The 57671-nt window shown below is 46.6% G+C and carries 55 protein-coding genes and 3 tRNA genes (2 of these 58 only partly in view); 27 read left to right on the top strand and 31 right to left on the bottom strand.

Features of this window, described 5'->3' with window-relative positions; translation table 11 throughout:
- The 8 genes in view from MESINF_RS09940 to MESINF_RS09975 are tightly spaced (at most 52 nt apart) and all read left to right on the top strand, a layout consistent with a single transcriptional unit that may run on beyond the window.
- Window positions 1–1847, top strand: the 3' portion of a protein-coding gene (locus MESINF_RS09940) for a GumC family protein (RefSeq protein ID WP_169699675.1). The gene continues 367 nt to the left of window position 1, outside the view; the window shows 1847 of its 2214 coding nt (coding positions 368–2214); the start codon falls outside the window, past its left edge; it ends in the stop codon at window positions 1845–1847.
- A gap of 17 nt (window positions 1848–1864) precedes the next feature.
- Window positions 1865–2608, top strand: coding sequence for a ZIP family metal transporter (locus MESINF_RS09945; RefSeq protein WP_197712664.1), 744 nt, complete (start codon window positions 1865–1867; stop codon window positions 2606–2608).
- 8 nt (window positions 2609–2616) lie between these two features.
- A complete protein-coding gene (locus MESINF_RS09950; RefSeq protein ID WP_231936719.1) occupies window positions 2617–5412 on the top strand; it encodes an O-antigen ligase family protein in 2796 nt (931 codons plus the stop codon).
- A gap of 52 nt (window positions 5413–5464) precedes the next feature.
- On the top strand, window positions 5465–7375 hold the full coding sequence (metG, locus tag MESINF_RS09955) for a methionine--tRNA ligase (protein ID WP_169699676.1): 1911 nt from the start codon (window positions 5465–5467) through the stop codon (window positions 7373–7375).
- Between the two features lie 21 nt (window positions 7376–7396).
- Entirely contained in the window at window positions 7397–9820 is a 2424-nt protein-coding gene (gene gyrA, locus MESINF_RS09960) for a DNA gyrase subunit A (RefSeq protein WP_169699677.1), read from the top strand.
- 31 nt (window positions 9821–9851) lie between these two features.
- On the top strand, window positions 9852–10478 hold the full coding sequence (gene lexA / locus MESINF_RS09965; protein ID WP_169699678.1) for a transcriptional repressor LexA: 627 nt from the start codon (window positions 9852–9854) through the stop codon (window positions 10476–10478).
- 46 nt (window positions 10479–10524) lie between these two features.
- A complete protein-coding gene (gene rpiB / locus MESINF_RS09970) occupies window positions 10525–10983 on the top strand; it encodes a ribose 5-phosphate isomerase B (RefSeq protein WP_169699679.1) in 459 nt (152 codons plus the stop codon).
- Entirely contained in the window at window positions 10980–11942 is a 963-nt protein-coding gene (locus MESINF_RS09975) for a histone deacetylase family protein (RefSeq protein ID WP_169699680.1), read from the top strand. The genes rpiB and MESINF_RS09975 overlap by 4 nt, the downstream gene beginning before the upstream one ends.
- Before the next feature lie 54 nt (window positions 11943–11996).
- Here MESINF_RS09975 and MESINF_RS09980 read toward each other — a convergent pair whose 3' ends face one another.
- The 21 genes from MESINF_RS09980 to MESINF_RS10080 form a co-directional block, all read right to left on the bottom strand.
- The gene (locus MESINF_RS09980; RefSeq protein ID WP_169699681.1) at window positions 11997–14468 is read right to left on the bottom strand and encodes a BamA/OMP85 family outer membrane protein; all 2472 of its coding nucleotides are present in this window, start codon (window positions 14466–14468) and stop codon (window positions 11997–11999) included.
- Complete coding sequence (locus MESINF_RS09985; RefSeq protein ID WP_169699682.1) at window positions 14458–15021, bottom strand: ATP-binding protein; 564 nt, start codon at window positions 15019–15021, stop codon at window positions 14458–14460. Before MESINF_RS09985 ends, MESINF_RS09980 begins: the two co-directional genes overlap by 11 nt.
- Entirely contained in the window at window positions 15012–15674 is a 663-nt protein-coding gene (locus MESINF_RS09990) for a PHP domain-containing protein (RefSeq protein ID WP_169699683.1), read from the bottom strand. The genes MESINF_RS09985 and MESINF_RS09990 overlap by 10 nt, the downstream gene beginning before the upstream one ends.
- A gap of 69 nt (window positions 15675–15743) precedes the next feature.
- Complete coding sequence (locus MESINF_RS09995; RefSeq protein ID WP_169699684.1) at window positions 15744–16079, bottom strand: iron-sulfur binding hydrogenase; 336 nt, start codon at window positions 16077–16079, stop codon at window positions 15744–15746.
- Between the two features lie 2 nt (window positions 16080–16081).
- Window positions 16082–17065, bottom strand: coding sequence for a CBS domain-containing protein (locus MESINF_RS10000; RefSeq protein WP_169699685.1), 984 nt, complete (start codon window positions 17063–17065; stop codon window positions 16082–16084).
- Window positions 17034–17399 carry a hypothetical protein gene (locus tag MESINF_RS10005; protein ID WP_169699686.1) on the bottom strand — a complete coding sequence of 122 codons (366 nt, stop codon included), beginning with the start codon at window positions 17397–17399 and terminating at the stop codon, window positions 17034–17036. Before MESINF_RS10005 ends, MESINF_RS10000 begins: the two co-directional genes overlap by 32 nt.
- The gene (thyX, locus tag MESINF_RS10010; RefSeq protein ID WP_169699687.1) at window positions 17386–18087 is read right to left on the bottom strand and encodes an FAD-dependent thymidylate synthase; all 702 of its coding nucleotides are present in this window, start codon (window positions 18085–18087) and stop codon (window positions 17386–17388) included. The genes MESINF_RS10005 and thyX overlap by 14 nt, the downstream gene beginning before the upstream one ends.
- Window positions 18065–19246: a tetratricopeptide repeat protein gene (locus tag MESINF_RS10015; RefSeq protein ID WP_231936721.1), complete on the bottom strand. Its 1182-nt coding sequence runs from the start codon at window positions 19244–19246 to the stop codon at window positions 18065–18067. The genes thyX and MESINF_RS10015 overlap by 23 nt, the downstream gene beginning before the upstream one ends.
- On the bottom strand, window positions 19243–20037 hold the full coding sequence (locus MESINF_RS10020) for a type I phosphomannose isomerase catalytic subunit (protein ID WP_169699688.1): 795 nt from the start codon (window positions 20035–20037) through the stop codon (window positions 19243–19245). The genes MESINF_RS10015 and MESINF_RS10020 overlap by 4 nt, the downstream gene beginning before the upstream one ends.
- Window positions 20021–21340 carry a methylenetetrahydrofolate--tRNA-(uracil(54)-C(5))-methyltransferase (FADH(2)-oxidizing) TrmFO gene (gene trmFO / locus MESINF_RS10025; RefSeq protein WP_169699689.1) on the bottom strand — a complete coding sequence of 440 codons (1320 nt, stop codon included), beginning with the start codon at window positions 21338–21340 and terminating at the stop codon, window positions 20021–20023. The genes MESINF_RS10020 and trmFO overlap by 17 nt, the downstream gene beginning before the upstream one ends.
- A complete protein-coding gene (locus tag MESINF_RS10030) occupies window positions 21337–22218 on the bottom strand; it encodes a DNA-3-methyladenine glycosylase family protein (RefSeq protein WP_169699690.1) in 882 nt (293 codons plus the stop codon). The genes trmFO and MESINF_RS10030 overlap by 4 nt, the downstream gene beginning before the upstream one ends.
- Window positions 22215–22523, bottom strand: a complete 309-nt coding sequence (locus MESINF_RS10035; protein WP_169699691.1) for a hypothetical protein — start codon at window positions 22521–22523, stop codon at window positions 22215–22217. Before MESINF_RS10035 ends, MESINF_RS10030 begins: the two co-directional genes overlap by 4 nt.
- Window positions 22498–23298, bottom strand: a complete 801-nt coding sequence (locus MESINF_RS10040) for an epoxyqueuosine reductase QueH (RefSeq protein ID WP_169699692.1) — start codon at window positions 23296–23298, stop codon at window positions 22498–22500. Before MESINF_RS10040 ends, MESINF_RS10035 begins: the two co-directional genes overlap by 26 nt.
- Complete coding sequence (locus MESINF_RS10045) at window positions 23295–24065, bottom strand: ComEA family DNA-binding protein (protein WP_169699693.1); 771 nt, start codon at window positions 24063–24065, stop codon at window positions 23295–23297. Before MESINF_RS10045 ends, MESINF_RS10040 begins: the two co-directional genes overlap by 4 nt.
- A complete protein-coding gene (locus MESINF_RS10050) occupies window positions 24062–24802 on the bottom strand; it encodes a sporulation protein (protein ID WP_169699694.1) in 741 nt (246 codons plus the stop codon). Before MESINF_RS10050 ends, MESINF_RS10045 begins: the two co-directional genes overlap by 4 nt.
- Entirely contained in the window at window positions 24799–25788 is a 990-nt protein-coding gene (locus MESINF_RS10055; RefSeq protein ID WP_169699695.1) for a dehydroquinate synthase/iron-containing alcohol dehydrogenase family protein, read from the bottom strand. Before MESINF_RS10055 ends, MESINF_RS10050 begins: the two co-directional genes overlap by 4 nt.
- Before the next feature lie 9 nt (window positions 25789–25797).
- Window positions 25798–26805 carry a M42 family metallopeptidase gene (locus MESINF_RS10060; protein ID WP_169699696.1) on the bottom strand — a complete coding sequence of 336 codons (1008 nt, stop codon included), beginning with the start codon at window positions 26803–26805 and terminating at the stop codon, window positions 25798–25800.
- Complete coding sequence (locus MESINF_RS10065) at window positions 26806–27840, bottom strand: M42 family metallopeptidase (RefSeq protein WP_169699697.1); 1035 nt, start codon at window positions 27838–27840, stop codon at window positions 26806–26808.
- Complete coding sequence (locus MESINF_RS10070) at window positions 27837–28850, bottom strand: M28 family peptidase (RefSeq protein WP_169699698.1); 1014 nt, start codon at window positions 28848–28850, stop codon at window positions 27837–27839. Before MESINF_RS10070 ends, MESINF_RS10065 begins: the two co-directional genes overlap by 4 nt.
- Entirely contained in the window at window positions 28847–29503 is a 657-nt protein-coding gene (gene minC / locus MESINF_RS10075; RefSeq protein ID WP_169699699.1) for a septum site-determining protein MinC, read from the bottom strand. The genes MESINF_RS10070 and minC overlap by 4 nt, the downstream gene beginning before the upstream one ends.
- Before the next feature lie 161 nt (window positions 29504–29664).
- Window positions 29665–30864, bottom strand: coding sequence for a DDE-type integrase/transposase/recombinase (locus MESINF_RS10080; protein WP_169700878.1), 1200 nt, complete (start codon window positions 30862–30864; stop codon window positions 29665–29667).
- Window positions 30865–31052: 188 nt separating this feature from the next.
- Between MESINF_RS10080 and MESINF_RS10085 the strand changes: the two genes are divergently transcribed.
- The 8 genes from MESINF_RS10085 to MESINF_RS10120 all read left to right on the top strand — a co-directional run bounded on the left by MESINF_RS10085 (window position 31053) and on the right by MESINF_RS10120 (window position 35085).
- Window positions 31053–31128 (top strand) — tRNA-Glu (locus MESINF_RS10085).
- A gap of 5 nt (window positions 31129–31133) precedes the next feature.
- A tRNA-Val gene (locus MESINF_RS10090) sits at window positions 31134–31208 on the top strand.
- 7 nt (window positions 31209–31215) lie between these two features.
- Window positions 31216–31291 (top strand) — tRNA-Phe (locus tag MESINF_RS10095).
- 99 nt (window positions 31292–31390) lie between these two features.
- The gene (locus MESINF_RS10100; protein WP_169699700.1) at window positions 31391–31918 is read left to right on the top strand and encodes a transcription repressor NadR; all 528 of its coding nucleotides are present in this window, start codon (window positions 31391–31393) and stop codon (window positions 31916–31918) included.
- On the top strand, window positions 31915–33192 hold the full coding sequence (locus tag MESINF_RS10105) for an MFS transporter (RefSeq protein WP_169699701.1): 1278 nt from the start codon (window positions 31915–31917) through the stop codon (window positions 33190–33192). The genes MESINF_RS10100 and MESINF_RS10105 overlap by 4 nt, the downstream gene beginning before the upstream one ends.
- 62 nt (window positions 33193–33254) lie before the next feature.
- The gene (locus MESINF_RS10110) at window positions 33255–34007 is read left to right on the top strand and encodes a threonine/serine exporter family protein (RefSeq protein ID WP_169699702.1); all 753 of its coding nucleotides are present in this window, start codon (window positions 33255–33257) and stop codon (window positions 34005–34007) included.
- The gene (locus MESINF_RS10115; RefSeq protein ID WP_169699703.1) at window positions 34004–34450 is read left to right on the top strand and encodes a threonine/serine exporter family protein; all 447 of its coding nucleotides are present in this window, start codon (window positions 34004–34006) and stop codon (window positions 34448–34450) included. Before MESINF_RS10110 ends, MESINF_RS10115 begins: the two co-directional genes overlap by 4 nt.
- Window positions 34451–34701: 251 nt before the next feature.
- Window positions 34702–35085: a DUF2089 domain-containing protein gene (locus MESINF_RS10120; protein ID WP_231936916.1), complete on the top strand. Its 384-nt coding sequence runs from the start codon at window positions 34702–34704 to the stop codon at window positions 35083–35085.
- Here MESINF_RS10120 and MESINF_RS10125 read toward each other — a convergent pair.
- Window positions 35069–36088: a uroporphyrinogen decarboxylase family protein gene (locus MESINF_RS10125; RefSeq protein WP_169699705.1), complete on the bottom strand. Its 1020-nt coding sequence runs from the start codon at window positions 36086–36088 to the stop codon at window positions 35069–35071. The genes MESINF_RS10120 and MESINF_RS10125 overlap by 17 nt on opposite strands.
- 123 nt (window positions 36089–36211) lie before the next feature.
- Here MESINF_RS10125 and MESINF_RS10130 point away from each other — a divergent pair, with 123 nt between their 5' ends.
- Genes MESINF_RS10130 through MESINF_RS10140 form a run of 3 tightly spaced genes read left to right on the top strand, consistent with a single transcriptional unit; the run spans window position 36212 to window position 39504 of the window.
- Entirely contained in the window at window positions 36212–37126 is a 915-nt protein-coding gene (locus MESINF_RS10130) for an alpha/beta fold hydrolase (protein WP_169699706.1), read from the top strand.
- Between the two features lie 40 nt (window positions 37127–37166).
- A complete protein-coding gene (locus tag MESINF_RS10135; protein ID WP_169699707.1) occupies window positions 37167–38138 on the top strand; it encodes a YbgA family protein in 972 nt (323 codons plus the stop codon).
- 16 nt (window positions 38139–38154) lie between these two features.
- Window positions 38155–39504, top strand: coding sequence for a deoxyribodipyrimidine photo-lyase (locus tag MESINF_RS10140; RefSeq protein ID WP_169699708.1), 1350 nt, complete (start codon window positions 38155–38157; stop codon window positions 39502–39504).
- On the opposite strand, the gene MESINF_RS10145 is transcribed toward MESINF_RS10140, so the two are convergent.
- On the bottom strand, window positions 39492–40295 hold the full coding sequence (locus tag MESINF_RS10145) for a protease complex subunit PrcB family protein (protein WP_169699709.1): 804 nt from the start codon (window positions 40293–40295) through the stop codon (window positions 39492–39494). The two genes, MESINF_RS10140 and MESINF_RS10145, sit on opposite strands and share 13 nt — an antisense overlap.
- A 199-nt stretch (window positions 40296–40494) precedes the next feature.
- Between MESINF_RS10145 and MESINF_RS10150 the strand changes: the two genes are divergently transcribed.
- From MESINF_RS10150 to MESINF_RS10160, 3 genes are all read left to right on the top strand, one after another.
- Window positions 40495–41775, top strand: a complete 1281-nt coding sequence (locus MESINF_RS10150; RefSeq protein ID WP_169699710.1) for an extracellular solute-binding protein — start codon at window positions 40495–40497, stop codon at window positions 41773–41775.
- Between the two features lie 67 nt (window positions 41776–41842).
- On the top strand, window positions 41843–42757 hold the full coding sequence (locus MESINF_RS10155; protein ID WP_169699711.1) for a carbohydrate ABC transporter permease: 915 nt from the start codon (window positions 41843–41845) through the stop codon (window positions 42755–42757).
- Between the two features lie 8 nt (window positions 42758–42765).
- Window positions 42766–43617 (top strand): carbohydrate ABC transporter permease, encoded by an 852-nt coding sequence (locus MESINF_RS10160; protein WP_169699712.1) that lies wholly within the window; start codon window positions 42766–42768, stop codon window positions 43615–43617.
- Here the strand turns inward: MESINF_RS10160 and MESINF_RS10165 are convergent.
- Window positions 43614–44561, bottom strand: a complete 948-nt coding sequence (locus tag MESINF_RS10165; RefSeq protein ID WP_169699713.1) for a hypothetical protein — start codon at window positions 44559–44561, stop codon at window positions 43614–43616. The genes MESINF_RS10160 and MESINF_RS10165 overlap by 4 nt on opposite strands.
- A 132-nt stretch (window positions 44562–44693) precedes the next feature.
- Between MESINF_RS10165 and MESINF_RS10170 the strand changes: the two genes are divergently transcribed.
- The 5 genes from MESINF_RS10170 (at window position 44694) to MESINF_RS13695 (ending at window position 50630) form a co-directional block, all read left to right on the top strand.
- Entirely contained in the window at window positions 44694–45182 is a 489-nt protein-coding gene (locus tag MESINF_RS10170; protein ID WP_169699714.1) for a hypothetical protein, read from the top strand.
- A gap of 80 nt (window positions 45183–45262) precedes the next feature.
- Complete coding sequence (locus MESINF_RS10175; RefSeq protein WP_231936722.1) at window positions 45263–47308, top strand: hypothetical protein; 2046 nt, start codon at window positions 45263–45265, stop codon at window positions 47306–47308.
- An 18-nt stretch (window positions 47309–47326) separates the two neighbouring features.
- On the top strand, window positions 47327–48517 hold the full coding sequence (locus MESINF_RS10180) for a BREX system ATP-binding domain-containing protein (RefSeq protein ID WP_169699715.1): 1191 nt from the start codon (window positions 47327–47329) through the stop codon (window positions 48515–48517).
- A gap of 113 nt (window positions 48518–48630) precedes the next feature.
- Window positions 48631–50247: a DEAD/DEAH box helicase gene (locus MESINF_RS10185; RefSeq protein WP_231936723.1), complete on the top strand. Its 1617-nt coding sequence runs from the start codon at window positions 48631–48633 to the stop codon at window positions 50245–50247.
- Between the two features lie 44 nt (window positions 50248–50291).
- Window positions 50292–50630, top strand: a complete 339-nt coding sequence (locus MESINF_RS13695; RefSeq protein WP_231936724.1) for a hypothetical protein — start codon at window positions 50292–50294, stop codon at window positions 50628–50630.
- Between the two features lie 293 nt (window positions 50631–50923).
- Here the strand turns inward: MESINF_RS13695 and MESINF_RS10190 are convergent, their stop codons facing one another.
- The 7 genes from MESINF_RS10190 to MESINF_RS10220 all read right to left on the bottom strand — a co-directional run.
- Window positions 50924–51196, bottom strand: a complete 273-nt coding sequence (locus MESINF_RS10190; protein WP_169699716.1) for a hypothetical protein — start codon at window positions 51194–51196, stop codon at window positions 50924–50926.
- Window positions 51197–51374: 178 nt separating this feature from the next.
- Window positions 51375–52988, bottom strand: a complete 1614-nt coding sequence (locus MESINF_RS10195; RefSeq protein ID WP_169699717.1) for a dipeptidase — start codon at window positions 52986–52988, stop codon at window positions 51375–51377.
- Between the two features lie 138 nt (window positions 52989–53126).
- Window positions 53127–54704: a dipeptidase gene (locus MESINF_RS10200; RefSeq protein WP_169699718.1), complete on the bottom strand. Its 1578-nt coding sequence runs from the start codon at window positions 54702–54704 to the stop codon at window positions 53127–53129.
- A gap of 60 nt (window positions 54705–54764) precedes the next feature.
- Entirely contained in the window at window positions 54765–55958 is a 1194-nt protein-coding gene (locus tag MESINF_RS10205; RefSeq protein ID WP_169699719.1) for a M14 family metallopeptidase, read from the bottom strand.
- Between the two features lie 13 nt (window positions 55959–55971).
- Window positions 55972–56148 carry a hypothetical protein gene (locus MESINF_RS10210; RefSeq protein WP_169699720.1) on the bottom strand — a complete coding sequence of 59 codons (177 nt, stop codon included), beginning with the start codon at window positions 56146–56148 and terminating at the stop codon, window positions 55972–55974.
- 13 nt (window positions 56149–56161) lie between these two features.
- A complete protein-coding gene (locus tag MESINF_RS10215; protein ID WP_169699721.1) occupies window positions 56162–57463 on the bottom strand; it encodes a citrate transporter in 1302 nt (433 codons plus the stop codon).
- Window positions 57464–57499: 36 nt separating this feature from the next.
- On the bottom strand, window positions 57500–57671 hold the 3' end of the coding sequence (locus MESINF_RS10220; RefSeq protein WP_169699722.1) for a DUF6305 family protein. Its footprint extends 431 nt past the window's final position; 172 of the gene's 603 nt are visible here — the last part of the coding sequence; the start codon falls outside the window, past its right edge; the stop codon is at window positions 57500–57502.

Genomic DNA, 57671 nt, shown 5'->3' on the forward strand with positions numbered 1-57671 from the left:
ACACCGAGAAAGACCTGGTTATGTCCCTTACGAGATCGATTTCAAATATGATCACCGTATCGCCCGTTAAGGACACGAGGATCGTCAAAGTTTCTGTTCAAAACAAGGATCCAGTTCTCGCCAGAGATATGGCCAACACTCTTGCGATGGTCTATAACAAGAAACTGGCCGAGCTGTCGAAAAGAGATTTGACCAGAAAAAGGGAGTTCATAGAGGCTCAGATTCCTTTGTTGGAGAAGGACTTAAAGGAATCTACGGATATGATGAAAAACTTCAAAGAAGAGACGGGTATCTACGTGCTGGACAAGCATTCCGACCTTCTCTTCCAGATGCTTTCCAGTTACGATAGACAGTACAACGAGTTGAAGATTTCGGCCGAAGAGAAGAAGGCCGAAATCCAGACCTATCAGGGAATGCTCGACGACTTCAACGGAACGGACAGCAGAGATGTGAAATCGATGTGGATCCAGACATCGGAAAGTTTCTCGGTGAATCCCGTCCTGACAAGTCTAAGGCAGAGTCTATCCAAACTGCAGGTAGAACTGGCCGCACTCCAGGAGCAGTATCCATTGACCGATCAGAGAGTCAAATCCAAGATCACTGAGATATCCAAAACTGAAAGTCTGATAGCCGATGAGGTGAAGAGAGAGTTCATAACCTCTGGTCAGGGAATGACACTCAATCCGGCCTATCAGCAGATTTTAACGGGCGTTATAACTGCCGAGGCCGATTTGCAGATACTGGAGGCCTCCATCAACGCCGTTGCCGATATGCGGGAGCAGTACCAGATTGAATTGAGAAGCCTTCCACTCAAGGAGCAACAGCTTCTCGACCTGCAGAGGCAGATCACAGTCAAAGAGAGCCTCTACACGCTTCTTCTCGAAAGGCTGGAAGAGGCCAAGATCAGCGAGGCCGCAGTCGTTGGCAACGCGGCGATAGTCGATCCGGCAACTATACCGCAGACTGCCGTTAAGCCTAACAAAAGGCTTTCCCTGGCGATTGGTGCAGTACTCGGCATCTTCCTGGGTATGTTGATGGTCTTTTTGGCCGAGTATCTGGATAAAACGCTCAAGACCGAGGAGGAGATAGAGAGGTTCAGCAGACAGCCAATCATCGGCAGGATACCTACGATAGAGGGTATCAGGGAAGAGATGTACGTAGAGAAGAGTCCCACTGCGCCCTCGGCCGAGTCCATGAAACTAGCCGCCAGTAACCTCTCCTTTACCATGGGAGATGGGAAGACCGTCGCGGTAACCTCCGTTCTTCCAACCGAAGGCAAGAGCTTCGTAATAGCCAATCTGGCCTATTCAATGGCCAGTAGCGGGCAGCGCGTTATACTGGTGGATTTCGATATGCGCAGACCCAGAGTCGAGAAGATCTTGAAATCAACGAAGAAGCAATACGGAGTCACCGATGTAGTAATGGGTAAAGTCGAACTGGAGAGCGTCATTGAGAGATACACCGATAATATGGATTTCATCGGCGTGGGTACCGTTCCTCCCAATCCGACGATCGTGCTCTCTTCTAAAAACATAGATGTATTGCTTGAGAAACTGAAAGAAAAATATGACAGAATACTGATAGACATGCCTCCGGCGGTTGTCACATCCGACGTTTCTCTGGTCGGAAACAAGCTCGACGGAATAGTTCTGGTCGTAAAACCCGGCAGAGCGATAAGGGACGGCTTGAGAATCGTCATTGACAACTTAAAAACCGTCGGGGTAAGAATTCTCGGCGTTATAGTGAATGGTGTCGACGAGAAGAACTCCTCCTATTATTACCATTACTACTATTACTACAACGAAGAGGGAAAGAAGAAAAAGCGAAGAACCAGAAAGAATAAATAGAACGGGGAGAGGATCCTGTGAACCTAGCTCTCAAGGGAATTCTTTATAGTTTGGTGGCAGGCCTGGCAACCACTCTGGGAGCCCTGCCCTTCATGGCGATGAAGAAGGGAATATCCAGGCGAACCTTGGATATACTTCTGGGTTTTGCGGCCGGCGTGATGCTTGCGGCGACTGCCTTTTCGCTGGTCGTACCTTCGATAGAGCTGGGGGGACCGCTGAGGTTTGTAATAGGGTTCACCCTAGGGGCGATCTTCGTCGATATAATGGATAAGCTCGCTCCGCACGAGCATTTGATAAAGGGATACGAAGGACCTCTCGAACACTCGAAAGTCAGTAAAATTTGGCTCTTCGTGATCGCCATAACGCTGCACAACTTTCCGGAAGGAATGGCAGTTGGAGTCGGCGCCTTTACGACCGAAGCTCTGGTAATTGCTATGGCTATCGGCGTACAGAATATTCCCGAAGGTGCAGCCGTTATGGCCAGCCTGGTTGGAGCTGGTTACAAACCCACCCGTGCATTGAGGATTTCCTTTCTCACAGGAATGGTAGAGGTTGTCGGAGGTCTTCTCGGAGCGATACTCATAAGTGTGGTGAGACCGCTTCTCCCTTACGCCATGGCCTTCGCGGGCGGCGCAATGCTCTTTGTAATAAGCGATGAAGTAGTGCCGGAGACCCACAGTGGCGGCTTTGAAAGAGCCTCTACCTATTCGCTGATATTTGGCTTCATAGTGATGGCTCTACTTGACAATATTCTTGGGTGAGGTGAAAGATGATGAAAACGACGATGAAAAAGATGAATAAGGTGCTGGACTTCGAAATTGTGGTGTATATAGTCATGACGCTGCTCATACCTCTGTTCGTTACCAAGGGCTTCACCCATGAGCCTTCAACGGCCAAACACTTTTTCTACGTCGTCGGTTTCACACTGATACTTTTGAGCGTATTAATAAGGAAAAAACGAGAGAATATTGAGTTCAATTACGTCCATGTGGCGCTCCTGGGTATCGGGATGGCGGCCTTGCTGTCTCTTATAACTGTGGCAAGCGACAACCCGCAGTACCTAAGATACTCTCTAGAAGTCGCCCTTTATACCTTCTTTCTGGGGCTGACGGCCATCTATATATCCAACAAGTTCAATACGATTGAAAAAATCGAGATAACGCTGCTCTTTTTCATCATAGGTGCTTCGATAGTGTCGATCGACGCATTGCTCAATTTCTACGCGGGATGGGATATCTTTCTGGGGAAGGTGGGCGAACCCTTTGCCAGGGCTTCGGCCAGATCGACGATTGGAAACCCGAACTTCGTTTCCGACTATATGGGAATGACGATACCGCTCGTCTTATATTTCATAATATCGAGGAAACCTTTGGCCTTCATCTTTAAAGGGTTTGGAGGTCAACTGATCCTGAAGATTGCGATGGTGACACTGCTGGCTCCTATGGTTGCCGCCGTCTTCGTATCGCAGACCAGGACTGTCATTACAGCTATATTCGTTGGGAACGTCGTCTTCTTGCTCGCATATGTTTTTCTCAAGAAGAAAAGAAAGCCCGAATTATCCGACGATCCGGCGGCCGGGAAATTCAGAAGACTGTCCTTAATCTTTCTCGCAATCGCCCTGACAATAGTCGTAGTGTTGGCCTTTCTTTACCTTACGCCTTCTCCGCTGACCGGTCAGGGGGATATCAATATCACCGCCAGACTGGAGTACGCCCTTACCTCTTCGGGCTCCTGGAAGGAGCGCTTTTCAGCTTGGGAGAACTCGATAGCTCAGTGGTTCGATAGCGACAATAGACTCAGAATTCCCTTCGGTACGGGAATAGGTACCTTCCAGCTCTACCATCTACTCTACAGCCCGCAGGTGTTAGCCAGCAATCCCGACTACATGATCGTATGGAATAACTTCAAGAGAACTCACAACGATTATATTCAGGGCCTGAGTGAGATGGGTCTGATAGGCTTTTTCTTCATAATCGCGATGGTGACCTTTCTAGTCTTAAAGTTTTTTAAAACTCTATACTCGATAGATAACAAAAGAGATCTGCTTTTGTACGGGGCACTCGGCGCGGGGATCTTTTCCTTCGCCGCCCACAGCTTCTTCGAATTCCCCCTCCACATGCAGCCGAACCTTATGCTGGCGCTTTTTATATCTGCCCTGGCCATGGGAAAGTACTTCGCTGGAGGTTCAAGAAAGCTCGACCTTCCCAGAACCCTTCTCGCCGGGCTGTTGATTCCACTGGCCGGAGCGCTAATTTTTCTGAAGGCATCCGCTTTTCTGGGTGAGGGTTACTTCAGGATGGGGCAGACAGATCAGCAGTATTACCAAGCTTATTATAACCAGGCCCAAAGTCTGGATGTCTCGGCACTTCAGGAAGTGAGAAATAACATTGACTCCTTTACCGGAAGCTACAGCTACCTGGCCGACGTCAGTGCCTATATGGAAAAGAAAGGTAACGAATTGAAGGCCAAGTACCCTGGGGCCAGTCCAATTGAACTGCTCGAAGCGGCCGATAATGAAAGAATGAGCGAAATATCAAGATTGAAAACGGAGATCAACAACCGTTTAAGGCAGTACGATACCCTAATGGACAGGGCGCTTCAGTATTACAATGGGGCCATTGTGAATTTTAAAAGATCGAACAGAATATACCCGGTACTTGGGAAACCGCTCTGGTATATCGCTGGACTCGGCATGAAATCAAATCATCTCGAAGAAGCCAGAAACAATCCGGAACTCATGTTCGATGTTCTCACTGGCGAGGATGAATTTACTTCCGATATCATCCCGGAATTCAAAGGCAGTCTGGAAGTAATTCCCCTTCCGGAAAGAGAGATCAGGACCCTGCCGTTTAAGGATATAGCATCCGTCAATAAAGCCGCTTTCAACAATCCAGAACTTGTCAACGGACTCCAGCTGTACTTCATCACCCAGCTGCAGATGATACTGGATGCCGCCGATTACTATGAGTCTTCGGTGATACTCTTCAGCGAAAGGCAGACGCCAAGAATACTCGGAAGGCTTTACACCAGCGTCAACAGCGAGCTAAAAAAATACTACAACTTCATAGACACCCGAAACTCGCTCATCCAAAGTGCCTTTGGAAGCTCAGAAGAATTCAAGAAGATAGTTTTCGACACCATAGACATGGCCGCTGAAAAGGCTTTGTACTGGTTCGACTTGGCCGTCAGACTTCTCCCAGGGACCTGGAACCGTTACCCGGACTGGAAAAATGTATATCTCGAATACATGACATCAATAGAAACCGTGGGACGTTCCCTCGCTGAAAAAAGCCAGTTGCTCCTTTCGGTTGCCGAAAGACATGCTTGGGCCGCCGAAAACATGGGACCAGACTCACCCGGTGATACTCTTCAGTACGCTATAGCCTGGGGTAAAAATTACCTATCCGGTGAAGAATTGAACGATTACAAATCGAAGCTGAGTGAGATCTACTCCAGAGTGGTAGAAATGAATCGTGAACTCATAAGAAACGGAGGTTCGATCACGGAGACTAAAAAAGAGGAAATCAACACTCTTATAGGGCTTTATGAGTCGCTCCAGATGTAATTCTGGTATACATTCAAATAGATTAGTGCTATAATATTCGAGGAGGTGTCCTGTGAAAGGGAGCTACTATGTGACCACACCTATTTATTATATAAACAGCGAACCGCATATCGGCTCGGCGTACACCACTATAGTCGCAGACGTTGTTTCAAGATACAGAAGGCTTTCCAATAGTGATGTTTTCTTTCTGACAGGAACCGACGAGCACGGTCAGAAAGTATTGAGCGAAGCCGTTTCGAGGGAAATGGACACACAGAAATATTGTGATATACTGGCTGGAAAGTTCAAGCAATTATGGAAAGAGCTCGAAATAAGTAACGACGGTTTCGTGAGGACCACTGATGACTACCATGTGAAGGCCGTTCGTTTTTTCGTGAACAAAATGAAGGAAAAGGGAGATATTTACAAGGGCAAATACGAGGGATGGTATTGTGTCCCGGACGAGACTTTCTGGAACAAAGAAGATCTTAAAGAAGGAAACCTCTGCCCCGAGTGCGGAAGAGAAGTAAAATGGGTCAGCGAAGAGAATTACTTCTTCAGGCTTTCGAAATACAACCAGGCGCTCATAGATCTTTTCAACGAAAATCCGGAGTTCGTTCAACCTGATTTCAGAAGGAATGAAATGATGAGGATTCTGGAAGCTGGCCTCAAGGATCTAAGCATAACCAGGACCTCTTTTAATTGGGGCGTTCCCATGCCCGAAGATCCTGAGCACGTAATATACGTATGGGTTGACGCCCTGATAAACTATCTAAGCGCCATCGGTTATCCCGACAACATGGAGATGTTCTGGCGTTACTGGCCGGCCAATGTCCATCTAATAGGCAAAGAGATAAACAGGTTCCATTCGATAATATGGCCCGCCATGCTGATGTCGGCAGACCTTCCCCTTCCCGTTCAAATCTACGCCCACGGATGGCTCACCATAAACGGTCAGAAGATATCCAAGTCGCTCGGAAACGCCATCAGCCCTAGAGAGTTCATAAATATCTACGGCAACGACGCTTTGAGGTATTATCTGCTAAGGGACATACAGTTTGGCAAAGACGGCGACTTCTCCGAGGATAACCTGATCGGAAGGATAAACGCCGATCTGGCTAACGATCTGGGAAACCTCCTTCATAGAACCGTTGTGATGATCGATAAATTCAACGGTGGGCTGGTACCACATCCAAAAGAGAGGAACACGACAGATGACGAATTGATTGCCCTGGCGGAAAGGACTTTCGTCACTTACAGGGAGTCTATGGATAGCCTGCGTTTCACACAGGCCCTGGAAGCTGTATGGGAGCTCATAAGATTCGCCAACAAATACATAGACCTCACAGAGCCGTGGAAGCTTGGAAAGGACCCTGAGATGAAGGGGAGGATAGATACCGTACTGCACAATCTGGCTTGCGCATTGAAGAATGTCTCACTTATGATAGAACCCGTGATGTTTCACACGGCGAGAGAAATAAGGCGCAGACTCGGAATCTCCTGGGAGATGAATCTCGCCGATCTTTCGTGGAGCGAATTGCCCGGGAACATGAGAGTCAATCACGGAGAGCCTATCTTCCCTAGGATAGATCTTACTACGCACAGGAAGGTGACGGAAATGAATGAAGACAAAGGCAAATTTCAGGAGCAGGAAGAGAATTTAATAGACATAGAGAGTTTCTCGAAAGTCGAACTGAGAGTCGCACTGGTGGAAGGGGCCGAAAGGGTAGAGAAGTCCAAAAAACTGATCAAACTGCAATTGGATCTTGGAGAGATTGGAAAGAGGCAAGTTGTCGCCGGTATAGCACATCATTACAGCCCGGAAGAACTGGTGGGTTTGAAAGTGATAGTGGTTGCCAATTTGAAGCCCGCAAAACTCATGGGTATCGAATCTCACGGTATGATACTCGCTGCCAAGGCCGGCGATACACTGACATTGCTCACGGTTCATAAAGATATGACTCCAGGAGCTAAGATTTCATGAGGAAAGAGGGGGGTCTTATCTTTGTCTGAAGAGATCATCCACAAAAACATTGACGATGAACTTATAAATTCATACATGCTCTACTCAATGAGCGTCATAGTGGGTAGAGCAATTCCCGATGTTAGAGACGGCTTGAAACCGGTACAACGAAGGATACTGTATGGAATGTCCGAGCTCGGGCTGAGACACAATCAAAGCTTCAAAAAGAGCGCCCGTATAGTTGGAGAAGTAATGGGAAAGTTCCATCCACATGGCGATGCTGCCATATACGACGCTCTCGTAAGACTTGCCCAGAACTTCTCGATGCGTTATCCTCTTGTTGAAGGCCAGGGAAACTTCGGCTCCATAGACAGAGATCCTCCTGCCGCTATGAGATATACCGAAGCCCGTATGGAGACCCTTTCAGAAGAGCTTTTACAGGACATAGATAAGAATACTGTGCCGATGCTTCCCAACTTTGACGGTTCCTTGCGCGAACCCGATGTTCTGCCGGCGAAAATACCCAATCTCTTGCTGAACGGCACTTCGGGAATAGCCGTAGGCATGATGACCAGCATACCTCCTCACAACCTGACAGAGGTGGTGAACGCTCTGGAGCTTTTGATTGAACAGCCTGAATGTGATATAGATGCCCTTCTTGCCCATATAAAAGGTCCAGACTTTCCGACAGGTGGAATGGTTATGGACGGTCGAACCATATCCACCATATACCACGAAGGAAAGGGAAGGATCATCCTGAGAGGTATTGCCGAAATAGAAGAGAGCAAGGGGAATCAGTATATAGTTATCCATGAGATCCCTTATAACGTTTCCAAAGCCGATCTTATTGAGCAAATAGTCGTTTCGGCACAGAATGTGCGTGATATACAGATCAGGAACATTAGAGACGAGTCCGACAAAAAAGGGCTAAGAGTCGTAATCGAGCTCAAACGCGGAGCCGATCCTAACGTTGTTCTGAACCTTCTCTTCAAGCATACACAGCTCCAGACGACTTTCAGCGTTAACATGCTGGTTATCGATGAAAAGAAGCGACCCAGGGTTATGAACCTCAAGCAGATGTTGCAGGCCTTCCTCACCCACAGAGTCAATATTATTCGCGCGAGAACTGAATACGAACTCGAGCGTGATTCCAAGAGGGCCCACATAGTGGAAGGTCTCACCAAGGCTCTGAGATCTATAGATACGGTAGTCGACATCATAAGGAATTCCTACGACGATGAAGCCACAAAAAACCTCATGGAGACGCTCGATATAACACAGGAACAGAGCGCCGCGATTCTCGATATGAAGATGGGGAAACTCACAGGAATAGAGGTAGAGAAACTGCTCAAAGAATACCGAGAACTCGTCGCCAGAATCAACGAATACAGGAAGATACTCTCAAGCGAAACCGAAATTTATTCGATCATAAAGTCAGAGCTTGAGGAATTGAAGAACAAGTACGGAGATGCCCGCAGAACCAGAATAGATCTGGGAAACGGTACGGATTTCGATATTGAAGATGTTATACCAGACGAGGAGATAGTGGTTCTTGTCACGAAACGCGGTTACATAAAATCCACTCCTCTTGAGAGCTATCGCAAGCAGGGAAGGGGCGGAAAGGGTGTGATCGGTGTCAGGACTAGCGAAGAGGACTTCGTAGTGAATATTTTGACCACCACCCGGCTAAGCAAGACCGTGATCATCACCTCGAAGGGAAAGGCCTATGTCTTGAGCAACCATCTTATAGACCATTCTTCGAGAGATGCCAAGGGAAAACTCCTGGCCAATTATATCAAGATAGAGTCCGACGAATCTGTCCAGGCCGTTCTCTCTATAAGAAACGAAGAAGTTGAAGGCAAATATCTGGTAATAACTACCAAATCCGGTAAGATCAAGAGAACGCCTTTCGAGGCCTTCCTGAACGTTCGCAGCTCCGGAATCAAAGCTATAAGTCTTGCCGATGATGATAGAGTGATAGACGCATCTCTCACCGTTGAGGAAAGCGATACGATAATCATTTCTACTCGGTACGGCATGGTAATAAGGTTCCCACTAGAACAGGTCCGCGCAATGGGAAGGAGTGCGGCCGGTGTAATGGGGATAAGACTCAGAAAGAGTGACGAAGTGGTAAGCGCCAACGTTGTCAGGGCCGACGACGCCAGATTTCTTTTCACAGCCACCGAAAAGGGCGGAGGCAAAAGAACCGATATCTCCGAATACAGGTGTCAAAACCGTGGTGGCATGGGAGTGAAAAACATATACGGTCTCGAGCGAATAGGGAACGTTGTAGGAACACTGGTCGTAACGGGCGAAGACGAAATCATACTTGCCACCCGAGGCGGAATGTCTATAAGAATTCCTATCGATCAGGTCAGATCTACTGGTAGAGTCACAAAAGGGGTGCGAATAGTAGATCTTAAAGAAGAGGATATAGTTGCCAGCATGGCCGTAGTTGTGGAATGAGGGTTTCAGAGAGAATAGGGGGTGTCTGGCATTGACATTGACAGAGAAGCAAAAGAAGATTCTTGAGTTTATCGAGAACTTTATCAAGCTTTACGGCTATCCGCCGAGCATAAGGGACATCTGTCGAGACTTCGATATTTCCTCTCCTAGAGGTGTGGCCAAACACCTTGAATCTCTGGAGAAGAAGGGTTACATCGAACGTACCGGTGTTTCGAGAGGAATAAGAGTCCTCAAAAGCCCTGACGGCACATCGATAGAACCGGGTAGCGATGTCGTAATGCTTCCCGTGATCGGTAATATAGCGGCGGGAGAAGCTGTTCAAGCCATTCAGGCAGAAGAGGAGAATATACCCGTTCCACTGTGGATGATAAGGCGCGGCTTCGAGTACTATATTCTGAAAGTTACCGGTAACAGCATGATCGATTCACATATTATCAGCGGTGATTTCGTGATAATCAGAAAACAGGAATGGGCTAACAACGGAGACATCGTAGTGGCTCTGATAGACGAAGAGTACGCCACTTTGAAGAAATATGAGAATGAAGGGCAGAAGATACGGCTGATACCATCAAATCCAGATATGCTGCCGATGGTTATCGAAACCAGCAGGGTGAAGATTCAGGGAAAACTATCCGGAATTCTCCGCTGGTACAAGTGATCTCGTAATAAAAGCCAAATCTGTCCCAACATGCGCGGAGGATATAATGAAATTATCCATAGCATCTGATCACGCTGCTTTTGAGTTGAAATTCTTTATTGCTGAGTATCTAAAGAAAGGCCACGAAGTCATTGATTTTGGCCCCGAATCGCCAGAAAGGTCCGTCGATTATCCAGACTTCGCGCGTCGTGTCTGTAAGTCTGTGCTGAGCGGTGAAACCGAATTTGGGATTCTTCTTTGCGGAACGGGAATTGGAATGTCGATGGCCGCGAACAAATACAGGGGAATCAGGGCGGCTCTCTGTCTCTTTCCGGAGATGGCCGCGCTGGCGAGAAAGCACAACCACGCCAATGTACTGGTGCTTGGAGGCCGGCTTATGGGTTCTGAACTCGCAGCATGGACGGTTGACACGTTTCTCTCAACCGCCCAGGAGGGCGGCAGGCATACCAGAAGGGTCGAAAAGATCGAATCGCTCCCAGTCGAAGATCTGGAGCGATCTAAATGAAGATCTATTACGACAGACGCCACCTCTTTCATCTTCCCATGAAGGAACTGGATAACGGTGAATGGATAGAAAATCCCGAAAAGCCCGAAAGGATAGAAACGATCCGAAGTGCCCTCGAGGGAAATGGCTTTGTGATAAATGAACCAAGAGACTACCATGTCTCTCATATTTTCGCCGTTCATACCCCGGAATACGTTGAATGGCTAAAACAAAAGAGTATGACCGTTTCGCCCAAGAGGGAGTATTTTCCAGAAGTGTTCGGATACGATAAGCTATTCGATACAGGAACACCGGTCACGACGGGCTGTTATATCGCTTCGCTTGCCGGAGTTTCGACAGTTCTCAACTGTGTCGATTCACTGCTGGAGGACGAGGCGGTCGCCTACGCACTTTGCCGTCCGCCCGGTCATCACGCCGGAGTAGCCACTGGAGGCGGCTATTGTTACTTCAACAACGCCGCGATAGCAACCAAGTATTACCAGAAACACACTAGAGGGTTCGTCGCCATACTTGATCTCGATTTCCACCATGGAAACGGGACTCAAGAGATCTTCTATTACGACGATACAGTGCTTTATGTCTCCATACATGGAGACCCTAGGTTTTTTTATCCCTGGATCAGCGGAAATTCCTGGGAGATAGGTGAAGATTCAGGTGAGGGATTCAACGTTAACTTCCCACTCGATGGTGGCATCGAAGGTCCGGAATACATAAGAACTCTGACCAAAGCTCTCCAGGAGATTAACGATTTTTCGCCGGATCTGCTTGTGGTGTCTCTTGGAACTGATACGCATGCAGCCGATGGAGTTGGTCATTTTGGGCTCATAGATTCGGATTTCTCCATGATTGGCAAATTGGTAGGAGAGATTGAAACACCCAAGCTGATCATCCAGGAGGGAGGCTACAATCCCCAGGCGAACGCTGTTTCTGTTTTGAATTTCATCAAAGCTTTGAAATAGATTGTCCGTGAATACAAACAGGTGCGACCAATGGTCGCACCTGTTCTTTTGGGTTCAGAAGGCCGGTCCAAAACCGAAGAAGGGTGTTCCGTAGTAAAGCTTTCCATCAGCGGCGCTTTTGCCGGCCAGATAGGAGTTGTATCCGTAACCGAGGCGTACCATTCCGATTATGGGAATGCTTATGTCCAGACATACGCCAAAATCTGCCACGAAGTTACCACCAATCACATCTCCCGTACTGACCTGTCTGAAGAAGACGAGATCTCCGAATCCAACCAGATCAACCGGAACCGAAGCCGTTTCCGGCGTGAGCGGATATCTCAACTGCGCCGATCCCACAGTTACTCCGTAGGAGCTTTGGCCTATACTCTGAGAGCCCCTGACTCTTATGTACATGTCCGGAGATAGGAGGTAACTTCTGTAAACTCCGTAGGGGGAAAGAGGAAAAAGCTGATCGGTCTTTATCCTAAAACCCAGAACGGGATCGCCGATAGACATAAAGTGAGTGTATTCACCACTAAGTGATAGGAAAAGCTTATTATCCTTTCCGAACAGTCCTCTAAGGGTAAGACCTGCGCCGAAACCGGTCCCCATTGTCGGGCGAAATATGTCGTCTCTGGTGGAAAATTTGTAACTCAGTCCTGTGAACATTCCGTCGAAACTCTGAAGAACATTTTCGGTATCTATGGTTCCATCGATCTTAGTCTTTGTGGCGACCTCACTCGTCGATCTTATGTACTCATAGCCAGCAGTTACGCCTACACTTTGATCGGGCGAGATGTTGTATATGGGCGTGAGGGAAAAGAGAAACTCCGTTTCTTGCGATTTCGAAGTCACTATCGTGTCTGTTGAATCGATGGTAGTAGTGAAGCCTGAAAACTTCAACTTGGCCGAAGTATCCAAGTTCAAGTTAGTTCCGCCGATTTTCGGAATCGAATAGCCAATCGTGGTATCCAGAGACGGACTTCTGGTGGTGGTTTCCGTTCCGTTCTTGGTAATAACCACCTCCTTATTGTTTGGAAGAGGGAGCGTGACGCTGAGGGTTGTCGATATCTTCTGACCGTATCCCCAGACGTTTAGGAGACCCAGGTCGAGATAAACGTTCAGACCGTTCTGCCACCCTCCTCCTCCGCCTATCCGGTTGTTCTTGTTACTGTCTTCGAGGGTGATCTCCACGTCTATGGCATCTTTCCCGACAGGTACCGGTACTATATCCACTTTTGCGAAGTAGCCAGTATTATTGAGGAAGGCATAGGTATTCCTCAGATCATTTAGCGAGAGAACTTCATTCTTCTTTATTACTATCTTGTCGTTTATCAGATAGTCTTTAGTTTTTTGGGGACCCACGAAGGAAACTTTCACATCCCTAACGGTAGGTTCTGTGATCTTGAAACTGAAAAAGCCTATCTTGGGATCTATGACGGGTTCGAGCCTTATGAAGGGGTACTCCTTCTGAGTGTAGAGATCCTGTACCGCCTGCATAGCCTTTGCCGCGGTTTCGTTGTCCACTTCCTGACCCTCGATCAGTCCAGATGCCATGAAGATCTCGCCCTTGGTTATCTTGACGTTTCCCTCGACGAAAACACTCTTCAGCGTGAAAGGGGAACTGACATATTCAATGGGAACAAAAGAGATTCTCATAGACAGGGCACTGCTTTCTTTTACATTTTCCGGAAGGGTGACCTGTCTCACATTCTTCAGTGTACTGTTGAAAGAGAGGATCATGGCTTGATAAGTCCGCTCGTCGATACCCCACTGGCCATTGGGATTAGCGTAGTATGTTGAATAGATGGCCTTTATGGCTCTGTTTATATCCTCAACTTTGGGTATATACTTTTTCTTGGAGTTGATCCACCTGATGAGCGGGGATGTATCATAGTATTGCTTCAAATAGCTGAGTTGGGTCTTATCGAGTAGATATTTCACCGTTTCTGACGAGAAAGGCGCATCAATCGTAACTTCCCAAAGATACGCCACTTTTACAGTGAAAGTGACCTTAATCTTGTCGGTTATCTTTCCCGAGACTATATCGGCCTTGTCTTTGTCCGTTGTCCATTCGATTGTGGCGAAGGGCGGTATGTAACCTTTGCTGAGAAGCACCCCTTCCATTGCTTCGAGCGTCAGGGGGATTTCAAACATTAGTCTCGAAGGGTTAAGCGGTTTTCCGTTTTTTATGGTAGAGGTAGCTTCCAGCGTCTCCTTTTCCACTATCTTGGGGCCATCGAAAACCACCGAAACCTCCACGATCGGATACTCTTTCACCTGTATAGTCAAGAGCCTTGTGCTTTTGTCGTACTCATAAGTGATCGAAGAAAAGTAACTACTAGCCTCAAGTCTTGCAATAGCCTCTTTCAGATCTGATTCCGAAATCTCTATGTTTCTCTCGACCTTCAAAATCTCCAGGATCTCACTATCGGAAACGACCCTGTTGTCGAGGACCGCTATTCTTGAAGGAACTATGTTCCCAAAAGCAAGACAGAACAGTGAAACAAACAAAAAAATAAGGACTCGCTTTTTAACGGACATCTGAATAACCTCCCAGCGAATTTTCAGCTTCTTGAAGAAGATCTAGGATCATTTTCATTTTGACTGGAGTCGTGAAACAGTTGTTCCCGAGGGCTTCTCTAAACTGCGACGATTCAACCGCGTATCCATCGTCATCGAGACTCCTCTGTATGTACCAGTCTATCTCTCCTTTCATGGTTATTATCGAAAAGAGCGCCATCGCTACATCTCCGATAGGCTGACAATCGACATGCGATAATACGAAGAGGGCACTTACGGTTGTACCTTTTTCGGCACTGGATTTCAATTCGAATTCTCCGCCCGTCGAGAGCGCGGCGAATTTCAGCATGGGTAAGCCCAGTCCAAATTTTACTTTCTTATTTTTTTGAGTATAAAAGGGATCGAGAACCGATTCTTGAAGCTCCTCGGGTATTCCCCTTCCGACATCGCGTACCGTGAAGCGGAAGAACCTATCTGTATGTTCTTCGATATCCAGCCATGCCTTTCCAGTACCAGATTCCACGGCATTCTGAGCGATATCTACAATATGATCACATAAAGTTCTCAGTCCCATATTATCTTCACGCGCTTTCCTCCTGAGATCAGTCCCAATCTAAACTCGTCGAAGGTTCTTTTCTCGGCCATCATAGAAATAGTAGGCCGCACGAGATTCAAACTATGGGCGTCGCTCGAGTGGATTATATTATCGGTCTTGAGATCGATCTTTTTCAAACTTTCTTTGAATGAAACTTCCACTGGAAAATCCCTGTAATTCTCCGGTATGAAGCCCAGTTGAATTACCAAACCCATCTTTCTATCGATATGGGCCATAACACAGATGCCTCCGCGCTCCTTCACCGTGGAGATCGCCTCATCGATTCCCAGAAGCGTCGGCTGCCCCAGCCAGATATTTTCCATAGAAGTGAAAGAGTCGTCTTCGCCGACATAAAGCTGATAACCGGAGATCTCAGGGTCGATCTCGATTTTTGCCAGCTTCTCGTCAAGCAACCATCGGGAGTATTCTTCTGCAACCGAAACATCGGGAAAGTAAGCGAGAACATGCACGTCATCTAGAGTGTGGATTTCCATACCTGGGATCACATTTATGCCCGATCTCTTAAGTACCTCCGTGAAAACCCTGACATTGCCTGCGCTATTGTGGTCCGTGATTGCTATCCAGTCGACACCTCTCTCGCAACAGACGCGCGCGATTTCATTAGGAGTCATTGTGATATCGGCGCACGGTGAAAGACAACTGTGAATATGAAAATCACAGAAAAAAGATTCCAAAGAGAGTCAGCCTTTCAATCCGCTTTTTATAAGCCTGGTCGCCACGTCAAACGATGTCTCCTTGCTTTCCATAAGCACGATGTTGTTCTCTTCAGCCTTCTTCTTTGTAACCTCCTCGAAATGAAGATCGTTGCAGAGAACTATTGCTTTGACTCCAACTATCGAGGCCACTGCCAGTATGTTGGTGTGAGATTGTACTGTGAGCCATATCGAATTAGCGGGGGCGTTCCCCATAACATCGCTCAGGAGATCACCTATATAACCATCGGTTACTTCCGCATCAAGAGAAAGAGTCGTGATTACTTTAAGCTCACATTTTTCAATCAGTTCTTTCAGCCTCATGATCATTTCCTCCCGTTTCGGTAGAAGTTCATCTCAACGACCACACCCTTTCCGGCTTCCGAAACCACTACCATTTTGTCGGAATACCTGCGCATGTTCGGCAGCCCCATTCCCGCACCGAATCCAAGCTCTCTAACATGGTCGGAAGCCGTCGAGAAGCCTTCCTTCATAGCTTGTTCAACGTTTTCTATTCCCTTTCCGTAATCTTCGACTCTCACCCTGATGACTGACTCATCGTACCAGGCGTATATGTATCCTTCACTTCCACTGTGGATCACAACGTTAACTTCGGCCTCATAACAGGCGATCGATACCCTTCTGACCAGACTATCGTCGTCGGTTCTGGTTTTCAGATAACTCTTCAACTTCGCCGAACCGACGCCGGCCATATCCACCTCTGTATAATCGATGTGGAATAAAAAATCGGCCGTTTTCTTCTCAACATAGTCTCCGGAGATCAACGATCTATCGAACCAGTCCACATTTCTTTCCAGGACCTCTTTTCGGCGGGCATCGTGGACATATATGATTCTGAACTTGTCTAGAATCGCGCCTATTATGTCTTTCTTCGAAATAATCCCTAATAACCTTCCTTCTGAGTCTACCACCGGGAACCGTCCGTACCTGTAACGGTTGAACCTCTCTATGAGTCCTTCAAGATCAACATCGGGAGAAAAAGTTATCAAATCTTTGGTCATGTGTTTCTCTATAGGATCGGTTATATGGTTTCCTTCCAGGGCAAGAATTATATCCTCTATACTGACCAGACCGAGCAAATGATTGTCATTATCGACTATAGGAACTCCAGATATCTTGCATATTCTCATCAATTCTTTGGCCTGCCACATAGTTCTATCTTTGGTAAGCGAAATTATATTGGTTACCATTATGTCTTTTGCCGTTATATCGCTGAACAATCCCCTCAATTTCTCGAGAAGATCATCGACGTTTCTCTCAGTCAATCTGCTTCCCTTCCTCGAGGGCATCGCTTATCTGTTTTTCGAAAAGGATACCGCAGGCTTTGTACATGGACATCCGGGCGTGGAGCAACGGCATCTGGAGTTCATTAGCCAGTTCTATAGTCGTCTCGGGAACGTTTCGCTTCCTGATGATCAAAACGGCCGATGCGCCAACTACCGAAGCAGTTCTTACACACTGGGGGGAGTTGAGTCCGGTTATAAGAATCATTCCGGGACCACCGAAAGCGAGGACATCGCTCATAAGATCTGCGGCGCCTACAGAGGCTATTTCAGGATTAGAGTCATCAACCCTGTTCAAAGTCTCACAATTAAGCAGTTGAATTATTTCAGACAGTTTCATTTTCTACCCCTCCAACCAACAGATCTCCTTCATAGCGGTACTTCAGGAAGGCCTCGTATGAAATTGGACACTTCTCTTTGAGTATACCTGCAATCGCTAGCGCGTATTTCTGGATTTCGTACTGCGCGTGTGAATCGGCCCTCTGGTTCAGGAAATTCATCATAGACCTCAGGTTTATCGTCCAGTAAGCCTCCGTGTACATTGATATCGGGAGTATAATACGAGCCATCTCTCTGGCCACCCCCATCGAGATCAGTTCTTCGTAAGCCTTGAAAGAATTCTCCATCGATTCTCTCATTATCTCAAGGGCCTTACGGTTGAGTTCTTTATCGTCGAAAGGGATTGATTTCTGCCTGTCCTCCGGGTCGGGGACCCTTATCTCATCGGGAAGGAACCATTCCTCTTCGAACTGTGTGTATCTCCCGCTCCTTTCGTTGATTGAGGCTATCCGGTGCCTCACCAGTTGCCTCATGACAAATATCGGTAACTTTATATGAAACTTGAAAATCACATGCTCGAAAGGCGAGTGGTGGCCGTGTTCCATAAGATAATTGATTAACTTTCTGTCCCTCTCGGGGTTTGTCAATCCCCTTCCATAGCTAGTTCTTGCCGCCTGAACGACACTGTTATCGTCACCTAGAATCTCTACTAGTTCTACAAAGCCTTTATCTAGAACTTTTATCACCATCAGAACCTCCATCGTTTCTCAAAGCCTTTTCCATCTGTGAAGCCCTTCTTCTCTTACTAATGTATTCTAGCAGAAATAAGGCGAGGACGACTATTACACCGATCGGAACTACTGTAACGAGAACCATTTCTAAGATGACACGGCGCCTCAACTCTTTGAGAGCGGCAGAAACAGATTCGTCGAAAGCCTCGTAGCCACTCAGTTGGAGGTAAAACCTCGCGAGATCGTAATACTCCCTGTCACGCATCTCGTAGTAGGCCATTCCGAGGTTTCTCACCGCCCTGGAATTCTCGGGCCAGAAGCGAATAGATTGCTGAAGCAGTTCGATCGATTCCAACATCCTTCCCTCCCGAAAGAGCCCGTCCCCCAGTGCAAGTGCTGCGCTGGATGCCAACTTGGGTGGAAGCTTACCCAGATCTAAGCTTTCCAGCATCTTTATCCCTTCACCATCTTTTCCCGTTCTCAGGTAAGCGTTTGCCGCATAATAGATAGAAATGGGATCATTGAGTGCCAGAGAGTGAAAGTCCTCTATGACTGTTTCGAACATTCCGGCCGAAAACTCGCTCTCAATCAAGTCCGATCCCAAAAGAGGCCCGAGACCGTTTTCAAATATTCCTTTCCTGACTTCTTTCAAGGTTTCAAGATTCATGTAACTCGAGCTGGAATAAAGCTCTAGCATCACTTTGTGGGGAAGGTATTGACCGGAATCTCTTCCGAGTATCTCAACGGCCAGCGAGTTGATTATTTTTGATGAACGTGGATCGGAAGTTTCAAGCCAGTCGTAATAATGGAGCCTCAACGAGACCGCTTCCAGCAAAGGTCCCTGATTGGTAAGTGTTCCGAGCATATTCAAAGCCGAAACCGTTGACGTGGAGACCATAGAGTCGACCACGGCCAGGGAAAGAGCGATATCGTCCGGAAGGTTGGCGCCCGCGAGCGAAGATTTCAAATTAGTGAACCATGTCTTGTAATTGGGTTGTATAGTTTCCTTGAATTTCAGACCGACAGCTATCGTCAAAATGGCTCTGCAATCGATTTCTTTAATGTCTAAATACTGCGCCCGTTCAAGATAGTCCTTCGAAAGGATAATCCCGGCATTTTCAAAGGCGAAAACGGCCGTGCAAATAAGAATTGTCGCAAAGATCGTATAGAGTTTCAAAATGATTCACCCCAGAAATTTCCCGGACGAACGAAGAGAACATCTTCAGGGAACTCCTTCCGGGCGTCCAATAATACGTAGAGCTCGAGCGTCTCTGAGAGTGTGATGACTATCCCACTGCCTTCGACCTTTCTGGTGAGTTCCATGCTGAAATACTTCCAGTCGAATTTCTTCATCTCTTCAATCACGATAGCTGAGGCAGCGGCTTTTGTGGCGACTTTGGCCTTGTCCAGGTGAAGCTCTCTTCCTCTTCCCCAGTCATAGATCCTGTAGGTCATATCGCTAGCCTGTTGAACCTCTATCACTTTCGAACCCGGCCCAAGCGAGTGAACAGTACCGGCCTGTAAACATACGAGATCTCCCCTTTCAGGTGTCAGTATCCTGAGATCGTCGTTTCTGAGATCTTCGAGGGGCTTTTCCGGTCTGGTTATTCCAGCTGCGATTCTTCCATTCTGAAGGAAATACCAGCATTCATTCTTACCCCAGGGCTCACCTTCGAGAAATCTTGCCAGTTCATCGTCGGGATGGACCTGAACGGAGAGCCAGTCGTTGGCACATATGTACTTCACCAGCAGGGGAAACCTCGGGAGATCTTTGTGGAAAAGAGTTTTAGTCAGATCGTTCGGGTAGATACACCTCTCTCCTTCGCAAAGCTCAGTCCTCATATTCTGAAAGTCTGACAGGAGCCAGACCTCTCCCACCGGATCTTGTGTATCGACTTTATATAGCTCGTTCAACTGACGATCTCCCCATGGTCTAGGAGAGAAGATCGGTTTACTCTTCAGTATCATTTCTATCAGACCTCCATTCCTTCAGAAAGAAGTCCATGTCATTTCTCGCTCTGGAAACCTTTTCCCTGTTTCTTTCTCTTTTTTCACGACAGGCGACAGGTGAAAGAAGACCGAAGTTGGAATAAACAGGTTTGAGGGGAGATCTTCCAGAAATCGTAACATGCTCTATTAAACTGCCAATCATCGTTGTCTCAGGTATTGAAAGTCCACCTACCCCTCTCAGATAACGCTCCACGTTTAATGCCACTACCCTACCAGAGACGATCGCTTCTACGTAGCCTTCGAGACCGGTAATCTGGCCAGCGAAGAAAAGTCCACTGTGCTGCTTTGAGCCGAGGCTTTTGTCCAGCAGGAGCGGCGAGTTGAGGTAAGTGTTTCTGTGCATGACTCCGTACCTAACGAATTGGGCGTTTCTCAGGGCCGGAATCATGGAAAAGACTCTCTTCTGCTCTCCCCATTTCAATCTGGTTTGGAATCCGACAAGACTCATTAGCGAGCCGCTTGAATTCTCCTTTCTGAGCTGAACGACGGCGAAGGGTTCCTTTCCGCTGGAGGGATCAATCAGACCCACAGGCTTCATCGGGCCGAATCTGAGTGCATCGAAACCGCTTCTGGCTATATCTTCAACGGGCTGACAGCGCTCGAAGAGATATCTGTCCGAGAAATTCTCCATCTCAGAGAGTTCTGCCCCTACCAGCTCTTTCCAAAAATCGCCGTACTCTTTGCCGTTTAGTGGACAGTTGAGGTAGCTTCCTTCCTCGGAATACCTGTCGGCGAAAAAACCTCTTTCGAAATCGATCGACCCGGCCTCAACTATGGGCGAGACGGCATCGAAGAAGAATAGGTGCTCTCCAAATAACTGTCTCAGAAATTTCTCAAGCTTCGGGGAGGTGAGCGGACCGGTGCACACTACGTTGACTACCCTTTGAAGATCCAGAGAGGAGACCTCTTCTCTACGTATCTCTATAAATGGATTGGATTCGATAAGATCTGTAACTTCTCGTGAGAACCCAACCCTGTCAACTGCAAGAGCCTTTCCCGCAGGGACTCTGTGTCGGTGAGCTATCTCGAGTAACTTCGATCCGAGCTTGATGCCCTCCTCTTTTAGAAGCCCGGAGGCGTTATCGAGCGATTCGGACTTCAAAGAGTTACTACAAACGAGTTCAGCGAAAGAATCACTCTGATGCACACCAGTGCTCACAGAGGGGCGCATCTCGTACAGCTCGACTTCGATACCCATCTCGGCCAAACTCAGTGCCACTTCGGAGCCAGCCAGACCGCCACCCGTGACCCTTACCTTCATTCTTTCCTTCCTTTTTTTCGGTAGTATCTGAAGAGCGCTTCTTGATAATACCCGGCGTATGGGTAGAAAGTTTTCATACCGTATTCCATGACCTTTTTGGTACTTCCCGAAACTTCGAAGAGATCCTTCATCACTCTCGATATCCATATATCGACGGGAAAGGAATTCAACTCTCCGTATGCGAAGAGAGTTACACAACTCCCGACTTTATAGCCGACACCGTCGAACTTCATCAGTTCATCGAGTTTGATGTTGAGAGGTAGGTGGCGTATCGAATCGAAGTAACTTTCCGATTCGAGTGTAAATAGTTTGAGTAACCAGGGTACTCTAAAAGCGATTTTCAGTTCTTCAAGCCGTTGCTGCTCGATATGTCTGGCCTGCTCCAGGTTAGGGAAGAGAAAGAAGGTTTCCCCTTCGAACTCCACCATGTTTTCGGCAAAGATCGCCGATAGACCGTCGCTCATTTTTCTGATTGTGGGGATGTTGTTTCTTGTGGAAAGTATGAATTCGACCAACATCTCGAAGGGGTCCTGTCTTAGTATTCTCAGTCCCCGCGCCTCTTCAAGAGCCTTTTTAGATATAATCGAAACCTTGGAGTTCATCGAGGCGAGCTTCTTTTCGATATCTATGTGTATCTCTTCCAGATTGTCTTCAAGTCCAAAATACGAGATCAATCCAAGGTCTATATCCTTTCCCAACAGTTTATCAGAAGAGGCCTTAACTCTGAGTTCGTTCCTTTCTTTCTTCAGCCGGACCACGGTATTCCTTACGATTCCTGTCCACCAGCCATCTCTGGCGGTCCATCGAAAGGTCTGCCCACAATCGAGTGTGGCATCTAGATCCAGTGATTTATCTATTCTCAAACAAAACTTTGTCACAATCTCACCTCGAAAGACTCCGCGATGTGTTTGAGCAACCGGAAGGCGTTGTCTTCACGAAATTCGCCTACAACTATAAGGTAGCACTCGTTTCTCATTCCATCCAGATAAACGGCGGTCAACGGAACACCGCCTCTCAAGGTAGAACTCCTGGAACCAGTGGCTTTCGAGAGAGCGATAACAAGAGGTGGTATCTCCTCAAGATCGTAACCTTCTTCAAAGGATTTCCCGTTCTTATCGACTACTCGAAAGACCATCCCGCAGGTCTCACCAAGCTCTCTAATTTTTCTGGCCAGATTCTCCATGTCTATCAGACTCCCTGAGTATCCTGCAATTGTACTTTCCCGCTTTCAGCCAATTCCTTCCGTACAGCTCTGACCCTTCCTTCACCAGCAGACCTGAAGGTTTTAGAATGGCCAGAAACTCCTTCAGAGAGCTTTCGTCTCTTATGGGTATCTCTTCAAACTCTATCGAACGCCCCCTGTACCTCCACAGATAAGCGAGATCCCGGAACTTTCCTAATAGGAGTTCAAAATCCTTTCTTTCTCGCTCTTCTCTGTCCTTTTTGGATTTTATGAGGCTGGCCTCGCAGCCGCAGTAGTTCTGAACGTAGATACCTTCAAGATACGGTTTTATTTCCTCTCTGCCGGTTCTAAAATTGCCACCTTTATACTCGATTCCATAAGCATTGCCTATTTCCCTTCCGATCGAATTTATCGTGTCTATAGACTTTCTTGGACTGGCAAGCAAAGTACTGGTGAATACTTTGGCATTTATCTTTCCCGACGTCATGGCGGCGTTTTTAAGCCTCATCTCAACACACTTTCTACATCTGGAGCCGCCTTCTTCCTCATCGAAGTATCTCTCGAAAAGTGTTGAAAACTCTTCCGGATCGTATTGTCCCTCCATAAAGTTCAGGTTTAACCTCCGACAGACTGTTTTGAAGGCTTCGAGTCGTTTTTCGTATTCCTTTTCGGGGAAGATGTTGGGATTGTAGAAGTAGAAAACGGCCTCCGGGAGCTCCCTTTTTAAAACCGTACTCAACAGATCGGGCGCACAGCAGACGTGTACGAGCGTCAAAATTCTATCAGCTCCTTTATATCCTTCAAGATACTCTCACCTATCCCCTTGACTTCAAGCAACTCCTCGAATTTAGAAAAGCGACCGTTACTCTTCCTGTACTCCACTATTCTCGAAGCCAGAACCGGTCCGATTCCTGGAAGTCTTTCGAGTTCGCTTTCACTTGCGGTGTTTACGTTTATCTTCCCGGAACCGGTTATCGCTACTTCTAACGGTTTTATACACTCCAGAATCGCCTCGATGTTCGAAGGACCTATACCCGGTACGGAGAGGAGATCGGAAACGGATACAAACTCTCCTTTCTTTTCACGATGATCGATTATGGCTTTCGCCTTGGAGTCACCGATTCCCGGGATCTTTTTGAGCTCCTCAAGCGGGGCCGTGTTTATGTCGATAGGTTCAGGTCCGACCTCAACCTCTCTCCCGGAGATTTCCCCAACTTTAATCAGGGGTTTAAGCTTATCGAGCGTTTTGGCACCTATTCCTTTAACGTTCAACAACTCTTCCACATCGTTGAACCCCCCGCTGGCCTTTCTGTATTCTACGATCGCTTTCGCCTTAGAGGGTCCTATGCCAGGGAGTAAATCCAGTTCCTCTTCGGTAGATACATTGAGATCCAGCGGAAAGGCCACGGTTTTAACGGATTCCGGCGGGTCTTTCGTATCGGGAATGGACCTGAGATTGCCCGAAACGGCTACAAATCCTATTAATACTAGAACGGTTACAGAACCAATTATCTGAATCTCTTTTATCGATAACCTTCTCATCTCAACTGTCTGGGAAACCTATCGGTGATGTTCCAGCCAGTTATTCTCTGGAGTGATTGTACATCCAAAGAGTTGGAGTACTCTCTCGCAGCTGCCGCATCGGGAAAGATTCCCAACACGGCAGCGTAGAATGTTCTCCCGTCAGTGGTAACGGATTTATAGACACATGCAGGATATCCCTCACTCCTCAGGTCAATTACCTGTGGTGCTATTCCATCGGAAATCGTATGAGAGACCAGCTGGACACCGTAGGCAGTCTTTGATTCGTACAGTCCGGGGAGAGGGTTGTTGCCAATAAACATTACTCCGTACATGTCGTTTACCCTAGTGATGAAATACTTCCCCTGCCCCATTTCGACGCATAACTTGAAAGCTACATCCTGTTCAACTACAACAAAACTGAAACCCGATCCTTCGACAAGGAAATCGAACGAGTTTAGGATGAGTTTCCTGTAGTCGAAGGTTTCGAGAAAGAAATGCTGTTCTACCGGGATCTTTTGAACATCGCGCGGTACTTCTGTCACGCCCTGTACGACCGGTGGAAGCTCTATTGGGCTCGCCTCGCCTGATAAACCGGGAAGGACCGAACTTCTTATCTCTTCAATTATAAGATCGTACTTTTTATTCTCTTCCCTGAGAAGTATCGCATAACCGGCAAGTGTAAAAACTATGCCGGAGAGGGCGAGCACGATTAAAATCATTATCTTGACGATTACATCATGTGATTCTCCACTCATAAAACACTCCCAAATTCCATCCAGGGTCTATCCCTGACCAGCGTTTCAAAATCCCTTGCCGTTATCCAGTGAGAGCTCTCGCCCGAACTGGCGGGCAGGGCGATCTTCACGCCGCCCTTCTGGTTTACCAGGTCGACTAGAGAGCTAACATCGATCTTCATAGATCGGTCAAGTTTGCCCAGAACCCTCAACGCCTCGTAAAGGTCGTCTTTTCCAGAGCCATCCATCAGTCCGGAGGTTCTCGCAATATGAAGTTCCAGTATAGCTCCGTAAATCAGGGCGGTGGAGTATTCTGTTCTCAACCTTGAAGCCGATTGTATGAGATCACCCACCCAGCATCCGACAACCGTCCTGGAACTGCCAATCGATTTAACGAAGATCGAAGACGCCGAGTAAATGATATCGCCCCAAAGTTCGCGCGTCACCTCATCACCGGAAATGATATGGTTCAGGACATATTTGAACAGGCGTTCATCCAATGAGTAAGCCACCAGCAACGGGAAAAAGATCTCCCCTCTATGTATCCGATACATGGTGTCGTACGTCAGGTCGGTATCCACGTATACCCTGTCGGGGAGTCCGCAAGATTTCAATAGATTTTTGATGAACTCGAAGTTAATACTGAAACCAGAGAGCGGTGGCATAATCTGGCTGACGGTGGTAGTTGGATACAGGAAGAGCCTGTCGACCTCTCCGTGGGTTGATGCCGCATAACCGACCAGGTCGATAAGCGAACCTCCACCTATGACGGTTACCGCTCTTCTTCCCGAGGCTCTGAGTACCTGATAGACTTCCAGAACACGATCTATAGACTTTATGTGTTCTCCACCGGGCATCAGGTACTCATCTTCAGGATGTATTTGAAGTGCTTTGCGCGCGCCTGAGTCGAGTATTTTTAAAGACTCTGGCACCCTTTCCAGCAACTTTTCACCGTAAATCAGCTGACAACTGCTTGAAGATTCACTGGTGAAAGTGACTCTTTTCATTAGCCTTCTCTAGACTCCTTCTTCGGCAAGTGCTTTTAAGAGACGGACTGTGTTGAGAACATCGTTGTAATCTACGATTTCATTTGGTGAATGGACGTATCTGGTCGGTACGGAAACCGTTCCGGCCGCGATCCCTTTCCCAGTGACCTGATATCCCCTGGCATCGGTTCCACCGAAGATAAGGACCTCGTATTGAACCGGGATAGAACGTATATCTGCCACTTCCTTCAATCTAGATACTACTCTGGAGGAACTGACGCTTCCACGATCCTTTATCTTTATAGTCGGTCCAGCTCCCAGCTTAAACCCCATTCTTTTGAAAGACTTGGGAGTATCCGGTCCGGCCGTTACGTCGACCGCAATAGCCATATCCGGCATTATGTCGAATGCCGCAACGCTGGCTCCCACTATTCCAACCTCTTCTTGGACGGCAAATACGAAATAAACATCGTCGGCCGGCTCTTTGAGTTCTTTTATCGTCTGTACTAAAATAGCGCAGGCTATCCTGTCGTCCATGGATTTGGAGACGAGTTTCTCGCCTAGATCTCTGAACTTCGAATCGTAAGTACCAAAGGTACCGATCGGCGCCAACTTTTCGGCTTCTTCTCTGCTGGAGGCTCCGATATCTACGAAAATGTGGTCGAAGTCAAGGTTCTTCATTATTTCGCCAGCTTCTCTGGCCGATTCACCTTCGGTGCTCACAATTCCGTAAGCACCGCTTTCAAAAATTATCCTCGAACCCAGAAGCATGTACGGTGAAACGCCTCCGAGCATATCGATTCTCAAGAAGCCTTTATCGTCGATATGGGTCACCACCACCCCAATCTCGTCCATATGGGCATCCAGGAGCAGCTTCTTTCCACTCTTTCCCTTTTTCATGCATATCAGATTCCCCAGTGCATCGACCCTTAATTCATCGACGTAATCTCTAACTTCCTCCGTGATGGCCTCTCTTATTGCATCTTCTCTTCCGCTTGGGGAACTTATTTCAACCAGTTTCTTTATCAATTCCTTCATCTAAAGCACCTTCCCTTCTTTTACCAGAACGCTGGCAAGCTCTGCTACTCCAAGAAAGTCGTTTATGTTTATTATCGAAGTCGGTGAGTGGATATATCTTGATGGGGTTGAAATGACGCCGGCAGGAATTCCCGACATGGTTCTCGCCAGACGTCCGGCATCTGTACCTCCGGCTATCCGCCTCTTGTACTGGAATTTGATCGAATTTCTCCTGGCTGTCTCGACGATGGTGTCGAAGATCCTTCTGTCCAGAACCAGGCCGCTGTGTGCAAAAGTTAAAACCGGTCCCATACCCAGGCTTGTAGCCCAGCGATACTCCGGGAGTTCGGGATTGTCTCCGGCAGTGGTGTTCTCGAAAACTAGTGCAGCGTCGGGCTTGATTTGCCTCGCAGCTATTCCGCTCCCTCTAAGTCCAACCTCCTCTTGAACGACCCAGGCGAAACAGAGATCGTAATCCAGAGAGAGACCCTGTACATCGTCCAGGACTCTCAGAAGAATTTCGCAACCGGTTCTGTCATCGAAGGCTTTGGCCACAGCATATTCTCCAACCTCTTCGTAAGCGGTGGAAAAGAAGACAGGATCTCCGATCTTGTGACTCTTTTGGGCCTCTTCCTTCTTTGGATAGCCTAGATAGATGCGCAGTTTATCCATGGAGGGGGTCTTCAACAGTGTCGAACTCTCCTGTGTGTGAATCGCCTCGAAACCTATCACGCCTGGCAACATTTCCTCGCCTACGAAGACTTTCTTTCCCATCAGCACCCTTGGGTCGACACCACCTATGGCAGTGAAAGAGAGGGATCCGTCTTCATTGATTCTCTTAACCATTAGGCCGACTTCGTCGGTGTGGGCCAGAAGCATCAATCTTTTGGAGCTTTTACCGTTCCCTTTCTTTATAGCAATTACGTTGCCTACCGAATCCTTCCAGAGCTCATCGACCTTTCCCTCTATCTCTTTCTCGATGAAGGAGGCAACTTTTTCTTCAAATCCCGAAACCCCGGGGAGTTCACAAAGTCTGCAAAGTCTTTCGAGTTTCATACTGCCTCAACCTCCTCGAGTGAACAGAAGAATCCAGAAAGTAGTCTGGCCGAATTTAGAATGTCGCACACTTGAACCACTTCTACCGGAGTATGCATGAAAAGCTGGGGAAGGGAAAGAAGTAAAGTTGGAGTTCCATTTCCTGCCAACTGGACAACGTCGGCATCTGTTCCGGTGTGTCCAGAACCGTAATCGTACTGAACCGAAAATCCGTTTTTTCTAGCATAGTCGTCGAGTTTCTTGAAGTAGCCTTTGTGAATGTTAGGCCCTCCGACAGTTAGCACAGGTCCATTTCCCATTTCAATTCCATCTTCTTTGCTGTGGTGCGTAACATCCATGGCGAGACCCAGATCGAATTCAAGAGCTTCAGCTGCGGCTCTGGCACCCATAGCCCCGACCTCTTCACGTGTGGTGAATATAAAATAAACTGTAGGGTGTTCTCTGTACCTTGATAGAAGTTTCGCTGTCTCTATACTTATCGCAGCACATGCTCTGTCATCTAGAGCTTTTCCCGAAACCTTTTCGCCCATCTCAAAAGCCGCGAAGTCTACGACTGCGAGGTCGCCTATATCGATTTTATCGAAATCCTGATTGATGGAAACGTCTATGAAGAGCTCATCGAAGGAAGGCACATCTCCTTTCGAACCGGGTTTTTGAAGATGCGGGGCCAGCATTCCGATAACGCCCTTCCTTTCTTTCCCGTCACGACAAACAATCCTGACTTTCTGAGAAATCAGTATCTTCGGATCGACTCCTCCGAGAGATTCGAATCTGGCAAACCCTCTTTCATCTATAGCCGATATCACCAGAGAGACTTCATCTATGTGTGTGAAGACCCCCACCCTCCTGGAACTGCCTTTTTTAACGGCGATAAGGTTGCCGATCTCGTCTCTGTAGATCTCATCCACGTATGGGCTCAATTCGGCTTTTATCACTTCATGAACTCTGTCTTCGTAACCTACAGGTCCGAAAGCGTTCGAAAGTTCGATCAATAGTCGAGCTGTGTTCAATTTGTTCCCCCCTTTACTTCGAACTTGACGTTGTCTGCCTCTTCGACTACGATTCTACCCGTTCTCACGTGGGCGACCGACGGGACATCGAAGCGGTCATATTCCTGTGTTATGTAATTTCCAATCTGTAAAAGAGAAGGTGAGAGATCGATAGCGGCTATGATACCTTCTTCACCCTGGGAGTATCCAGCCCTCAAGACTCCCCGGGCAGTTCCAAAGACAACTATACTTCCTCCCGAGATCACCTCCGCGCCAGGATGAACATTGCCAACGATAACTACATCGTAATTATGAACAACGATCTGGCCTGATCTCAAGTTTCTCCGGATGATCTGTGCGCCTCTGACTTCCGTGATCTTTTCTCTAACAAGGTCATATTTCTGACCGACTTTGACATCTTTCTGTTCCATACTTCCGACGAGAATATCCTTCACGTGGACTCCGAGATCGCTCAACAAAGATACGATTTTGACTATATCGTCTGGTTTACTGGTTTCCTGCGTGAGCATCAGGGATATCTCGTCCCCTTCAGAAAAGAAATCCTTCGCATCAGAGAACTTTCTCATTATGTCCTGTCGTAACTCTTCGACACTTCTGTAAGAATCAATAAGAAGAATCAATCCTTTTTTCGTCATTCTGAAGTCTATTGGCATACAGATCACTCCTTTCTTCAAGATTTTATCACGAAAAACAGCTCTTAAAGTTTAGCCGAAACGGTCGATGGGCTGATGTCGGTGCGGATAATTCCGTTCAGGGCCCGTAATGCATCAAAATTAAATCTACTCAAGAGAGAGTTAATGCATCAAAATAGAATCTATTCAAAATCGAATAGAAGGAGATTGAGAACACCTCCCTTTGAGTTAGATTTAGACTTCATTATCTGTATATCAACCAGTGATTCTTGAAAATGTGCTATATTACTCTTGAGTATATATAAATCTAGGGCTTCGTGAACCTTGCGAAGCTCATCTTTTTTTGTGGAGTCAATCCAGGGAGAGTTAAGAACTCTTTCGTAGGGAGTAGCGAACTTGTCGTACTTTTTCACTATCCTTGTACCATCTCTGGTCTTTTGGATCATCTTATGAGTAGGCTGGAAATGGTTGTTGTAGAGATTCAAGCTTGCATATAGCTCCTTCAAGATAGTCAGTTCCTCCAAAGTGTCGTATCTGTAATAACCAACGGCCCTTCTGACCAAAGACCAATTCTTCTGTTCCACATGGGGATTATCGTTCTTGTTGTAACTCCGGGTTCTGGTAAAGACCAATCTTTCATCCAAGCAATACTTATACAAATGAGCATTAATAAACTCCGAACCATTGTCGGAATGAATTCCCAAAAGAGGGAAAGGAAGTAAAGCTCTCAATGCGATTATAGCTTCGAGGGTCCATCTTTGAGCTTTGTTCCTTATTGGTGCAACGACACTCCAACCACTGGCAACATCCACCATATTCAGGCTATAACAGAATTCTCCCGAACTATCACCTCCTTCGTGACCGACAAGATCCACCTCAACAAAACCTGGTTTTGTGTCATCCCATTCGTGATGAGTCTTTATCCTTATGTGTTTCTTCAAGAGAGTACCGGGTTTTGTATGTGACCTACCCTTCAGTTCCATCTTCTTCCTTTCACTTCGAAGAAGTCTATCCATTGTGGAGGAACTTATTTCCAAAAGCTTCTGCTTAACTTCTTCCCTCAAAGACAAATGACCATTCTTGTTCAGATTGTCTATCGCCTCTTCAATAATCGCTTTGAATCTCTTGCCGCAAGGAAAGTCCAGGATCTCCCATATCTCAACAAGTTTTCTCAATACTTCCAAATCATATTTCTTCTTTCTCCCGCGCCTCTTTGTGAATTTGCTTCTCTTGTTCTTCTTAGAATAACCCCTCCTAAGTATTAATGATGCATAGCTCCGGTTGTACTCAGTTACCTCAGTAAACTCGTTAAGAATTCTACTCTTCTCCTTCTTTCCAGACTTTCTGTACTTCTTTGAGTATTTCTCGATCAGTCCAGTCATGTCTATTCTCTTCATCTTCGCGTCAACCTCTTTCAACTTGTCATTCGCGAAGATTATCCCCTTTACCCTTACCTTTCGAGTAGTTTCATTTTTGATGCATCGTTACCCTTTTCAAGTAGATTTTTTGTGATGCATATCGGGGCCTTGACCGGAGAAGCATAATAGTGTAATATAAATTACGTGCTTACGCCCTCATCGTCTAGTGGCCTAGGACACTGGCCTTTCACGCCGGCGACCGGGGTTCAAATCCCCGTGAGGGCGCCAGTGGTGGAAGCGTAGCTCAGAGGAAGAGCGTCTGCCTTACAAGCAGAAGGCCACAGGTTCGATCCCTGTCGCTTCCACCAGATTGATGGCGAGGTAGCTCAGCAGGTAGAGCAGCGGACTGAAAATCCGTGTGTCGACGGTTCGATTCCGTCCCTTGCCACCAGAGTTAAAGCTAGTTGTTACACCGCCCCCTCGACAAGGGGCGTTTTTTCTTTTAAAATGTAGTGTAAAGTAGCTGCTACAATCTGTAAAGGGAGGATAGATGGTGAACAAACAGACCAGGTTGATGAAAATAACGAAGCTTCTCCAGAATTCGAGCGGTACGGTCAGCGGAAGCGAGTTGGCAAGGTTGACAGGCGTCAGCAGACAAATGATTGTCAAAGATATTGAAGAACTACGCGAACAGGGTTACAGGATTCAATCCGGCCAGAAAGGTTACTCTCTATCTTCACAAAAAAAGTGCAGAATGACTCTGTCGGTAAAGCACGGAAATTCTGATATAGTGGACGAACTATCCACGATTCTATCGGAAGGTGGAGCTGTGATAGATGTGATAATAATGCACCCGGTCTATGGAGAGATTCGGGGAGTGTTGAATCTACATGACTTCGATGACCTGAATAGATTCATCGCCTCTCTTAGGTCCAGCGAGGCTGTTCCTCTCCTGGCGCTTTCAAAGGACGGTGTTCATCTACATACGATTGAGGCAGATTCCGAAGACGATCTTGAAAAAATCAGGGCAACGCTTGAAAAGAAAGGATATCTGGCTGTCAGGGGGGTGGGTTCGTGAACATCGACGAGGTTATACAAAGAAGCATTTCTTCTGGAAGGAGATTGAAACTGCTCGTTTTAACTTCACTCGAATGGATGCTAGTTGCGGGAGGGGTTATGATCACCTCGCTGACGCTTCCCTCGATTATCGAAGGACTTTCCGGAACACAGGGAGACCAGACGACCATGGCGAGCTCTGTTTTCATCGGCATGTTGGTGGGTGCTCTGGTATCGGGAGCGATATCCGATAGGTTTGGAAGAAAGTGGACCAATCTTTGTTTACTGATACTCGCCACGGTTGGAACAGGCATCACGGGATTGGCTCCATCGATGAGGCTTTTTTCGGTATTCAGATTTCTTTCCGGACTGGGTTACGGTGGACTTCTTCCCGTTGTCAACGCCTATCTCACGGAGTTTTCTTCGATAAAGATAAGGGGACTTTACCTCACACTTCTCGAATCTAGCTGGGCTCTTGGAAGTATAATGGTTGGAGCCTTCACTATGATCACGCTTGATTACTTGGGCTGGCAGTGGTCATATTATTTTCTCTTTATTTTCGGACTGCCCCTGATAATGATCGGTCTCTTCCTTCCGGAAAGCCCCAAGTATGAGTTCATGAAGAAGGGAAAAAAAGCCCTGGAAAAGATACTTAGAACCTCCATAAGTGAAGAAGTGGAGATGCACGAAAGGGAGAAACAACCCCTTCTCAGCTTATTCAAGAGAGGTCTGGCAAGAAGAACCGTCATGATATGGTTCAGCTGGTTTACGGTGAGTTTTGTCTATTACGGTATCTATACCTGGGCACCTAAGATATTCGCTTCTAAGGGATTAACGCCTGTATCATCGCTGTGGTACACCTTTTTCATGCTCATCATGCAGCTTCCGGGTTACTTGACGGCTGCCTTATTGATAGAGAGGATTGGAAGAAAAACCACCCTGACTTTCTTCTTCGTTGCTACCGCGATTTCGGCTCTGATAATGGGATTGGTTACGAGTTCAAGCTTTTTGATATTCGCAAGCGTTCTGATTTCTATGTCCGTTCTCGGAACTTGGGGAATGGTTTATGCTTATACACCGGAACTCTATCCTACAGAGATGAGGGGATTGGGAAACGGTACTTCCGGAGTGATGGCCAGAACGGCCGGCATAATTGCCCCGTATTTCACGAGTTTCTTTATGAGCCGTACTGGCGACGTTCTGTACGTTATGCTCTTCATGTCGGCCATGAGCGTTATGGCTGCGATAGTAGTGGCTTTTTTTGGAGTTGAGACGAAAGAAAAGATAATAGAGTGATTTCCTGCAGCTCCCACTGAGGATCGTATGGGTGGTAGTATTGTCTTCGGGAGGTTTAGAAGATGGTGATGAGACCTGAAGATGTGCTTTTCATGATGATTCTCTTCGGGAGGGGAATTGTGAGTTCCGGCGGTTCTGCAACCGATGTTGAAATGGCGCTTGAATCGATCGGGAAAAAGAACGGTTTCAAGACCGAGGTAGCTTCAACTCCCACAGTAATTCACATATCTCTCGTCGAATTGGACGGGAGAAGCTGGTCCAGGATAGAGCGGATAAAAGTTGAGCGGCCCGATTTTTATAGAATAACCTCTTACAGAAACCTTCTACAGGAATACCTCAACGACAAAACTTCCTGGGTCGATATCATTGAGAGTCTGAAACTTCTCGAATCAACCAGGGAGCGCTATCCTCTTCTACTGAGGAGTTTTTGCTCGGGTATCGCAGCAATGGCTTTTTCATACATGTTTGGAGGTAATCTACTTGAATCGTTGTTTTCTGGCGTGATAACCGCTCCGATTTTTCTCTTGCTTTCATTGATGCCTTCCAACAGAATGTTGATAGATTTTCTGGCGGGGTTCATGACTACCATTCTGGCAGTTCTCTGCGGTTTCTTTTTCAATCTGAATTCTTCGAAAATAATAATCGGTTCGATAATGCCCTATGTCCCTGGCATTATTATAACGAACTCGATTCTCGAGTTGGCCAACCGGAACCTTGTGTCTGGCAGTTCGAAATTCACGGAAGCGATACTCATACTAGTATCTCTGGTGTTTGGAGCCAGTTCGGCCTTTTTCGTGGCAGGTGGTCTGGTTTGATTTTCAGAGTACTGGCCTCGTTCATTGCTGGAGCGGGATTTGCCGTTATATTCAGCGTTCCTACTAGCATAATACCTATCGCCTCGTGCGTTGCCGCACTCGGTTGGCTGGTCTATGAATTAGCCTTGGGATTGCTGGGACTTGCCCTCTCGGTTTTTCTTTCATCGTTGATCATAGGGATTCTTTCTAGGTTAATAGCTACGCTTAAGAACTTGCCACTTCAGCCCCTCATAGTGGTAGGAATAGTTCCACTCGTTCCAGGTTCTTCGGCCTTCTACGCTATGCAGAACTTCATGTCCGAAGATCTCTTCAAAGCCTTTGAGTACAGTTACCTGACCTTTTCCAGCGCCTCTGGCATTGTCATAGGACTGGTAGCCTCATCGACAGTATTCAAAATAATAGAGAAAATTATTGAACTGCATAGTAAAAATAACAACTTTTAATTGCCTTTTAGATATGTAATATGTATGTTTTAATGAAAATACTGAAATGTATTTTATCTATAGCATACGTTTTTTGAAATAAATGACCTATTATTTCTTATTTTTGCTGAAGATTCCATGATTGGGTTTTATACTATCGATACATGCTGATTTTATTGTTTGCTTGACCCTCGAAATATTGACTTTCCACTTTGAAAACTGGTATAGTGAACACAAGTACTGATTTGTGCTATTTGCAGACCAGAATGGGAGTGCTATCATTGAAGAGAAGACTGACCAAGTGCCCGGTTTGCGATGGAGAACTCAAGATAACTGAATACACATGTCCTTCATGCAAAATAACCATAAGAGGGGACTTCTATCAGGATGAGATAGTCTCACTTTCCGAAGAGATGCTTGACTTTCTCAAAGTTTTCATCAAGAACAGAGGAAATCTCTCAGAGTTGCAGAAAGAGCTGAACATTTCGTACCCCACAGCAAGAAGCAAGCTGGAAGAGCTGGTTACCAGCCTGGGATATGAAGTCGTCGGCCGCCAGGTTCAGGAGGCTTCAAAAATCATAAAGAAGCTCGAGGATGGTTTGATCGAACCAGAAGAGGCTGTAAAACTACTCAACCGTATCAAGGGCAAGCGTTGAATCCATTCCTGGCTTTCAGTACGTTTTTTACCTGTAACATGTTTTCAAAAGGAGTCCCACGAGGTATCTCACAACCGGCAGCAATGAAGGTTCTACTGTCGGATACTTCCAAACATCTCTCGACTGAATCGGTAACCTTTTCCACGTTGCCTTTGAACATAACCGATACCGGGTCGAAGTTGCCACATATCGACACCTTCCCGCCACCCAATTTTACCGCCGAAGCGAAATCGACCATCCAGTCAACATCGATTATATCGGCTCCTGTGTTTATCATTAAAGAAAGAATCGGTGTCGTATCTCCGCAGATGTGGAGTTTGACTTTCGCGCCCGCCTCATGAATACGCTTAATCAGAAGCTTTTCATAGGGAAGTCCGAATTTGGAATACGATCTCGGTCCTATAACCGAACAGATTGCGTCTCCTATACCTATGAAATCGGCCCCGGCTTTCACCTGTTCAAGGGCGAAAATGGTTTCCTGCTCGAGACAGAATTCCAGTAACTCCACGACGAACTCAGGTCTCTCGAAAAAATCTTCCATAATTCCGACTGGAGTTCTGAGGTCAGCGGCCAGAGCGAGTGGCCCTTCTACCCATCCGAGGATCGGGTATTCGGCCGAGACGTGATTGTTGTAAAAATCGACGGCGCTGATTCTGTCGCTCATCCTCTTACCAACTGATGGTTCTACCACCTTCAGCTTCAACGGCTCCGGTGTCGAAAGCAGTGGAAACCCGAAGTAGGGGATATCATCTTTCGGAAAGATCACCTCCCCTCCAAGGTCGTTGACTTCTCTGGTAGGATCGGAAATGGCGCTTACCATATCTATTCCGAAATCCTCGCAGCACCTGATATTTCCTTCGCAAAGGACCCTGAAATCGGTGGCGTACTCTCTGTAGGTCTTGCCTATATAATTCGCCGCGAAAGCCATTATTATATTCAAATTAGGTACCCGATCCACACTTCGTCCTTCGATTCTCGCAAAGACTCTCTCTCTTGAAGTCAAAACAGCACCTCCCGAAAACAAGATTCGAATACTCTCCCGTATAGATTGTAATATCTTTTCTGGGAGAATGTAGAATAAAATTGAAATGAATGATCATTTAGATTCAAAAAGGAGTGCTTTGGTTTGCATGTCTTGAAAACTATATTCACTGTGCTCTTCATTTTACTGATCGCAATCATAGTACACGCGCTCTTCAGTGTTACAATGGCAAGGATATACCTGGGACGCATAGACCATGATGGAGAATACATAACCGTTGGAAAAGAAAAGCTGTATATCGAAGTTTCCGGAGCGGGTGATCCGATTATACTGATACACGGTTTTTTAGGCTCTCACTTCGATTTCGAATCAATAGTTGAAGAACTTTCGACATTTAGGAAAGTCTATGCCGTCGATCTACCGGGCTTCGGTCTTTCTAGAGCTTCTCTGGAGGGAGATTACAGCAGAAAGGGTTATGCCGATCTTGTCAGCGCTTTGATGCACATTCTCAATATAGATCGAGCCGATATTCTTGGTCATTCAATGGGTGGAGAAATTGCTCTTAATCTTGCCTATTATTATCCGGAGAGAGTGAAGAGTCTCATATTGGTCGATTCAATGGGATATTCGAAGATGGATTTCTTGTCGTCTCTTATTGAGGGCAACGAATTTCTGAACCATGTGTTCATGAGGTACTTCTTTCAGACTTATATGGTTCAGCGTTTTACTTTCAGACAGAAATTAGGAGATGTTTCGAAGTTCAACCGTGAGTTCTTCAATTTGAGTTTTTCGCTGATAGACCATGTCTCCCCTGCCTTTCTATACAGGCTGAATTCGCAGAATGACAGTGGAGCGCTTTCAGAGAGGATTGGAGATATAAAATCTAGGACGCTTATCATCTGGGGAGAGAAAGACAGGATAGCGCCGGTAGCCGATGGCGAAAGGCTCAAAACAGATATCCTGGGCAGTGAGTTGGAAATTATAACAGGTGCTGGCCATTTGCCAATGTTGGAAGATCCACATCTCTTTCTCGAGAAGTTGAAGCATTTTCTGAATTAGACAGAACATTACAGAGTCTATTGAACGACAGGAGGCTTTCATGGATAAATTCGTCCGACCGGAAGTTGTTGTCAGCAGGTGCTTGGGGTTTGAAAGCTGTAGGTATAATGCCCAAACCGTGCCCAGCAAATTCGTATCCACTCTGGGCAACTTCGTCAATTACACGACTGTCTGTCCGGAAGTGGAGATAGGACTCGGCGTTCCGAGGTCACCCATCAGGCTGATAGACATGGGTGGGGCGATCAGGTTGATTCAGCCTTCCACCGGATTGGACGTAACGGAGAAGATGAACACCTACACCTCTTCCTTTCTCTCTTCTCTCAAAAACGTCGATGGATTCATTCTGAAGGCTTTATCTCCGTCCTGCGGCATTAAGGACGTCAAGGTCTACCCAGGTGTGGGAAAGGTTATGGCAACCGGAAAAGACAGCGGTATTTTCGGTGGAGAGGTAGTCGCCCGCTTCGCCCACCTTCCGGTAGAAGACGAAGGGAGACTCACCAACTTCGTTCTGAGAGAGCACTTCCTCACTACGCTCTTCACTGTGGCCAGATTCAGAGAACTCAATATGAATCGTTCAATAAAGGGTTTGGTGGATTTTCAGAGCGACAACAAGCTGCTCTTCATGTCCTACAATCAGAACGAGATGAGAACAATGGGAAGAATAGCCGGAAATCTCGAAAAAAAAGATCTGGACGAAGTCTTCGATCGATACGCGCCGCATTTTTACCGTGCGATGTCAACGCCACCGAAACATACATCTCACATAAATGTTCTAATGCATGGATTGGGATACTTTTCACGATATCTTTCTTCATCGGAAAGGAAATTCTTTCTGGACTCTCTAGAAAGATACCGCCAGGCGAAAATTCCCCTGAGCGTTCCTCTGCATATATTGAAGTCGTACGTGGTCGCCTTCGAGAATGAATACTTGGCGAGACAGACTTTTTTCGAACCGTACCCCGAAGAGCTTGTGGAGATAAGCGACTCTGGTAAAGGACGGGCTTCGAAATGAAACGCCGAAGGTAGTCATGAGGAAAGAGAGCATTCATAAATTAAACAATGTCTCTTCGAGAACGGGAAGATTCGTGCTTTACTGGATGCAGGCTTCTCAGAGAGCGATTGATAACGATGCTCTCGATTATGCCTGTGAAATCTCGAACGACCTTTCTTTACCTCTTCTCGTTCTATTCGTTCTTCACGTGGGATACCCTTCGGCCAACAGTAGAAGCTTCACTTTCATGCTGGAAGGTCTGGAGGAAACGGAGAAAAGACTGAAAGAAAGGGGGATCACCTTCCTTTCGAAGGTTGGAAACCCGGTGGATGAAGTTTTAAAAATTGCCAAAAACGCATCGGTTCTGGTATCGGATGTTGGATACCTCAGACACCAACTGTTCTGGAGAGATAGCATAGCCCGGAGAGTCGAATCTCCATTTTTTGTAGTGGAAAGTAACGTTATACTGCCAGTTGGGCAGGTAAGTAAAAAAGAAGAATTCAGTGCAGCCACTATAAGGCCGAAGATTAAACGTCTACTGATTGATACCCCGAAAAGCCCGGCGATAGAAAGTTGTTTTTCGAAAGTTCTTGATATAGAAAACTTCGAGACTGTTTCTCTGTCAACCTTTTTGAAAGATCTGAAGTTCGGGGACGACGCCCCGGCGGTTTCTAGTTTCAAAGGTGGAACTGCGCAGGCCATCGAGATACTGGAGAGTTTTCTGAGAGACAAAATAGACATATTCTGCAGGGAGAGGAACGACCCGAACAGCGATGTGTTATCGAATATGAGTCCGTACCTTCACTTCGGTCAGATATCTCCTTCATACATCGCCAAGAAGGTAATCGAAAAGCGATCTCCATGCGAAGAAGCTTATCTGGAAGAGTTAATAATTAGGCGGGAGCTGAGCATGAATTTCACTATGTACAACCCCAACTACGATCGTTTCGAAGGATTGCCTGTATGGGCAAAAAAGACGCTGAACGAACATAGGGGAGATATGAGAGAGTACATTTACTCAAAGGAACAGTTCGAAAACTGCTCCACGCATGACCCTTACTGGAACGCTGCTCAAATGGAGATGGCATTCACTGGAAAGATGCACGGATACATGCGCATGTACTGGGGAAAAAAGATACTTGAGTGGAGCGAATCTCCGGAAGTGGCACTTGAAACGGCCCTATATCTAAATGACAAGTACGAACTTGACGGACGCGATCCCAACGGCTATGCTGGCGTCATGTGGTGTCTTGGAAAGCACGACAGGGCTTGGGCCGAGAGAAAAGTCACCGGCAAAGTTCGCTACATGAGCTCGGCCGGATTAAGGCGTAAATTCGATGCCGACGGATATGTGAGAAAAATAAGCAGACTCGCTCAATCGACGTAGAGGGTTCCCGAGAACTGCTCGGTTTTCACTTTCGAAGAATCGACTTCGACATCCATATTCACCAGGATTTTGTACTCTCCGGCCGTCAAATCTAGTAGCTTGATGGCGATCGACGGGTAAGTAAAGGCCTGCGTGACGAAATCGTCTTTGTCGGGACTCTTCAACTTCGCCTGTACCTGTATCTGGTCGCCAGAGAGTTTTACGTTCAGTATCGACAGCTGATAACCTCCGGTTGGTTTTGAACCGGCTTTGATTATTATGACAGGCTCCCTTCCAGTCAGCGGTGTTCTCACAAACTCCCCTTCCTTTTCTAGACCGATTTCTATTCCTGCGGAAAGTCTATCCTTAGCAACCAGATCGACAAGAAGATAATTCACTTCTATCACTTCTTCGCCTCCATCTGTGGAAATCTTGGCTTCGATCCCCATAACTTTCAACGAGTATCCAGAGGGATAAGATACGAGCAACGGTTTCAGGGTGTAGTACATTCCCTCCCGTACAAGCGTCAGCTTCTTCGAATACGAATCGTTTTCCGAATAGATTTCCAGAGAGGTTTCAATTGTTTCTTCCTCTCCCGAAGGTTTGAAGAGCCATCCTCCAAGAACGACGATCGTGCTATTGGAACCGGTGTTTGAAATCACCGTGTATCCTATGCTGGAAGTCCTACTGCCTGCCTGGTTCTGAAATTGAAAAGGTTGATCGCTTAACAGCGGGGTTATATTCACCAGAAAACTGCTCCCGAGAAGTGCTGTAGAAACGATCAGAACAGTGATCAAAATTGTAACCTTCACAAGAGACACCTCCCTATCTTGATTATATGACTGCAAGAACTCGTAGCCGGTTTGCGCAATTCATCATAACACTCCATTTATAGTTTTCAAAGGCCTCTCAAAGACTCGAAAAGCCTATAAACGCTTTTCGTTATTCATCTTGAGAGTTGTATTATAGAGATATGGGGTACTTTACCCCAACTTTACGGGAGGTGTTTTTATGAATAGGCGTTCTCTTTTTGTCATGTTTCTCTGTCTTATCATTCCAATTTCATTGCTTGTTGGAAAAACTATCGAATTGCAGTTCTGGACTCACGAAGATCCCAACAGAACTCTGATCGAAAACCGCTACATCGAGGAGTTCCAGAAAATGTACCCCAATGTGGTTATCAAGAGAGTGACGCAGTCATCCACAAAAATCCAGGAGCTTGTTCTCACGGCGTTTGCTGCGAACCAGGGCCCGGACATCTTCAATATGTCTATTGAAGACGAGTACGCTTATATAGTGAACCAGCGTGTGGCTCCAGTCAACTATGAAGCCGCCGGATACGAAAACAAAGAGGCCCTGATAAACGCTTACCTTCCAGGAACGCTTGACCCTGTAGTCTTTGAAGGAGAGATCTATGGTCTGCCGCTGGAGATAACCAACTGGTGTATTCTGTTGAACAAGAAGGTCTTTAGAGATGCCGGACTAGACCCGGAAAAGGACTATCCGAAAACATGGGAAGAGATGGTTGAAGTGTCCGAGAAACTAACCATCAGAGAAGGTCAAATCATAACCAGAAGAGGTTTCGATTTCAGATATCCCTATTATCTGGTCGCTTTCATGCCTATGGTGGAGCAGCTTGGTGGAAAATTGATAAGCGATGACGGTAAAACGGCGATCGTTAACGATGAGGCTTGGCTGAAGTTCCTCGATTTCATGGCCGCATGGGGACCTAACGGTCTTAATCTCGGATCTCCAACCTACAAGAACGCCAGAAGCCTTTTCAACATGGACAACAACGATATTGGAATGTGTACAACCGGTCTCTACCAGCTGGCAAGAATCAAGGCCGACAACCCTGCTTTTTACGATAGCCGCGAATGGATGGTCGTCCCATTCCCACAGTTCGAAAATGCCGTGAATTACGTTCCGGCCCATTACTATGGCCACTATTACATGGTGAACGCTCAGAAACCCAAGGAAAACCAGGAGATGGCATGGAAGTTCATCGCCTTCATGCTGAGCCATCCAGAAGAATATCTGGAAAAAGTGGCGATAATTCAACCTACGAAAGAGCTGCTGGAATCAGACACTTTCAAGAATTATCCATATTCTGATGTCTTCATATCCGACCTTGAGAAATCGACGGTCGTCTATTTCTCCGAATACTCGGCGAAGATCCAATCTCTAATAAAAGAGGCCGTAGAATCTGTCATGTTGAGTAACGTTTCGTCTCGCGACGCATTGAACACGCTCAGAAGAAAGGTTCAGGAAGTTCTCGACGAACAATACTGATAATTGATTTCTTGCCCGCCGCTTTGGCGGGCCGTTTATTCTTTTTGCGAAAGGAGTGGGTTCACCCTTGAAGCGCATTCTAAAGAAAGGGATAGAGCACAAGAAGGCCCGGTGGGGGTGGTTTTTTGTTTTACCGTCGTTGGCCTTCTTTGCTGTATTTTCCTTTTATCCGATAGTGAACGCCCTATATACGAGTCTTTTCAGAAAAAGGCTGCTTTCGCTGCGGCCCCCTACTTTCATTGGACTGGAGAATTATGAGTATCTACTGAAATCTCCCGATTTCTGGAACTCGATCAAGGCAACCCTCATCTTCACAATTGGAACTTTTATACCAATACTGGTCTTTAGCCTTCTACTTGCGTCTTTCATAATGTCCAGGAAGAGATTCCAGAAGTTCTTTCAGATGGCTTTCTATTCACCGGCCGTTCTTTCCTCCGTTGTTGCCGCGGCGATATGGTTGCTGATTCTCGATCCAAGAGGACTGGCAAACACGGGCGCAAACTTTCTGCTGGGAACGAAGGGTATCGACTATAAATGGCTGGCATCGGCTAACATGGTGAGGTTTTCAACGATACTGGTTTACTTCTGGAAGTACATAGGCTATTTCACGATAATATACATCACGGGACTGGCGAGCATTCCACAGAGTTTGCATGAAGCGGCAATGATAGATGGCGCTAACGGTTGGAAGGACTTCTGGCACATAACGATACCTCTTTTGAAACCTACAACAGTCCTGGTTTCGATAATGTCTATGTTGCAGTGCCTGAAGACTTTCAGTACCCAATACCTGTTTACGCAATCGGGGGCTCCACTGGAACCGATAAACGTTATCACTCTAAATATCTACAACACGGCGATCAGAGATCATAACATCGGAAGGGCCAGCGCGATGAGTATCATTCTCTTTATCATAATGCTTTTCTTTACCTGGCTTCAGTTCAAAGCCAGTAGGTCAGGTGGAGAAGTAGATTATATGTGAGGTGGATTGTGAAGATAATTAAAGGACAATCTTTGCTTGTGGATATAGTAATCTGGACTCTTCTCATAGCCACCGCATTGTTGATACTGTCTCCCATAGTTTTCATGTTCACCGCCTCGTTGATGCCGGCCAGAGATATTGTCAAGATGCCTTATCGCTGGATACCCGAGGAGCTTTATCTGGACAACTATGCGCAGGCGATAAAAGGGAACGACGGAAGCTACATATACCCCCGCAATATACTCAATTCCTTCATCGTGGCAGGTATTGTATCGGTTACGACCGTACTGCTGTCGGCCCTCACCGGCTATGGACTGGCGAAGTTTCCCTTTAAGGGGAGAAATCTCGTCTTTTTGCTGATCATGGCGACAATGATGATACCCTTCGAGGCGATCATGATACCGCTTTATCTGGTAGCCACTTCGCTGAACATCCAGAATACTTATATAGGATTGATACTTCCGTTTTTGACTAACGCTTTCGGTATCTTTTTAATGAGGCAGTATCTCATAACCTTCCCCGACGAGATACTGGATGCGGCTAGAATAGATGGATCGGGAGAACTGAGTATTTTTTGGAGGATCATACTGCCCAACAGCGCTCCGGCCGTAGCCACCCTCGCGATACTCACTTTCAGAAGCCAGTGGGACAACTTACTCTGGCCGCTACTTATTTCCCAGAGCGAGGAAATGAAAACGATACCGTTATATATAGTAAAATTCGCCATGGAGAAGCACACCAACGAAGGAGCAATGATGGCGGCAGCTTCAATCGCGAGTATCCCCATTTTGATACTCTTCATAACTCTTTCGAAGTACTTTGTGAGCGGTGCTTCCCTATATTCGTCAAGAAAGGGTTAATCTATACCGTACACAGGTTTCACAATACCGAAGAAGGCGCCTTTCATGCTGAAAAGTTCCTGGAAGGCGCCCACTTCGATTATAGACACTGAATCGTTGAACCTACAGAGGAGATAATCTTTGCCGTCTTCCCAGTCTTTTGCTATTACCGCCTGAACCGGCGAAACATCGAAATAAAGGGATGCAACAGGTTTGAGATCGAGAACGTCGAAGAAAGAGACCGCTTTTTCCTGAGGTTCCACCACAGCGATGTATTTGTCGCCAACAGCTACATCGAGCGCGTAATTGGTAGTCAATTTTCCCGTTACTCGAAGAAGCCCGTCGGAAAACTCCAGTACCAGTGTGCCCTCACTTCCGGCGGCGACAAAAAATCTCTCGCCAGAAGCCGCTATTGCGTGTACAGTTATACCTCCTTCCATCCTGTCTATTCCAGATGGAAAGAGCCGCTGAACCTCTTCGAATCCTTCAGGGTTTCGTTTGAAAAGGAAAAGACCATCCACCTCCGTTCCGGCGAGTATGAAGTTGTCGTGATAGGCTAGGGAATTCACCCAACCTTTAACAGACAGGGTCTGAACCAGTTTGTATAGATGCGAGCCGAAGAACTTGTAGATTTTCAAACCGTGTGTTCCGTCTGCCACAAAAACCTCGAGCGTCTTTGTGTTAACATCTATGGCCTCGCAGTGAAAGGTGCTTACATGTGTAACAGGTTTCAGGGATAATCTCGATACCAAAACAAAACCACGATCTCTCAACACGTTGAAAACTAAGCCGCCAGACTCGATACCTCCGCTTGAAAGGGATGTGACTGGCACTATACTGATCCGCCATTCACCGTTCGTGTGATTCACATTTACCAGACCCTGAAAGCCCAGCCCGAAGAAATAATCAGTAGCCAATACGAAAATGGTATTGATGAGAAAGACAAACAGCAGGATTTTTCTCATAGAACCACCTCCGCCTATAGTCTATTACAATACCTCATTCTAAGTATTCATTTTCGAGAGTAAGGGTCTCGACCTTACTCTTGTTGCTGCATCAGAAAGACTTAAGAGATATAATTATATCGGGGTGATACAATGAGCAAGAGAGAGTATCTCCGCAAACTTCTGGCAGAGGGACGCGGTGCCGATGAGATAGCCGATCTTTTCGGTCTTACCACTGAAAAGCTCCGAGCCTACCTGGGCGAGGAGGAACAGTCCAGACTCGCGGTATCACAGGTGAAGTCTGACTTGAAAAAGCTAGAAGAATTTCCCCTGGATAGTCTTGAAAACATTTTGCTATTCTCCTTCAGAGTTATTCTTGAATCAATCGGTTTTCTCTTTGGAGATCTGGAGCGCGACCTTTACGACTCTTCGAATGATAGAACCTCAAGATTGATAAAACATCTTCTTGATGGAGCCTATCTCCTTCTGGCAATCAACAGGCTCGAGATAGTTGGTGCGAGCATTCCCGCGCTGCGTAATGATTCAAGATTTTCAAGAGCCTGCCAGAACAAGGCCTTTATAGCGGAAAAACTGCTGGATATAGCCGAAAGAATAGAGCGAGATCTAAGCGGAGGCCTATGAATGTTTTGGGAGTTGTTCGAAAGTGACAAAGGTAAGTGTAGTATAATCAACCTGGATAATGATCGAAAAGAGGGACAGTCTTGTCTGATTTAAATGATCGCGGGTTCAAGGGTTTTCTTTCAGCGATGGATGTCGTTGAAAAAGCCGATGAGAGTTTCGAGGGGAAAGGCTGGAGAGCGATAGCCGAGACACAATCTGCAGCGGTTGTAGCTTCCAAGGCCCCGTCTATTTTCTCGATTTTCGGCAAGTTGTTCGAGCAGAAATTCCTTTTTTTATACAGGGGACCACGAGGTGAAGTCCTTACTTATCAGTCGAAAAAGCTTACTGATCTCTCACAGGCTGTTCTCGATGCGGCGCTTTCTCAGAAGGATTTCAATAATGATTTCTTAGATCTTTTCTCACTTTTCAAAGAAGCGCCCGATATGATTGAGAAAACCATCGCCCACTATGCCACGCAAATTTCTCAGGGTGGTGAAGATCTGTTTTCCGCTTTGAGAGAGATGAAGATTCTCTACGAGAAAGTGAAAAAGAAGTTCGGCCAGTATGCCGCCAAGCTACCCCTTAACAACCTGGTGACGGCCATCTTCAAACTGCACTGTGCTTTTCTGCCATCGATCGAGGAAGATATGGTGGATTTTCTCAAGCAATTTCCGCCAGAACCGGAGGGGATGGAGAGCTTTGTAGAAAACCAGCTCCTTCTGGCGGTAGGAGAACCGGAAGAAAGTGAAATAGCTGTCCAACTTTCCAGAGTTGAAACAGTGATACATGAACTTCAGAAGTACTGTTCTAGCTATCTGCCATGGTTTATTGTACCGGAAGGAGTCTTCGTATCGTATCTGGAGAAGGGGATGGAGAGAATTCCTTCGCTTGAGGCGTGGTTCGAGGGTGTGAAGGATGCAAGAACAAGGTACGGCCTTTCGCAAACTCACTGGGAGCAGTCGCGACGCTGGTACTTCGAAAAGATTGGAGCCGGTTTGATCACGCTGTTTCAAAGATCTATATCTGGCCAATCGTGTTGGACAATAGTGGAGGAGAAACAGATAAAGGACCCTCTCTCTCACGCCGGCGAGACAGTGCGTTATACGGCGAAAAGAACCGATTTCAAAATAGTACGCGACGACGATCAGGAAGGTTCTTACACGCTCTGTTCTATAGATGAGATGAACATAACTTCCAGTGGTCTGAAAAAGGCGACAAAGACCTTTCCATATGAGAACGTAAATTTCAATTTCAACGAACTCAAAATTTCGAAAGAAGCCTTTCTTGACAGCAAAGGTGCCAGATTTGCCGGATACACTTGGAAATACCTTCTTCCAGGTGGTGGTCAGGACAGAGAGGCCAAAAACAACGAAAGAGTAGAATGCTTCGTATATTATGTGATCACGGTACTGTCAAAGGGTTTTGGTACACCTATTCTGAAGCTTTTCTTTGCGAAAGAAGAAAACGCAAAACTTTTTTTAGACTTTATGAATGAGGCCACCATATTGGGAAGTTGGAAGGAGTATCCGCAAAATGGACTTCCGGCCCCTTTGAAAGCTAAACAGAGAACTCGCGAATCGGACCAGAGAAAAGCCGAAAGTCAGGACCCCAATATATCGCTAGTACCGGCTATCGAGAGATTACCCGAGATTCTTGCCACTATCGAAGAGCCGAAAGTGGTCGAAGATAAGAAACCATTCACGCTACCCAGGGAACTGGTGGAGAAGATAAACTCTCTCCATTATGAAATGGAATGGTCCGTGAAAAGCAACCTTAAAACCGTTTTGCATTATTACTTCCCCGAAATGGCTCCTGAAGAGATCGGGGCAATCGTTGAAGAAAAGCTACCAGTAGCTGGAGAAAAAACATATGGTTTGAAAGAACTTGAAGACAAGATAGAAGCGCTTTCGGGAAAAACGCTACAGACTGTTTGCAAAATTCTGGCATGCGAACCGGAAAAGGAGTACACACTCGAAGAACTCGGTTTAAGTTTCTGGAGCGTTTTTGTAGTCGCTCCAAAGATTACCACCGGTGGGAAACCCCTGATTGAAGTTATTAGCGGTGAGAAACCCCGTGTAATATGGGGTCGTAACTTCGATTCCAGGATTAGGGACATTCTCAAGAGGAAATTCACTTTTGAAGGCTAAGCGAAAGGAGAGCTACTAGTGGATTACCATCCGATGTTCGAAGCGATAAGGGCTGGAGCGGCCGTTCCGGTCGATTACATAAAGGAAATCCTCACAGGTAGGGACAAATATCAGGTAGAGATAGAAAACGATATCGATTATATTCTCACCGGCAGGAGCAAAGTACGGGTCTTTCTGGGAGAGTATGGACTGGGAAAAACGACCCTCGCCAGATACGCCGAGTACCTGGCAAGAGAGAAGGGTATGATGATCTCCAGTCTCGCCGAAAAGGATTACGATACTTTACACAAGCAGGACGAGTTATTCAGGTCTATCATGAAAAACATGTCTTTGGTCGGTATAAGCGGAAATCCTCTAAAAATCTTTCTAGGCGCCTGGGCCGAGAGTATCATCGAAGAAATGAGGAGTCAGGCCATACCGGCCAAAGAGATAATGTCTGTGAAGGAGTACCTTTCTAAGAGAGACCATTACGATCCCGATGGAATGTTCTCCCAGTTCTGTGCCGCTTATGTGGTTAGCACGGCAAAAGGCGAGACTACAGAAGAGTTTTATGCCTATCTCGTTGGTGACAGTATCGACAAAAGATCCATGAAAAAGCGCGGTATCTACCATTTTCTTCAGGACGACGGGTGGAATTTCCTGAGATCCTTCACTTCACTCATGGATACGCTCCAGGTTCCCGGAATGGTAGTTATAATGGATGAACTCGAGAGCATAATGAACAGGAGACGCGATGTTAGAGAGCGCACTTTCAATCAGCTGAGAGAGATAATCGACAGACTTTCTGCTGGATTCCTTCAGCGTACTTATTTCCTCTGGCTGGGAACGGATGTGTGGTTCGAGAACAAGAACAGGGGAATAGCCTCGTACCACGCTCTGTATGACAGGATGAAAAACATAACGGGCGATGATAGCGGAAAATCACTGATTCTTTCGCTCAAACCTCTTGAACTCGATGGATTGAAAATGCTGGCAAGTAAATTGATCAAGCTTTACAGAGAATGCTATTCATTCGACGGTGGAAAGGAAATCGAAGAGCTTCTCGTTAAGTCTCTTAAGCAGCAATATACCGGAGTGGATGGCAAAATAAGACCATCCACGAGAGAAGTGGCCAAACTGACAGTTGAATTCCTTGATTGTATGCGTCAGGGCAGAAAACCGGAATCCGTTTTTAAGAAGCCGGTGAAGGCGGTAGATGAGCTCTGGTAATCGACCCGAGAATTGACCAGAAGATTCTGGATCTCCTCTCTTATCGATTCCACTGGAAAGAACTCAGAGAGATTCAGGGTAAGACCATCCCGCCGATTCTCGATGGCAATAACTTGCTTTTGATAGCCGGTACGGCCTCTGGAAAAACCGAAGCTGTTATGATTCCGGTGTTGAATAGACTGCTACATGCGGAGCGCGGCCTAAAGTGTATTTACTTTGCGCCGCTTAAATCTCTCATAAACGATATCGCTTCAAGACTCGATGTGATGCTGAGTCCTTTTGGTCTCTTCGTCGGAAAGTGGCATGGCGATCTCTCTAGGTGGGACAAGGAAAGTGCCATCAGGGACTCTTCGATTCTTGTAACTACACCTGAATCGGTTGAAGGTATTCTTTCGAGTTCAAATGCCTGTCTTTTAGAAGGTATAGAATTCATCATCATCGACGAGGTTCACGCTTTCATAGAATCGCCTCGTGGAGCACAGCTTGTGTCGATTCTGGAAAGACTGAGAATCCTTTCGCAGGCTGATCCACAGAGAATCGCCATGTCGGCAACTGTGGGAAACCCTGACAGGATGATGAAATGGCTGAATGGGAGTTCCGAAAGGTCCTGTGTAATTGTAGCCGATGGTAGGAAGGTTTCCAGACACATGGAGGTTTTTACTGAAGGAGAAATCGAACCTGTCGATTATCTGTTGAAGCTTTTGAAGGGAACCAGAGAGAAGATACTCGTTTTTTCCTATTCCCGATCGAAGGCCGAAGAGTTCGCCGCAATCGCGAGCCCACTCGGCATAAACGTTCCAGTTCATCATAGCTCCGTATCGAAATCTCAGAGAGGCCGGATCGAAGAGGACTTCAAGAATAATCCTGACCTGAGGGTGGTAGTCGCAACTTCGACTCTCGAGATGGGAATCGATATAGGCGACATAGACAGAGTTATCTTTCTCGAGCTCCCCTCCTCAGCCGCCTCCTTTCTCCAGAGGGCCGGAAGGTCTGGACGGAAGAAAGGGCAGTCGAAAATAACGATTTTCCTGAACGATAATCAGAGCTTCTATTACCTCCTCGGAATACTCAAGAAACTTGACGAAAATACGGTGGAACCGGTAGAACCGATCGACTTCTACCCACAACTTCTGGCCCATCAACTGATTGGACTCTCGTACTGGAGAGGCTCGCTAAATGCCGGGGATCTGGACTTCCTCAAGAGAGCCTTCCCCTTTGCCAGAGTAGGTAGAGATCACTTCAAAATGCTGGTTGACCATCTCATAGAAAGAGAGTTTCTGGTCGAACGCGACGGCAGGATCGTTTCTGGCGCCTCCACTGATGAAATCCTCGGTAACGGCCGTTCGAAGATGGATTTTGTTGTCCTCTTTCCCGGTTCTCTGGAATACTCCGTAGTGCTTTCCGGAGAAGAGATCGGTAAAATACACCCGCTGATACTGAGTGGACAGGAGGACGGGGGTGGCGATAATTCGTTCATATTGGGTGGAAAGTCTTACCTTGTGAGAGAAATCGACCAAAAAGAGAGGGTCGTTCACGTGATTCCAGGTCACGGAGGAAGATTGCCGGGCTGGCTTGGTGGATCGTCAGTGGTCACGAAGAGTTTTGCCCGTTCAATCATGGGCGCTATGATCGATCTTCCTGAGCAAAGAGGAACACTGCTATCAGACGAACACGCAAGAGACTGGAAGAAATCTCGTGTGAAGTTGTGGCAGACGGAAGGATCAAACTGATTCCAGAAAAAGAGGGAAATACCATATTCACTTATGCGGGAGATATGTCTAACATTTTCCTCGTTATCTGCTTAAAGGCGTTATTCGGTATCGAACGGGTATCTTCGAACTGGCGCAATGTAACGATAAAGGACAAACTCGGCACAGAAGAGCTGGCCAGTATGTTGCTGACGCTTGCAAAAGTTGATCATCCCGAGCTGAAAAATCTCCTGACTCTGTATTTTATGAGCGAACAGGGCCGGTTGAGAAAGATGTACGATCTATTCGGTGATAAACTCTACGAATTCGCTCCGGAAAATTTGATAGCTGAATTCGTTGTACGTAATATCTTCGATCCGGAACTACTCAAAGAACTTGAGGATATTGACTACCAATTGACCTGACCGCGCTTATTAAGCGTTCACTCTAGGCTCATTCTGACTCTGGACAAGGCAGAGGGTGCAGAGGGAGTAGACATGAAAATTTACCGGGTGTCGGAAACTTTGAGCAAAGAAATACTCAAGAGGGAGGTCCATACGGCACAACGATCCTGACCAGAAGCGATGGCAGCAAACAATCAAGCGAGGCGGAAATCAAATGGTTTCGAACAGGGTAAGTATCTTACCAAGATAGCTTAAAGGTAAAAAAAACAGATGATAAGGAGGCCGTTCGGGGCCTCCTTTTTTAATCATGCAATTTATTCCTCGTCGAAATCCTCTTCAAGTTCCACTACGGAATCGTTCAATCTTTCAAGATCGGCTTTGAGTTCCAATATCGAAGACTGAAGTTCTGGAAGTCTTGAGATTACCTCATCGAGACCGTCAACCCAATCTTCGATGCTTGACCTGAGCTCAACCACTTCGTCCTGTTCCATATCTGGGAGGGATTCGAATAAATCTTGAACATCAGTATTTTCAAGTTCATCAAACAGTTCTTCGACAAGATCGAGTATCTTTTCAATGTTCTGCACCCGTGCCACTCCTTTCAGGTTCTTCTATACTGACCGATGTTATCATAACTCCCACGAGTTTTCTACTGTTTAAAACGCAGATTTTTTACAACGATGAATCGATACACATTATCACAAACCAGAGAGTTTCTAAAAGAAAAAGGCGGCCATGGGCCGCCTTTTAAGCTCTTTCTATCGATTATCTTTCAGGAAAACCGTAACCGATCAGTTCATTCCACCAATCAGGATATGGGGAAGATTTGAAATTCACATAACCCAGAGCATAGTTACCGAGGAGTCTGTCGCCGAGGAGCTTCCACTCTTCGAACCACGCAACCGCGTTCATGAAAGCGTAGTTGGAAACGAAGTCGATGGCAGCTTCCGGATCCGTCTTGTACATTTCGGTCGCCATTGCCTGGACCTGTGGTGTCAACTTGTACAGCACTTCAAGTTTTGGATCCCTGTAGTTCCTTATATCCTGGATGGCAAGGTTGTAGTGAAGCTCAGCCATCTGTTGTACATAGGAGCTAACCCACCAGCCGGAGTCTCTTCTGAATTCTTCATACCTACTGCCGGTCTCGTAGAACTTAGGAAGTTCTCTCATGATTGGCCAGAGCGGAACTATGTATGCCGTATCCGGTGCGCCGTAACCGTACCATGAAACTCCCTTGAATGGATCGGCATAAGCGGAGTTCGTCTCGCCGATGTGGACATAGCAAGTTCTGTGCATGTTGATGCTTCTCTCCCACGTTCCGGTCCTGCTGGTGTTAGCGTATCTGAGAGGATCACCCCAGGGACCTGCGGCCGGTCCTACCGTAAGGTCGTATTCTGTACCCTGGTAGTAATCGCCCTTGATAACGAAGATATCGTGAACTGTGAGAAGTCTGTCTGGCTTTACAGAGAGGGGGAACCTTACGTCGTGCGGACTGAGACCCAGAGATGGTGCAACCAGGTCGAAGGCTCTCCATTCTCTTCTTGTTGCGTAAAGGTTGTCATTCGGAGCGTATATCTCCGCTATATTGAACGGTTTGCCGGAAGCGGGATCGTACCATCCCTGCTCAACGGCGAAGGACACGATGTTCGGAGAGGCCATTACATTTTCGGTGTCGTTGAGGTCGACTTCCATGATCCTGGCCCTGTTGGCCGCCACAGTGAAATGATCGGAAGGAATTCTAACTGCGACCCATATATCTCTTCCGTAGAACTCGGCTATCCAGCACTCTTCACCATCCGCAACGGTCATAGTCTCTCCGCCGCCACCCACGGTGCTCCAGCCGTACTGCTCAACGAGATCGCCCATAATTCTGACGGCTTCTCTCGCAGTTGCAGCTCTCTCAAGAGCGATATCCTGCGCCGTCCAGCAATCGATGATGCCCATGCTGTCCGTCCAAAGAACTTTTCTTACTTGCTTACCGTAATCTGTGCTTGTATCGATGGAGAAAGTAGATTCACTGATGGCGACCCCCTTCTCGTTCATGAAGGAGTACCTTGAGTGGAAATACTGGTAGGTGTGGGGGACCTGGGGAATTTGACCAATCAGTGTTCCCTTGGTGCCTACATTGACATCGGGGTAGTTACCGTAATCGATGTAGTTGTGAGAATCGAGGACGATATCTCTCATAGAGCCTTCTGGCCAGTCCATTGCAGGAATTATCCAAAGACGGAAATCCGCGCTGGTTGAATCATCGTTGTGAGTGATTATCGTAGAACCGTTCACCATGGCGTCTTTGCCGACACCAAGGATTGTACATGCTATCGCCGCACTTCCAAGAGTCACGAGGAATACAATAAGAATTACCAATGCCTTCTTCATAAAAGTACATCACCCCATCAAAGAGAAATATGACTTTCTTGATGTTCCGAGTTGCTATGTAGAGCTGTTCGGCCAAACCTCAAATATCACCTCCAGCATAGAAAATGCAGAGTCTGTGCAGACTCTGCATTAAAATCATCACTTTTCTGTGGAGAAGTTCTCGTTAATGAACGTTAAAGCATCTCTCCACTCTTTCGGATAGTTCGTTCCACCGAAATTCACTCTATCTGCCGCGTATTTACCCATAAGCATATCTCCGAGTTTCAACCAGTCGGCCTGCCATGCAACTGCGGTGTTGTATGCGTAATCGCTTATTATTGCTATGGCGGCATCGCGGTCAGTTTCATAGACTTTGGCGGCCAGTTCTTGAATCTTTGGTACAGTGTTATATATCGTTTCCATCTTGGGATCTCTGAAGTTCCTCAAATCTACGATGGCATCACTAAATCTGCGTCTGGCCATTTCCTGCACGTAAGTGTTCGTCCACCAGCCGGAGTCCCTTCTGAATATCTCGTACCTGCTACCGGTTCTATAGAACTCGGGAAGTTCAGCCATGATTGGCCATAGCGGCGTTTGATACGATGTACCAACGGCGCCGTAACCGAACCATACTAGTGCACCTATTTCAGGCGGTAGCCAGCTCTTAATCTGGCTAATTTGCAGGTAACATGTCAGAGGTATTCCGATCGGCCTTTGCCTTCCGCCGGTCGTATAACTAGCGAAAGGATCGCCGAACGGTCCCGCACCAAATCCCTTGGTTAAATCGAACTGCGTACCTTCGTACCAGTCACCGGAAATAGTGAAGATGTCCCAAACTGTGAGTTTCTTGTCAGGCTTTATCCAGAGAGGATAATGGACTTCCAGATACTCGAATCCCATCGACGGTGCGAGAAGATCGAAGGCTCTCCATTCACGGATGTTACCTTTAGTTCTCGGTGCATAAACATCCACCGGTCTGAAGGGTTCTCCCGAGTTAGGGTCATACCAGCCCTGCTCTACAGCGTAGGAAATCAGATTTGGTGAATGCATAACATTTTCGGTGTCTTCAAAATCTACGTCACGAATACGGAAAGTATTTGCACCAACATAAACACAGTCATCTGGCATCCTTAAAGCAATCCAGAGATCTCTGCCGTAAAATTCGCAGATCCAGACTTCATTTCCATCCGTCACATTGATGATTTCGCCAGAACCGTACCAGCCGTATTCTTCGACGAGATCGCCCATGATTCTAACAGCCTCTCTGGCGGTTTTAGCTCTCTCAAGAGCTATATCCTGAATTGTCCAGCAATCGATCATACCTCTGGCTTCTCTGAGCTCTCTTCTGGCGCTCGATGTTGATTCGCCCATCGCCACTCCCATTTCATTGATGAAAGAATACCTGGAGTGGAAATAACGATATGTGTGTGGAACCTGTGGGATCTGCCCTACAAGAATCCCCTTGTTACCGATATCAACATTAGGGTAGTTACCGTAATCGATGTAGTTATGAGAATCGACAACGATATCTCTCATCGAGCCTTCGGGCCAGTCCATAGCTGGAATTATCCATAGCCTAAAATCAGCGACACTCGAATCATCGTTGTGTGTAATTACAGTGGAACCGTCAGCCATAGCATCCTTACCAACTGCGATAATGGTGCAGGTAAGAGCTGTCCCTCCCAGAAGGAACAGAAAGACTGTCAATAACATGAGTACTTTAAACTTGATTTTCATGCTTTACCCCCTTAAGTTATTTTTTGTACCGTATTTACCCAAATAGGGTCCCCAATTGAATCAATTCTTAAAAACTCTCGATGGATCTGCTTTGCTCGGGTCGTGTAGGTAATAGCCCGTACCGTTTTTCATTACTTCGGCATAGCCTGGGAAGGATATAATCAAGGCCTTTTCAGGGAAAAACATATTCATCCAGTTCACAGCTTCGAGAGTTCCCGAAAGATGTCTCCCAACCCTGTAATCGAGTGGAGCACCGATAATAACATTTCCGAGAGGATCGGTGAAACCCTCTTTGATATCGTAATCGCAGTAAACTAGTCCCTTCTCGGCGGCTGTTTGCACGAACTCGTCGATACCATCGACCATGAGTTCTTCTGTCATCCTTCCTGCGACCCTATCGATAAACGGTTCAGGTGTTTCCATAAGTAGCGCAAGGGCATCGCTGAAATCTCCGACTTCTCTGTGTGTCAGACCTTTGAGATTCTTCGGAGAGGCTTCGATTTTCATGGGGAACTGAGTTGCACTGAGCATCATAGCAGCCATCATGCCTATATCCATGGCGTCGTCGTGTGCCACATATGTGCTTACAACCGGATACATTAGGGAGGCTTCATGATAATCGAAGAAGATATCGATATCTTCTTTCCTTATGAGCTCCATTATCGCGAAAGAGATCCGTTCGGTGAGTGTTCCATCCGCACGTCCGGGGAAAGTCCTGTTGAGATTACGAATATCTTGATAGGCTAGGTTCTGACCGGATGGGTAATGAATGTACGTGTATGGATCGGGCCATTGGTCAAGGGGATTAGTTCCCCTATCACCTATTCTGTATTTCTGACTTCCCCAAGGAGTCTCAACAGAAAAATACTTTGGATAAGCATTCCCCAGCATACCGAGTGTTGAAGCACTCAGGTTGGCGTGAGGTATTATGTACACTTTACCACTTTCAACTTTGATGTTTTCCATCACAACATAAGCCGCCACGGTTGTAACGGGTTCATATGGATGGGTACCGCCGAGAATCAACATCGAGCCACCAGGAACTCCGGAGTCGTATATATATATAGGTGTATCTCCCCAGGTTCCCTTCAAGCTCGGTAGATATTCGCTGAGCATTATCATCTCGGTGAAATCCTCAGATACCACAACAGTCTCTTTATAGTTGCGTAGTTCAACGAATTCTATGCCTCCGAGAATGCCGAGAATGCCGGAAAGGACCAGAAAGAGTATTTTCAAATACATTGAATTCTTCATAGTTTTCCTCTCCTCACTTGATCCCGATTACTCTGAGGATGAATGTGATTATGACGTAAGAATAGACAATATCATACACCAGGGCCTTTCTCTTCTCCCTCTTGAAGAGGTTCCTCAAGAGTAGAAATGCGAAGAACGCGGTCATTATAAAGTACAGATAATGAATTATTGTGTCAAAAAAGACCAGCATATTCTCACCTCCATCAATAAACCACCAGGAACCTGAGCTGGTTGGGGAACAATAACATCAACAGTCCAATAGCTCCCATAAATAACCAGGGTATGGCTATGGCTTTTAGGAAGGACATGTAACTACCTTCGTAACCAACCGTTTCAACGGTCAACCGGCCAACGATTCTTGATGGGGGCAGGCAGTCTCCCAGCGGGAAGAGAAAACTGAGAGCCGCAGCCGTGACGGTAACATTTAGCCCCATGGAGTTGAAAAGGAAAATTATCGGGGTCCCGAGTATGATAGCACTTCCATAGCTCAGAGAACCTTGTGCGAATGGAGCAAAAATCAGTGCGGTTATGTAGATGAATGCCATTGGGAGCGTTATAAAGGTGATCGCCAGCAATCCTTTCACGCCGGTGGCCGTCATGATATTCACCAGCACTCCGACGCTGATAACGGTACCGAGAAGTGGAAAGACCTGATCGACGGTTTTCACCATAACGTTGTACCATTTCTTTACCTTCCAACGCTCCTTATCCATTCCTATAGAAATGAATGCACAGATCATGAATGTCAGAGGCAATCCAAGTACGGGGATATAGAAAGCCGCGTACTGCATGAGTAGAATAAGAACTAAAAGCACACCGAAAGGAACAAGGATCTTAAACCAATTCATACCGGCCGGTGGTTGTGGCAACTCTTCCAGAATCTCGGTCTTAGTCTTTCTTTCAGGTGTTTTGCTCAGTCCTGTATATAGTATGGTGAAAGAGGCAATTATGATTATCGGAACCATAAGAACGACACCGAAACCAACATATGGCATATTGGCCTGCGCAGCCATCAACATGGCCCACAGATTTATTGGTGGTGCAACAGCCGCCAGCATGGCGAAGAGGTAAATAAAGGCTGCGATTCTCTTCTTCGAAAAGCCCATATAATTCATTACTGAACTGACAAGACCTCCTACCACGAAGATCGAAACGCTACCGGCTCCTGTAAGAGCTCCAGGGATTATCATCAGAATACCCAGAAGGATCAACATCAACCATTTTTTATCGTAGAATTGCTTGACGATCCATCTGACCAGAGCGTTCATCGCACCAGTCTCTGAATAGATGTTGATGAATATCGACGCGGTAAGAAATATCAAACCAACATCGAAGTATGTGAACATTCCTTCGACCAGCAGTCTCGAAGGGAATCCGAAACCCCCAACAAGAGCGCCCACGATGGCTGTTATCACCATTGAAATCTCTGGTGACTTTAGTTTCCAGCTGGCCAGTGCGAAAGTTGCTACCATGACAATTGCTATAATCGTTGTTTGAAGATACATTTAAACTCCCCCCCGAAAACATTCGATGGTTTCTAACTATTCGGTCGGGAACATCTGCTTGATAACCTGCATGAAATCAATAGTGTTATCAATTATCGTAAGAGGAATATTTTTTTCCTGGGCTATTCTGGTGAATTTTCCATCCTGATTTCCATCTTTCATAACAATGAGGTAATCCGCAAAGGGAGCTATCGCATCTATCGACTGT

The sequence above is a fragment of the Mesotoga infera genome (assembly GCF_900157305.1).
Lineage (GTDB): Bacteria > Thermotogota > Thermotogae > Petrotogales > Kosmotogaceae > Mesotoga > Mesotoga infera.

Coding starts and splice junctions, on each gene's coding strand:
- MESINF_RS09950 (WP_231936719.1), top strand. CDS start 2,617: ATGATGAAAACGACGATGAAAAAGATGAATAAGGTGCTGGACTTCGAA.
- rpiB (WP_169699679.1), top strand. CDS start 10,525: ATGAAATTATCCATAGCATCTGATCACGCTGCTTTTGAGTTGAAATTC.
- MESINF_RS09975 (WP_169699680.1), top strand. CDS start 10,980: ATGAAGATCTATTACGACAGACGCCACCTCTTTCATCTTCCCATGAAG.
- MESINF_RS09980 (WP_169699681.1), bottom strand. CDS start 14,468: ATGTCCGTTAAAAAGCGAGTCCTTATTTTTTTGTTTGTTTCACTGTTC.
- MESINF_RS09985 (WP_169699682.1), bottom strand. CDS start 15,021: ATGGGACTGAGAACTTTATGTGATCATATTGTAGATATCGCTCAGAAT.
- MESINF_RS09990 (WP_169699683.1), bottom strand. CDS start 15,674: ATGACTCCTAATGAAATCGCGCGCGTCTGTTGCGAGAGAGGTGTCGAC.
- MESINF_RS09995 (WP_169699684.1), bottom strand. CDS start 16,079: ATGAGGCTGAAAGAACTGATTGAAAAATGTGAGCTTAAAGTAATCACG.
- MESINF_RS10000 (WP_169699685.1), bottom strand. CDS start 17,065: ATGCCCTCGAGGAAGGGAAGCAGATTGACTGAGAGAAACGTCGATGAT.
- MESINF_RS10005 (WP_169699686.1), bottom strand. CDS start 17,399: ATGAAACTGTCTGAAATAATTCAACTGCTTAATTGTGAGACTTTGAAC.
- thyX (WP_169699687.1), bottom strand. CDS start 18,087: ATGGTGATAAAAGTTCTAGATAAAGGCTTTGTAGAACTAGTAGAGATT.
- MESINF_RS10020 (WP_169699688.1), bottom strand. CDS start 20,037: ATGATACTGAAGAGTAAACCGATCTTCTCTCCTAGACCATGGGGAGAT.
- trmFO (WP_169699689.1), bottom strand. CDS start 21,340: ATGAAGGTAAGGGTCACGGGTGGCGGTCTGGCTGGCTCCGAAGTGGCA.
- MESINF_RS10035 (WP_169699691.1), bottom strand. CDS start 22,523: ATGGAGAATCTGGCCAGAAAAATTAGAGAGCTTGGTGAGACCTGCGGG.
- MESINF_RS10045 (WP_169699693.1), bottom strand. CDS start 24,065: ATGAGAAGGTTATCGATAAAAGAGATTCAGATAATTGGTTCTGTAACC.
- MESINF_RS10050 (WP_169699694.1), bottom strand. CDS start 24,802: ATGAGTGGAGAATCACATGATGTAATCGTCAAGATAATGATTTTAATC.
- MESINF_RS10055 (WP_169699695.1), bottom strand. CDS start 25,788: ATGAAAAGAGTCACTTTCACCAGTGAATCTTCAAGCAGTTGTCAGCTG.
- MESINF_RS10060 (WP_169699696.1), bottom strand. CDS start 26,805: ATGAAGGAATTGATAAAGAAACTGGTTGAAATAAGTTCCCCAAGCGGA.
- MESINF_RS10065 (WP_169699697.1), bottom strand. CDS start 27,840: ATGAAACTCGAAAGACTTTGCAGACTTTGTGAACTCCCCGGGGTTTCG.
- minC (WP_169699699.1), bottom strand. CDS start 29,503: ATGCCAATAGACTTCAGAATGACGAAAAAAGGATTGATTCTTCTTATT.
- MESINF_RS10080 (WP_169700878.1), bottom strand. CDS start 30,864: ATGACTGGACTGATCGAGAAATACTCAAAGAAGTACAGAAAGTCTGGA.
- MESINF_RS10100 (WP_169699700.1), top strand. CDS start 31,391: ATGGTGAACAAACAGACCAGGTTGATGAAAATAACGAAGCTTCTCCAG.
- MESINF_RS10110 (WP_169699702.1), top strand. CDS start 33,255: ATGGTGATGAGACCTGAAGATGTGCTTTTCATGATGATTCTCTTCGGG.
- MESINF_RS10135 (WP_169699707.1), top strand. CDS start 37,167: ATGGATAAATTCGTCCGACCGGAAGTTGTTGTCAGCAGGTGCTTGGGG.
- MESINF_RS10140 (WP_169699708.1), top strand. CDS start 38,155: ATGAGGAAAGAGAGCATTCATAAATTAAACAATGTCTCTTCGAGAACG.
- MESINF_RS10150 (WP_169699710.1), top strand. CDS start 40,495: ATGAATAGGCGTTCTCTTTTTGTCATGTTTCTCTGTCTTATCATTCCA.
- MESINF_RS10165 (WP_169699713.1), bottom strand. CDS start 44,561: ATGAGAAAAATCCTGCTGTTTGTCTTTCTCATCAATACCATTTTCGTA.
- MESINF_RS10170 (WP_169699714.1), top strand. CDS start 44,694: ATGAGCAAGAGAGAGTATCTCCGCAAACTTCTGGCAGAGGGACGCGGT.
- MESINF_RS13695 (WP_231936724.1), top strand. CDS start 50,292: ATGTCTAACATTTTCCTCGTTATCTGCTTAAAGGCGTTATTCGGTATC.
- MESINF_RS10195 (WP_169699717.1), bottom strand. CDS start 52,988: ATGAAGAAGGCATTGGTAATTCTTATTGTATTCCTCGTGACTCTTGGA.
- MESINF_RS10200 (WP_169699718.1), bottom strand. CDS start 54,704: ATGAAAATCAAGTTTAAAGTACTCATGTTATTGACAGTCTTTCTGTTC.
- MESINF_RS10205 (WP_169699719.1), bottom strand. CDS start 55,958: ATGAAGAATTCAATGTATTTGAAAATACTCTTTCTGGTCCTTTCCGGC.
- MESINF_RS10210 (WP_169699720.1), bottom strand. CDS start 56,148: ATGCTGGTCTTTTTTGACACAATAATTCATTATCTGTACTTTATAATG.
- MESINF_RS10215 (WP_169699721.1), bottom strand. CDS start 57,463: ATGTATCTTCAAACAACGATTATAGCAATTGTCATGGTAGCAACTTTC.